Source organism: Roseiconus lacunae (genome assembly GCF_008312935.1).
GTDB lineage: Bacteria > Planctomycetota > Planctomycetia > Pirellulales > Pirellulaceae > Stieleria > Stieleria lacunae.
Genome location: NZ_VSZO01000053.1, coordinates 115,343 through 173,013, shown reverse-complemented (window position 1 = coordinate 173,013; position 57,671 = coordinate 115,343). Strand labels below are relative to the sequence as shown.

The 57,671-nt window shown below is 56.1% G+C and carries 39 protein-coding genes and 1 tRNA gene (1 of these 40 cut by a window edge); 19 read left to right on the top strand and 21 right to left on the bottom strand.

What is annotated here, in order from left to right:
* Positions 1-3, bottom strand: partial view of a PSD1 and planctomycete cytochrome C domain-containing protein gene (locus FYC48_RS23775; RefSeq protein ID WP_235034395.1) — the 5' portion only. The gene continues 2,955 nt to the left of window position 1, outside the view; the window shows 3 of its 2,958 coding nt (coding positions 1-3); it begins with the start codon at positions 1-3; its stop codon lies off the left edge, out of view.
* 208 nt (positions 4-211) lie between these two features.
* A complete protein-coding gene (locus tag FYC48_RS23770; protein WP_149499285.1) occupies positions 212-895 on the bottom strand; it encodes a hypothetical protein in 684 nt (227 codons plus the stop codon).
* 201 nt (positions 896-1,096) lie between these two features.
* Here FYC48_RS23770 and FYC48_RS23765 point away from each other — a divergent pair, with 201 nt between their 5' ends.
* Positions 1,097-2,011, top strand: coding sequence for a heme-dependent oxidative N-demethylase subunit alpha family protein (locus FYC48_RS23765; RefSeq protein ID WP_149499284.1), 915 nt, complete (start codon positions 1,097-1,099; stop codon positions 2,009-2,011).
* 117 nt (positions 2,012-2,128) lie between these two features.
* Here the strand turns inward: FYC48_RS23765 and FYC48_RS23760 are convergent, their stop codons facing one another.
* The 3 genes from FYC48_RS23760 to FYC48_RS23750 form a co-directional block, all read right to left on the bottom strand.
* On the bottom strand, positions 2,129-3,232 hold the full coding sequence (locus FYC48_RS23760) for an exonuclease domain-containing protein (RefSeq protein WP_149499283.1): 1,104 nt from the start codon (positions 3,230-3,232) through the stop codon (positions 2,129-2,131).
* Between the two features lie 133 nt (positions 3,233-3,365).
* Positions 3,366-5,399 carry a DUF4129 domain-containing protein gene (locus FYC48_RS23755; protein ID WP_149499282.1) on the bottom strand — a complete coding sequence of 678 codons (2,034 nt, stop codon included), beginning with the start codon at positions 5,397-5,399 and terminating at the stop codon, positions 3,366-3,368.
* 456 nt (positions 5,400-5,855) lie between these two features.
* Complete coding sequence (locus tag FYC48_RS23750; RefSeq protein ID WP_200836689.1) at positions 5,856-6,074, bottom strand: DUF4339 domain-containing protein; 219 nt, start codon at positions 6,072-6,074, stop codon at positions 5,856-5,858.
* Between the two features lie 479 nt (positions 6,075-6,553).
* Here FYC48_RS23750 and FYC48_RS23745 point away from each other — a divergent pair.
* The 4 genes from FYC48_RS23745 (at position 6,554) to FYC48_RS23730 (ending at position 11,733) form a co-directional block, all read left to right on the top strand.
* Positions 6,554-6,627 (top strand) — tRNA-OTHER (locus tag FYC48_RS23745).
* A gap of 361 nt (positions 6,628-6,988) precedes the next feature.
* Entirely contained in the window at positions 6,989-8,698 is a 1,710-nt protein-coding gene (locus FYC48_RS23740; RefSeq protein WP_149499281.1) for a hypothetical protein, read from the top strand.
* Between the two features lie 454 nt (positions 8,699-9,152).
* Complete coding sequence (locus FYC48_RS23735; RefSeq protein ID WP_149499280.1) at positions 9,153-10,655, top strand: HTTM domain-containing protein; 1,503 nt, start codon at positions 9,153-9,155, stop codon at positions 10,653-10,655.
* A gap of 265 nt (positions 10,656-10,920) precedes the next feature.
* Positions 10,921-11,733: a sugar phosphate isomerase/epimerase family protein gene (locus FYC48_RS23730; RefSeq protein ID WP_149499279.1), complete on the top strand. Its 813-nt coding sequence runs from the start codon at positions 10,921-10,923 to the stop codon at positions 11,731-11,733.
* A 229-nt stretch (positions 11,734-11,962) separates the two neighbouring features.
* On the opposite strand, the gene FYC48_RS23725 is transcribed toward FYC48_RS23730, so the two are convergent.
* Complete coding sequence (locus FYC48_RS23725; protein WP_149499278.1) at positions 11,963-14,221, bottom strand: SH3 domain-containing protein; 2,259 nt, start codon at positions 14,219-14,221, stop codon at positions 11,963-11,965.
* Positions 14,222-14,889: 668 nt separating this feature from the next.
* Between FYC48_RS23725 and rpsB the strand changes: the two genes are divergently transcribed.
* The 4 genes from rpsB to FYC48_RS23705 all read left to right on the top strand — a co-directional run bounded on the left by rpsB (position 14,890) and on the right by FYC48_RS23705 (position 19,511).
* Positions 14,890-15,657: a 30S ribosomal protein S2 gene (gene rpsB / locus FYC48_RS23720; protein ID WP_149499277.1), complete on the top strand. Its 768-nt coding sequence runs from the start codon at positions 14,890-14,892 to the stop codon at positions 15,655-15,657.
* Between the two features lie 293 nt (positions 15,658-15,950).
* The gene (gene tsf, locus FYC48_RS23715) at positions 15,951-16,925 is read left to right on the top strand and encodes a translation elongation factor Ts (protein WP_149499276.1); all 975 of its coding nucleotides are present in this window, start codon (positions 15,951-15,953) and stop codon (positions 16,923-16,925) included.
* Between the two features lie 135 nt (positions 16,926-17,060).
* The gene (gene pyrH, locus FYC48_RS23710; RefSeq protein ID WP_149499275.1) at positions 17,061-17,822 is read left to right on the top strand and encodes a UMP kinase; all 762 of its coding nucleotides are present in this window, start codon (positions 17,061-17,063) and stop codon (positions 17,820-17,822) included.
* Between the two features lie 153 nt (positions 17,823-17,975).
* A complete protein-coding gene (locus tag FYC48_RS23705; RefSeq protein ID WP_149499274.1) occupies positions 17,976-19,511 on the top strand; it encodes a sulfatase family protein in 1,536 nt (511 codons plus the stop codon).
* 141 nt (positions 19,512-19,652) lie between these two features.
* Here the strand turns inward: FYC48_RS23705 and folD are convergent, their stop codons facing one another.
* Positions 19,653-20,540, bottom strand: a complete 888-nt coding sequence (gene folD / locus FYC48_RS23700) for a bifunctional methylenetetrahydrofolate dehydrogenase/methenyltetrahydrofolate cyclohydrolase FolD (RefSeq protein ID WP_149499273.1) — start codon at positions 20,538-20,540, stop codon at positions 19,653-19,655.
* A 166-nt stretch (positions 20,541-20,706) separates the two neighbouring features.
* On the opposite strand from folD, the gene FYC48_RS23695 reads away from it, so the two are divergent.
* Positions 20,707-22,413: an NADPH-dependent assimilatory sulfite reductase hemoprotein subunit gene (locus FYC48_RS23695; protein WP_149499272.1), complete on the top strand. Its 1,707-nt coding sequence runs from the start codon at positions 20,707-20,709 to the stop codon at positions 22,411-22,413.
* Positions 22,414-23,094: 681 nt separating this feature from the next.
* Positions 23,095-25,227: an excinuclease ABC subunit UvrB gene (uvrB, locus tag FYC48_RS23690; RefSeq protein ID WP_149499271.1), complete on the top strand. Its 2,133-nt coding sequence runs from the start codon at positions 23,095-23,097 to the stop codon at positions 25,225-25,227.
* Positions 25,228-25,316: 89 nt separating this feature from the next.
* Here the strand turns inward: uvrB and FYC48_RS23685 are convergent, their stop codons facing one another.
* On the bottom strand, positions 25,317-28,226 hold the full coding sequence (locus tag FYC48_RS23685; RefSeq protein WP_149499270.1) for a 2-oxoglutarate dehydrogenase E1 component: 2,910 nt from the start codon (positions 28,224-28,226) through the stop codon (positions 25,317-25,319).
* Between the two features lie 542 nt (positions 28,227-28,768).
* On the opposite strand from FYC48_RS23685, the gene FYC48_RS23680 reads away from it, so the two are divergent.
* Complete coding sequence (locus tag FYC48_RS23680) at positions 28,769-29,671, top strand: hypothetical protein (protein ID WP_149499269.1); 903 nt, start codon at positions 28,769-28,771, stop codon at positions 29,669-29,671.
* A gap of 161 nt (positions 29,672-29,832) precedes the next feature.
* The gene (locus tag FYC48_RS23675) at positions 29,833-32,226 is read left to right on the top strand and encodes a cytochrome c3 family protein (protein ID WP_230774462.1); all 2,394 of its coding nucleotides are present in this window, start codon (positions 29,833-29,835) and stop codon (positions 32,224-32,226) included.
* A gap of 136 nt (positions 32,227-32,362) precedes the next feature.
* Here FYC48_RS23675 and FYC48_RS23670 read toward each other — a convergent pair whose 3' ends face one another.
* The 3 genes from FYC48_RS23670 to FYC48_RS23660 form a co-directional block, all read right to left on the bottom strand.
* On the bottom strand, positions 32,363-32,803 hold the full coding sequence (locus FYC48_RS23670; protein ID WP_200836688.1) for a TM2 domain-containing protein: 441 nt from the start codon (positions 32,801-32,803) through the stop codon (positions 32,363-32,365).
* Between the two features lie 339 nt (positions 32,804-33,142).
* Positions 33,143-34,186: a hypothetical protein gene (locus FYC48_RS23665; RefSeq protein WP_149499268.1), complete on the bottom strand. Its 1,044-nt coding sequence runs from the start codon at positions 34,184-34,186 to the stop codon at positions 33,143-33,145.
* A gap of 348 nt (positions 34,187-34,534) precedes the next feature.
* On the bottom strand, positions 34,535-35,122 hold the full coding sequence (locus FYC48_RS23660) for a hypothetical protein (protein WP_235034394.1): 588 nt from the start codon (positions 35,120-35,122) through the stop codon (positions 34,535-34,537).
* Positions 35,123-35,434: 312 nt separating this feature from the next.
* Here FYC48_RS23660 and FYC48_RS23655 point away from each other — a divergent pair, with 312 nt between their 5' ends.
* Positions 35,435-36,421: a hypothetical protein gene (locus FYC48_RS23655; RefSeq protein WP_149499267.1), complete on the top strand. Its 987-nt coding sequence runs from the start codon at positions 35,435-35,437 to the stop codon at positions 36,419-36,421.
* Between the two features lie 139 nt (positions 36,422-36,560).
* Here FYC48_RS23655 and FYC48_RS23650 read toward each other — a convergent pair whose 3' ends face one another.
* The 5 genes from FYC48_RS23650 to FYC48_RS23630 form a co-directional block, all read right to left on the bottom strand.
* Positions 36,561-36,971, bottom strand: coding sequence for a hypothetical protein (locus FYC48_RS23650; RefSeq protein ID WP_149499266.1), 411 nt, complete (start codon positions 36,969-36,971; stop codon positions 36,561-36,563).
* Entirely contained in the window at positions 36,968-38,062 is a 1,095-nt protein-coding gene (locus FYC48_RS23645; RefSeq protein ID WP_149499265.1) for a hypothetical protein, read from the bottom strand. The genes FYC48_RS23650 and FYC48_RS23645 overlap by 4 nt, the downstream gene beginning before the upstream one ends.
* Positions 38,063-38,342: 280 nt before the next feature.
* The gene (locus FYC48_RS23640; RefSeq protein WP_149499264.1) at positions 38,343-38,618 is read right to left on the bottom strand and encodes a DNA-directed RNA polymerase subunit alpha C-terminal domain-containing protein; all 276 of its coding nucleotides are present in this window, start codon (positions 38,616-38,618) and stop codon (positions 38,343-38,345) included.
* 270 nt (positions 38,619-38,888) lie between these two features.
* Positions 38,889-39,521, bottom strand: coding sequence for a response regulator (locus tag FYC48_RS23635; RefSeq protein ID WP_149499263.1), 633 nt, complete (start codon positions 39,519-39,521; stop codon positions 38,889-38,891).
* An 855-nt stretch (positions 39,522-40,376) separates the two neighbouring features.
* A complete protein-coding gene (locus tag FYC48_RS23630) occupies positions 40,377-41,330 on the bottom strand; it encodes a YdcF family protein (protein WP_149499262.1) in 954 nt (317 codons plus the stop codon).
* Positions 41,331-41,666: 336 nt separating this feature from the next.
* Between FYC48_RS23630 and FYC48_RS23625 the strand changes: the two genes are divergently transcribed.
* A complete protein-coding gene (locus tag FYC48_RS23625; RefSeq protein WP_200836687.1) occupies positions 41,667-45,455 on the top strand; it encodes a PVC-type heme-binding CxxCH protein in 3,789 nt (1,262 codons plus the stop codon).
* A gap of 29 nt (positions 45,456-45,484) precedes the next feature.
* On the opposite strand, the gene FYC48_RS23620 is transcribed toward FYC48_RS23625, so the two are convergent.
* The 4 genes from FYC48_RS23620 to FYC48_RS23605 all read right to left on the bottom strand — a co-directional run bounded on the left by FYC48_RS23620 (position 45,485) and on the right by FYC48_RS23605 (position 50,547).
* Positions 45,485-46,693: an aminotransferase class V-fold PLP-dependent enzyme gene (locus FYC48_RS23620; RefSeq protein WP_149499260.1), complete on the bottom strand. Its 1,209-nt coding sequence runs from the start codon at positions 46,691-46,693 to the stop codon at positions 45,485-45,487.
* Positions 46,678-47,121 carry a molybdenum cofactor biosynthesis protein MoaE gene (locus FYC48_RS23615; protein ID WP_149499259.1) on the bottom strand — a complete coding sequence of 148 codons (444 nt, stop codon included), beginning with the start codon at positions 47,119-47,121 and terminating at the stop codon, positions 46,678-46,680. The genes FYC48_RS23620 and FYC48_RS23615 overlap by 16 nt, the downstream gene beginning before the upstream one ends.
* 190 nt (positions 47,122-47,311) lie before the next feature.
* Positions 47,312-47,563 (bottom strand): MoaD/ThiS family protein, encoded by a 252-nt coding sequence (locus tag FYC48_RS23610; protein ID WP_149499258.1) that lies wholly within the window; start codon positions 47,561-47,563, stop codon positions 47,312-47,314.
* Positions 47,560-50,547 carry an anaerobic glycerol-3-phosphate dehydrogenase subunit C gene (locus FYC48_RS23605; protein ID WP_149499257.1) on the bottom strand — a complete coding sequence of 996 codons (2,988 nt, stop codon included), beginning with the start codon at positions 50,545-50,547 and terminating at the stop codon, positions 47,560-47,562. Before FYC48_RS23605 ends, FYC48_RS23610 begins: the two co-directional genes overlap by 4 nt.
* A 274-nt stretch (positions 50,548-50,821) precedes the next feature.
* Between FYC48_RS23605 and FYC48_RS23600 the strand changes: the two genes are divergently transcribed.
* Both FYC48_RS23600 and FYC48_RS23595 read left to right on the top strand, forming a co-directional pair.
* Entirely contained in the window at positions 50,822-54,196 is a 3,375-nt protein-coding gene (locus FYC48_RS23600; RefSeq protein ID WP_149499256.1) for a PVC-type heme-binding CxxCH protein, read from the top strand.
* 147 nt (positions 54,197-54,343) lie between these two features.
* Positions 54,344-55,495, top strand: coding sequence for a c-type cytochrome (locus FYC48_RS23595; RefSeq protein WP_160149738.1), 1,152 nt, complete (start codon positions 54,344-54,346; stop codon positions 55,493-55,495).
* 7 nt (positions 55,496-55,502) lie between these two features.
* Here FYC48_RS23595 and FYC48_RS23590 read toward each other — a convergent pair whose 3' ends face one another.
* Positions 55,503-56,456, bottom strand: a complete 954-nt coding sequence (locus FYC48_RS23590; protein ID WP_160149737.1) for a cytochrome c — start codon at positions 56,454-56,456, stop codon at positions 55,503-55,505.
* A gap of 290 nt (positions 56,457-56,746) precedes the next feature.
* Between FYC48_RS23590 and FYC48_RS23585 the strand changes: the two genes are divergently transcribed.
* Positions 56,747-57,106, top strand: a complete 360-nt coding sequence (locus FYC48_RS23585) for a hypothetical protein (protein WP_149499253.1) — start codon at positions 56,747-56,749, stop codon at positions 57,104-57,106.
* Positions 57,106-57,531, top strand: a complete 426-nt coding sequence (locus tag FYC48_RS23580) for a DUF4430 domain-containing protein (RefSeq protein WP_149499252.1) — start codon at positions 57,106-57,108, stop codon at positions 57,529-57,531. Before FYC48_RS23585 ends, FYC48_RS23580 begins: the two co-directional genes overlap by 1 nt.
* Positions 57,532-57,671: the final 140 nt, after the last annotated feature.

Below are 57,671 nucleotides of genomic sequence, written 5' to 3'. Positions count from 1 at the left end.
CATTGCCAGCGTCCACATGAACGCCTCAACAGACAGAACTCCCCCCTTATGTTATCCCGATTGGCAATCGATAACACCATCGCTGCCATGATCGTGCGTGGATTCTCGGGAATCTGACCTGGTCCTTCTGGTGAACGAATACGCTGCACCGGCGACCAGACCGGTCAACCGAGAGTCAAAGCGGGCTATTGATGGGCTTCGCGGCAGTTCATTAGCGATCGCTTGCTTTCGCAGGCGTCTGATCAGTCGACCGCCGATCAGTCCTTTCCTTCCGTTTCATCTTGATGCGACCGGGAAACGCCATTGATTCGAGCTGCGCCTTTGACGGTGCCGACTTGCCGACCACCTTAGCAACCTCGGCCGCGATTTCTTCTGCATCGACCAGTGAGGGTTGCACCAACGCAAAATTTGCAGTCACTTTTTGTGCTTTTCCGACCAAAATGGTCAGCTCCACGTTCCGATTCAAGCCGTATGAACCAGGCCCATCTCCCCCATCTGGTGAAATGCCGACGGGGACGTTCAAGTTCAGCGATGGACGAGCGCGATTGAGAAAGGCCTCGGCTTCCGATTGGTCGTCGGAGAGCCAAGCGACATAGACTTTTGCTGTTTTAAGTGATTCGGTGTATCGCGTGATGGCGCGCGTCAGCGCAAAACCGGGGCGTGTTAGATCATGGACGAAGACGATCACGATCGGCGAATCTCCGGCATCGTCGAGTGGCGCAATCGTTTTCCCCGCCAGTTCGTCGTACACACCGTTCAGTTTGAATCCCGGCAACATCTCGCCCACTTGAGGTCCAGAGAACACCGGATCGGCAGCCGTGGAATCGGTGATGGCCACGCCTAAGACGAAGGCAACACCGACGATGGAGACGCCTAACGATCGTACAAAATTCATGGCTTCACTTGGCATGCGGGGACTAAAAAAAGTAGCGTTGTCAATTGCGTCAAAGCTTCGGCAAACACACTCAAACGTTGCCGCAACCTTAGGCAGCCCACTCCTTTCGCCGCACTGACGATCCGGGCGTCCGACCTCTGTCGCGACCAGACGACACGATCCATCGACCGCGATTCAGTATACCGGGTTCTCCGTCTAAATATGATCGAACTGTTTCCACTGCAACGCTCGGAGTTTCAGCACCAGTTCGGGATCTCGGCGATGCCGGCGCATGTCCCGATCTTTCGAACGATCGACTGCCATGGCGACAAAGTTTTGCTTAAGCGTGAACTACTGTCCGGCGCTCATCGAGATCACTATCTGGTGCAATCGCCAAGTGATCGACCGGGATTCCAAACCGATACCGATCACCGAAGCTTCGATGATCCCCCGAATCGACGCCTGAACAGATTTGTAACCTGGGCGATCGAACGCAGCGAACACCTGTCTGAGGACTCGCGCTCGCCCCACGGCGATATCGAACCGTTTGATGCATACCCGCCACTCGAATGGCTTTATCGGCAAACACAAGAAGACATTGTGTTCTTATCGCCCGAACCGCCATTTGTCGTGACCGGGGGATGCGTTTGCTTCCCCAGCGGATGGTCGTTGCCGAACAAGGTCGGACAACCATTGCTGGAGGTCCATGACGGTGTCCCCGGGTTCGCCGAACAGCTTTGGAAGAAGACGTCGGGTTTAATGTCGAGATTAAAGATCGATCGAAGTGTTTGGCGGAGCAATTGGGGTATCCGCCCTTCGCCCGATCTCGATCAATCGCTGCGGAGGACAGCGTCGGTTCAAAGCCAGCGAGATCAAATCAACGAAGGCAATGCGATGCGGCATTGCTACTTTCGCGTCGAGTTTCAAACGCTCACCAAGCTTGACGAGATCGGGATCGTGTTCACGATTCGTACGACACAATGCCCATTGGCATCACTGACAACCGAGCAGCTGACGTGTCTGCTGAACAACCTGCGGTCCTGTCCCGAAGCAACGTTGCGTTACAAGGGGATCGCCCCGATGCTGGACGCGATTTGTACCGGCATCGAACGACAGCTCAACGCGTCGCCACGCTAACGGATTCGGGGCGTTTTCCGAGAGTCGCCGACCGACGTGCGCCGGTAGTCGCCCGGCCCCCAGGGTGAAAGCTCGTCGGTCGATCGGACGACCAAAACATCTGGTCGAGATAGAGCGTTAGACGCCGAGCCGTTTTAAAAAGTCCGCTTCACTTAACACTTCAGCTTGCGAGAATCGTTGCCGATGATCATTCGAGTGATCGGCGGTGACAACAATCACTTGAGTCGACTCGTTCGGTTCCGATTGGAGTATCCCGCCGGCCCGCCGAGTGAGCTCGATCGCTCGCGTTTTCGTCATGACGCGTAACTCGCCGACGATGGCTACGCTGCGCCCGCGGAGCGGCTGAATAAATTCACAACGCACCGCAACACGTTGCCAGTCGATGCCGCTCTCGACAGGGGGCAAGCCTTCGGCGATCGTGTTTGAGCCGGTTACTTGATAGCCGGCCGGCGACTCGTTGGTCGCAATCGGTTCGCCCGGCTGCGCCTCGGTCATCGCTTGTTCGTCGAATGGGTTGATGGGGAATCGCAACGGACGCACCGAACTGCGTCGCAAGCTCCGGCTCGCATAGCCTTTTGGAAGCCGACGTTTTTCCTTTGTTTTCTTGTTGCCTGGGCGTCGACCGTCAACGCGTTTGGCGTTCTTGACACCCCACTCGGCCAGTTTTCCCCGCGACAGTCGCAGTTGTGATTCAAGGTCGCTCATCGACGTGGCACCGGCGGAAACACCGGCCGCGAGGAGCACTTTGGCGCAAGCTCGTGAATCTTCTAATGCGTCATGATGACGAAACTGAATGCCAAGCCACGATGAAAGCGGCTTGAGTCCGAATCGTTGTCGATTAGGCCAAGCATGACGGGCGATCAAACGGGTACACGAAAACGGCAACGTTGGAATCGTACGGCCGTGCTTTTCCAAACAAGCTTTCAGAACCCCAATATCGAACATCGCGTTATGGGCGATCACACAATCATCGCCAATGAACGTGCGAATGTCGTCCCAATGATCGCCGAAGGTCGGTTCGAATTCGACGTCGGCTGGCTGAATGCCATGAATGTTGATGTTGATCGGCGAAAAAAAGAACGGCTCCGGCCGGATCATCCACATCCGCTCGCGCACGATTTCGCCTTCGCGAACCACGACGGCCGCCAACTGGCAAGCGCTATCCTGGCGGCGATTGGCGGTTTCAAAATCGATCGCGGTAAAATTTGGTCGAAATGGCATCCCAAAAGTGTACGCGTGAAGTTCCTACGATACTAGGATTGGAAACGCGTCTTCGCGGTGGTTGCACGATCCCAACCAGTTGGCTCAAGCTCGTGTTTCGCCAACATTAGAATTTAGGGTTGGTCGCATGGCGTCAGACAGACGACGTCGGTGGGCTGGGAACTTGCCGAGTCATCTGCTGCCAGAGCGTTTGCGTTGCTTCGACATCACGTCGACTAGCGACGCCGCGACCATACACGATACGGTCGTACGCATTTCCCAGCCGATCGGCGGCCGGTCCGACCGAGGCAAAGACGCGCTGCGCGTCGGCATTGTGTTTGGACAGACTTCGCAGCCGAGCCATAAACTCCGATGGCGTTTCGTCGTGGCGCCTCGCACACCCACGTTCCCGGGCCCACGCTTCGAAAGCTTGAAACGTAATCACAACGACACGTTTGGGGTCGGCACCGGGGACGAGCGGATTTTGAAATGAAGCGAAAGGACGCGGGGGAGCATCAACTTGAAAGGTAGCCTTTTCGCCCGATGCCTTGCTGACAGGCTCCTCGTCCGAACCAAACAACGAGGCCAGCCATTGCCGGATTCTCTCGCGCATCTGGTAAAGATAAATCAATACGATCCCGGCCAAGACTAAGATCAAGACAAATTTAAGAAGCGAACCGAGTGCGGAAAACAACCCACCGATCGATGGCATCGAACTTGACGGTTTCGACGCGGCCGACCGCTCCGCCTGACGATCGGAGGACGCGTCTCGCCGGTCGCCCGATTGCGATTGCTGGTCGGTTGAACTCGAATCAGAGGATTCCGAATCCGGGTTGTCATTGCCTTGTTGTTTCGGTTGATCAGATTGCTGCGAAGCATCTGCGGAACGATCACCCGACGCCTCCTTTTTCTCTGTCGTCTGGTTGCCCTGCGAAGCTTGTTTGTCTTGCGGCGTCTGACCGTTTGACGCCGATTCGCTGGCGTCGTCCGCTTGCGACCGAGATTTTGACTGCTCCGACTTTTGGTCTCCCGAGGATTGCTGCCCAGCCTTCTGGCTCTGCTCCATTGATTGAGCTTGCTTGGAATCGGAGCGTTGGTTTTGACTCGCTGATGATTGCTGATCGGATGGTCCCGACCCTGACTTTTGAGACGAGGTTTGTTCGCCGCTTTGGGCATCGCCGCGATCAGGCTTCAACTGATCGGCTGGCCGAGAGCCTCCGGATTCTTTTGGATCGTTTTCATTGTCTCCAGAGCCTCGCGATTGCTTGTCACCATCTTGTTTCTCCCCGGTCTGCGCGTCCCCTTCGTCGTCGGATTTTTCTGCCGCATCGTCTCCCCACCCATAGCGACTCGCCGTCATCTCGTTCACCTTCAAGAATTCAGGCATCGACAGACTAGCGATCGCGTTCCCCGGCAACGGGGCAAGGTAGGAGAGCATCAGCAACGCGGCGATCAACCCGATTCCACCAGCGAGCCAAGCGACGGTGACGTCCCCCGGCATATCGACCTCACGTTGTCGAAGGTATCGACGCAGGTTCAAGAAGCTGGTCGTGACCAACAGCGACAGGCTGGCGAACAGATAGACGCCCAAGTAAAACTTTGCGCTCGACCACACTGCGGGATGATTTCGCATCACGAATTGGCCGATCCCGAACAGCGGTAGCGCCGCCAAGGCTAACAAAAAAACCGTGCGTCCAGGTTGGTGCGAGCGTTTACGTCGCTGTTGTTGCTCGGACTGCGGGCGATCATCGGGCTGATGCTTGACGCCTTCCCTCATCATCTTGATTTCGTCCAAGCCCCGATCGATCAATCCTTCGCCGCTGGCATCCGTCTTCTCATCGATCAGCGTGCAGTCGTGAGTGATTCGATCCGCCAAAAAGGCGATCAAGACGATGAACCCGAGTGAGAACACCGGTGACCCGAAAAACTGCCAGGAGACGAAGAACATCGCGGCACCAAGCCCGAACGTGTACGCGGCCGCATAGCTACGATCAAACTCGATCACGATCCTCGCACAAGCGACCGCGCCCATCGTGTACATGACGATCAAGTACGAAAGCCGGCCCTGATACTGACCACCGGTGAATAACATCACAAAGAACGAAGCTAAGCTGCTGATCATCAAAAAGATCAACACAGGGCTCACCGCGATCGCGGCATAGTCGGCGAGTTGCGGGCGGCGCGACAATCGAAGGTTCCGATTAGATAAAGTGTCTGTCGTTCAACCTGAATTGTGCTTCGTCAAAATCTGAATTTGGATTTCGCCAAGTGGTTTTGTCCCAAGTCGTGTGCGGCAACCGGAACAAACCAGCAGCGGTTGATGAGACTGACAAATGGCTTCGATTTCGACGAATGCTTTAGCTTAGCCGGAATCACACCGCAAAGGTAAGCGATTTAAAAATCGGCGTCACAATCGACGCGAAGCAAACATCGAGTGTCGGTCTGGCGGTTCAAGCGACTTGTTAATCAAGCAAGTCTACCGAAGGGCATTGGTATCTACACATCATCCTTTACCTTCGGGAGGAATTGTTGGGTGAGGTTGATCGGCTCGGTTGACAGATTGCCCCTCCCCGCGGCGTCGCAAGCTTGTTCGCGACCCTCCCACAGCTTTGCGATTACTGAACGGAATTGCTAAACGGATTTGCTAAACCTTGTCGGGGTGAGAACGCCGCCAGCGTTCCATCGCGGGTTTAATCTTGTTCATCGGAATCCACTTGTTTCGTGTCTTCGCACTCTGAACCAGCGTCTCCGGGCTGATTTCGCCCTTATCAATCCGGGCTAAAAGATCCGCCTCGGTGATTGGACCAATTCGACGTGCCTTCCGCAGCCATCCGCTGGCCATGTAGAACCATTTTGCCGACATAGTGAGTTTCCCTGCAAAGGAGGCGACGTGACCGAGGTCCAATCCGTTCGCATCGTAGAGAAATCCTTTCCTTGACCCCTAGATCAAGTTCGACTGTTTCACGATTTCCCTTCAGTTTAACGAAGGATTCTTCGCTAGTGTGAAGCGATTGAGGGGATTTAGACGCCGTAACCGAACTTTGCACTCGTCCGCCGATGTTTCCCGAGCGTGTCTGCGCCGGCGAATGACGCACAAACGCCGGGCATGCCGCGATTTCGCCATCGGCGACCGCTTCAACCGCGTCGATGATTGAAAAACAGTCGACAGACCAGGGTCTGTAACCTTCGCCGTTACGCGAACGGTCGCTATATTTCTGCGTTTTCCGATCAGAGCCGCAAAATGAGAGTCGCGAGGGAACCGTTCGCCGGAGCAATTTCGGCGGGTCGTAAACAGTTTCCGGTGCAAATCCAGCGGTTCTCGCCGAGTGCTCTTCAATCGACGCCCCCTTCGTCTAGTTGGCCTAGGACATCAGGCTTTTCCGCCTGAGACGCTCGTTCAAATCGGGCAGGGGGTACTTCAGCCGCAAAATCAAACAGGTCGCAATTCGTTAGGTTTTTGTGTCTCCAGCGACGTTAGATTGATTGGTTTTGGGCGCAGTTCGGCCCTCGATCGGTGGGTGCGTCGCCGTCCGCCAAAACCAGGCGAGTCGGAACAGAGAAGCGAAATCGAAGCTAATTTTCCCGATCGGAACTGAGTTAGGGGCGAAAAAATCGGCCCGTGACTTGGCTATCTGGAGCGGTTCGGCCTAATTTTGTTTGACGTCACTCGTTGTATCAGTGGATAATGCGTCGCCGCGGTGTCTATGGCCTCGCCCGACGCTTCTATTCATCCACCGCTCGCCACTAATCAACTCGTCACCAGTAAACGGAATTGGCATGACCAGTCCTTCTAGCAATCTGCCCCACCGCTCACCCGCGCAAGCGAAGGCCGAGGCGGCAACAGCGTCGTCGCAAACGAGCCGTCAGAGCTATTTGTTGGCGATGTTGACGCTTGGCATGCTCGCCGCTTTCGCCGTTTTGGCAAGCAATGCCAGCGGGCAAGCCCCTAAGTATGAAGTGCTCGAAGTTGAGGAATTGATTGACAAGAACGTCACAACGATTGAGCGGCGGACTCGGATGTTTCTAACGATGGATGACATTTCGTCTGTCCCTGCCAACGAGATGGCGGTGTTTGGACGTTTTTACGGACAGTACATCCCAGCGAAAATCACGCAGCCCGATGCGTTGCACGAAATCAATGACATCATGGCCCCGGCTTACAACGTCACGACCCGGGCGATGCGTTCGCCGACTGCGGGAACGAACCGCGCGATGAACTGGCTTTATCAAGGTATGAAGCGAGTCGCGATGGGAAACTACCAGCCGCCGGCGCGTGTCAACGCAATCACTTTTATCTCGCGTTTGGCTCGGCCGGCTGGACAGCGAGGCGGGGTGCCACAACCGTACCCATTTGTCGGCGAAGACATGAAGCAGATTTACATGGATGAATCGGCTCCCGATGGTGTTCGCGCCGCCGCGCTTCAGGGCCTGGAACGATACGCTCGCTACACACCTATCGCCCGGTTCGACGAAGGCATGCTGGCCGAAATCAAACAAGCAATGGAAGCATTGCTCGCTTCCGATCCGCCGTCGGGACGCGATCCACTTGCCCACGCCTTCTTGCAGCGATACGCCGTTAGCATCCTGACTTACATCAGCGAGGATGCGTCAATCGGAAAGCAATTCGTTAGCATCAGCACTAACGATGCCCAACCCAACTTGATCGGTCTACACTCCGCAGCCGCCTTGGCCGGATTGCCCGGAAAATTGACCGCAGCGGATGTCAAGACCAACGAAGTCCTTCAGAAGTGGGCCGGTCGAGTATTGAAATCCTTCAAGAGTGAAATCGATCGACTGGAGCGAATGGAAAAGAAGATGACGAGCCAATCCCAGCCGTCGCCACCCGAATCGTTCCTGAAACAAACCGAGTTGGCGACACAGCCGAACCGTCGCATGGCTGGCATGGACATGATGAACATGGATGCTGGCTATGACGAAATGATGGGCGGCATGGACGGTAGCATGATGGAAATGGAAGACCAGATGGACCCGATGTCGATGATGATGGGCATGGGGATGGGGATGGGCATGCGATCGCTTGAAAAACCACAACCTCCGGAAGTTGTCGCGACGCGAAAGAAACTGAATTTCGCTCTCCAGCAAATCGTGCTCGGACTAACCGGAAAGCCGGATGCAATCACCGACCCCGAATCTCTCCCGAACCCGCAAGAAGCCGCCGGGTTGCTTGCCGCAACGCCACCGGGGGAAATGGAAAGCGTGAAGGCATGGGTTTCAGCCATGATCGACGTACAAACGGCGCTGAACGACAAATCGGTCGGCACTGCTCGTGAGTTTTCGAAGAAACTGACCGAACAAATCGAGACGTTGACGGCTCTGGCGGAAGGCAAATCAGTTACGAAAAAGGCCACCACCGACCAACCGTTCTTTTTGGGTGCTCCTGAAGAGAACGCCGATCCACAACCGCCCGCAGATGACTCGGCGGCACCGGCGGCAGATGCTGGGCTGGAAGCATTGATGAACAATTAGCACGCGCGGTGACTCGATCAGCCGCTCGGCCTTAGCCGCGGTTACTACCTGGGTAATTGACCGTCGAAGGAGTTCGAGTCTGCGGCACTCCGCGACTCTGATCCGTTTTTCCGTGGCACTTCACCCGACGGTCGAGTGAAGCGTTCCGGTTAAAAATTCTCTCCGATGGTTGGCCCGCTGACGCCTTCGACGTTGATCAGTTCCGAGAGTGATTTAGAAAAGCGTCTCTTCGCTGTGATCAAGACACCGAATTGAGCAGAGAACTCAGTTCGAGTTCTTGCCACGGTGATTGCGAAGCTTCGCTGATAGCGCGAAACACGTTCGACTTTATCATTTCCAACTCACCAAGGCCGGTGGAATCGATCCACCGGCTATTCTTATTGGACGACCTGCCTTGATCGGTCGGATCTCGCACCTTCGAAACCACCAATCGATCCAGAGAGCCGCTCGGCCGATGACGGCGCTGCCACTAGCATGGCTGCGCGTACTGGTCGGTGTCACTTATTGGTTTTGGGCCAGCGGATACCTTGCCGATGATCGCTGGCGTGTGTTCTTTCAGCAGCCGCGATTTCTATTCAAGTACGCCGGACTGGAATGGGTTCAACCATGGCCCGGCGATGGGATGTGGTGGCACTTTCAATTGACACGTCTTGCGGCGGTCTTTTTTGCGATCGGGTTCATCACGCCAATTAGCGCGGCGATACTCGCGTTTTCGATGGCGTTCGTCTTGGTCAGTGAACGCCAGATATACAACAACCACGATTATCTACTTGCCTGCGTGGCGCTTGTTAGTGTGTTTCTGCCGATGGCGAGACAACTGTCAGTCGATCATTGGTTGAGGGGCAATTGCGGCGGCCCGCAAGCGATCCGCCGTTGGCAGTGGTGGCTTGTCCGGTTCCAACTCGGGTTGCCATATGCCTTCGGTGCCATCGCAAAACTCGACCAGGACTGGCTGTGTGGACTCCCCACCGAACTTTGGGTTCGGTCCCGTGTCGACACACCGTTGATTGGATCGGTGATGGCACTCCCACACATGAATCTGTTCATCGCATGGGGCGGCCTGCTATTCGATGCGTTGATTATACCGGGGCTTTACTTTCGTCGAACACGATCCTTCGCGATCACCGCCGCACTGGTGTTCCACCTCACGAACGCAACGATCTTCACGATCGGTGTCTTCCCCTGGTTTATGTTGGCGACGATGTGGGTGTTTTTCTCTTCGAACGCCATTTCAAATTTCACGTATCGAATTTCATCGTTGGCACAAAGACGATTGGGGATAGCGAACGCAGACGTGGTAAGAGTCGACCGACCGACGCGAGTGGTCGCGGCGATCGGTCCTCGGCATTTAGCGGGCGTTGTGCTTGCGTTTGTCTATGTCACAGTTCAGTTGTTGCTTCCGGTTCGACCATGGCTACTTCCCGGAAATGCCAGCTGGAACGAACGAGGGCAACGGTTTTCTTGGCGAATGATGTTGCGACACAAAGATTGCCTCACCTGGTTTCGCATTGAAACCGGCGATGACCATTTGTTCGTTCCCGCAAACTTTGTAATGACGCCAAACCAGTTAAGACGGGCACCGCGTGATCCTGAGCTGGTCCGCCAAGCGGCCGTCCAACTTCGATCAATGGCACAATCGATCGGTGTCTCCAATGCCAATGTCTATGCTTTGCATCTTGTGTCGCTGAACGGGCGCCGTCCGAAATGCTTGGTCGATCCCGATAAGGAACTGACGAGGGCGAAACGTGGCTGGTGGTCCGACGACTGGGTGAAACAAGATCCTGGTCCACCCAAGAAACCGCCATACCGTCAGCCATTCGATCGCTGGTGGCAAGATGTCGATCCGCCTCCACGATTTGTCGACCTGATGACCATGCGTCCCAGCGAAGCGCAGCGTTTGTTTGATCAACTGATTGCGTCACAACAGTCCGACGCTTCTGCCGACGATGAACGATGAAACCACAGCTAACGCTGGACTGCCCTAGAGTTGCGACTGCGACACGCAGATGCTGCACAGTTTTTCTTCCTCGCTGTTGACCGCGAGGTCTTCATGCCGAGCAAGCTACAAATTCGAAGGCGTCCGATAGACTTTTGAAAAAAGTGTTTTGACATCAAATGGTTCGCGCATCGCTGGGGCGGGTGATGTATTACAATCGCGTCCAGCACTGGCCGCTTGGGTGATTTAGCCAAGCGGGGATCGTTACCTGATTGGTCAAACACGGATGAACAAGTTATCTGTCAGCCAAATATCAACCTTGCGTTGGGATTTGGAAGCAGACGTCCACGCGTACTACGAGCGTGGGTTCCGCGGCATCGGATTGTATCGACCGAAAGTCGAAGACTTTGGCGTCGAACGTGCAGCGGAGTTGCTTGCCGAATACTCGATGGCCGCGACTTCACTTTCATGGGCCGGAGGGTTCACCGGGAGTGACGGTAGGACATTCGAAGACGCCGTTTCGGACGCCATCGCAGCGGTGATTCAAGCCGCCGAATTGGGTGCCGAAACGGTGATTATCCTTGCCGGCGGCAAGAATAATCACATCAAGAACCACCTCCGCCGCGTGCTCTACCAAGCGCTCTGCCGTATCGCCGCAGTCGCTTCGGAACATGGAGTTAAGGTTGCGATCGAACCGTTTCACCCCGGTTGCGGTGAAGAATGGTCTTTCGTCAACGATTTCGATGCGACGCTAGACATCATCGAGCGAGTTGACAATCCAGCGCTGGGTCTCGTGCTTGACACTTACCATTTGGGGATGGAATGCGATATCGCTCACGCGGTCGCCGACATCGTCCCGCACCTGCACTTGGTTCAACTTGGCGACGGCCGACATTGCCCGCACGGTGAAATGAATCGCTGCCTGCTTGGTGACGGGCGCGTTCCATTGACTGACCTCATGGATCTACTGTTCCGCAACGGATACCAGGGTCCCCTGGAAGTCGAATTGATCGGCGAAGATGTTGAACACCTAGGCTACGATAGCTTGCTCGATCACACCCGTGCCTACCTCAGTCACGCGTTACCTCTGCACTGTTAGAACCTGCCCCGGTTAAAACGCGCCAATCGGCTTCGGCCATGATGTAATCGCGGCATCACCGAAAGCCTCCGCGGCTTCCGCTACGAGGTTGACTTAGTAGCGGAACGCGCCGAGCGTTTCGGCCGATGCCCCGTCAACGATTCGGAACAAGACTCAGTCGCGACAAAACAGAAAGTCCCCGCGGCTTCCGCTACAGCCGGAGACTCTCGATTCGAACCGAAAGACGACACTAACGCCGCAACACTTGATCGACCAAGTAATGCGGCGTGTTCATTCCTTCGAGATACTTCTGCTGCCCTTGCACAGCGACCCGACTGTTGAGATGCGTGCGCAGATTGATTCCTGGATAAGGCGTCACATACGCGATCGTCACCCCTGCCTCATCGGTCAACGCGTAAGGCGGACTGTTAGGGCGAGACGAATACACCTGCACCAGAAAGCCGGTTGCGTGCTCGGCAGGCTGCGACTTCGAAGTGACAGCACTGGCGTCGGGCACTTGCTGACCGCCCGTCGAGAATGAATCCGCAGTCGAATGAGACGGTGTTGGCGATAGGCCAGCGGGCAACTCACTTGAAGGCAGTTCCTTCAGCGGCATCGCCGCCGAGGCGGGCACTACCAATGGTGACGCCGTTGCGACAGGCTGTCGCTGCAACCCTGTACCGTCATCACGAACGATCGTCGGACCGTCCCGACGCGCCGCGACATAGCGATACTCACGCGCACGCGACAACAACTCTCGGGTACGATTGGCGCTCGCAATCACTCCAGTTCGCAACAATTCATCGGCGCGATGGATCAGCGGATCCATTTCATCCGCGCTCGCGGTCTCGGCGATTAACTTCGACAGCCATCGATCGACTTCGTCCACATTCGCCGCCCTCATCGCGTCGCTGACACGTGCGATCTGCGAGACGCGTACCTCCCGCACGCCTTTGCGTGGCGCAACGCTTGACGACGCCACCGCCCGGCCCCACCCAGAGCCGCCAGCACGCACGATGGCTGCATTCTCATTGACCGCGCCAACTTGGCTAACCTGCGGTTGCCCGAGAGAACTTAGCGACTGCGGCGGCAAATAATTTGGCTCAACCGGCGAACGCCGCCCGGGCTCAATCTGCCACTGCTGGCCCACCGCCGGCAGGTCCAGGTTACCTTGAGCCAAACGCTGCTGACCGGAGGTCCACTGGGCATCGCGGGCCGGCTGAAGATCAAGTGAACCTTGATCACGAGTGTCGATCTGAACGATCCGCGGTGGGCTAATGAAATTTGCAACCACATCGGAAACTTTCCTCAGCGGTGTTGCGATCGCCGAAACGGCCGCGGCGGCGCCATTGGCAGATGGCACTGCAGGTGACTCGGAAAGCGGCTCGTCGCTTAAGACTGATGTCGAGTCGCCATCAAAATCGAGCGCGGCTGCGACCTTGTCGCCGCTCGGCTGACTCCAGTTCTTTTTAAGACCGCTACCGATCACGGCGCCACGGTCTTCAAACTCCTCCGCCGGAGCATTGCGGTGGAACTGAATCGCCCGATCTTTCACGACTGTCTTCGGCGATGCCTCACGGGAAGCAGTCTCCATCGCGGAGAGCTTTCGCACAGGACGCAGTTCGGGGACATCGCTCGCAAGCTTCAAGCCTGGGTTGTCGCTTTCGGATGCCGATTGCCTTTTCTGTTCTCCCCGGGCGTACTCGCGATCGCCGGAACCCGCTTCCAGCGTCGCAGTCTTCGGTTCAGCGGCCTTCACCTCGGCAGCCTGCCGAACCGGTTGCGGCAACGATTTGGTAGCGACTTTGGTTTGAGTGGCACGCTTTGCGATTGCAGCGGCGAGCGATTCGGCCGAGTCGGCGACTTGATCACGGTGCACCCAACGAAACTCGCCGGACGGAGGCACGATACGAAGCCAAGACTTCCCGCCCGCTTCCGATTCGCCGTCGGTGACCTCGATCACCGTGACTTCTTCACCGGACTGAAGCTGGACCTGCCATCGATAGCGTTTGGCTTGCCCTAGATTGGTGCCGATCCAAGCGATCGTCTTGTCCTTCAAAACGGTCGCGACTTGACCATTGCTGTCCAGCCTTACCGAATCGCCTGAGATCCAGCAAAAGCTATCGTCGGTCGGCCGGACGCCCAGCCAGCCATCACCGGTTTCGACGTAGACTTCCAACTCTTGCCCCAATCGCAGCGGATCAGTCCGATAGTGCGTTTGCCCGGGGCCACAACGTGTGAACGCTTTTGCTTCAGCAACGAACACCACATAGGGCTCGGCTGTCGAACCCGCCGCTGCGTCACTCGTGTCTTCTGCCGGAATGTCCGCTTGCAGTGCAGGCGGATCGCTTAGCGGCTGAGGAGAATCGGCAAGCGTAGACGACGAAGTCCAGAAACATACCTGCCCGACGGCAATCCCTGCGGCAGCAAGCACGTTGGCAAACTGACGCCGAATTGGCAGCGGGAAACGATGAGCGTATGAACTGGATTTCACTGCGGAGACTTCCATGTCTACGGATCCGTGACTTGGTTTCAATCGAATGGAATTTGGCGGCAAAAACGCAACCAACGGAACGACCTGGCCGGGTCGACACCAGCGTCCAGCCTTCGACATAGCTAAGAAGTGTCCTCCGGGGCAAGACAGAACGCCGATTGGCGAGTCACACGACGCAGGGCCTGCCACCAACGTTAGCCGGAAAGCGGCGGCGGACGCCATTGAGCGAAGCCTAAAAACAGGACCAAACATCACACCAGCCACATCTGGGGATCGCGGCCCCCGACGTTGTGGCCGGGAAGGAAAATCGCTGTGATTACTTCACAGACACCCGAGGAGAAGTCCGATATCCGTAGCAGCGGTGCAACTTTGATGCCTTGTCGTATCGAGGTGCTTCCGCTACTCTCTGACCCCCTCACCTGTCAAATCAGGTGATTGGATTACTTACTTCCCCCAATTCGTCGGCCAAACAGGACGAAGGGCCCCGCCGAGTGCGGGGGCAACACCGGGACCTTCGCAGCGATCTGCGTAGCGGTGATTGCCAGTCCCTGGGAGCGGATTTGTCGCCAAATGAGCCGACCGCGAATCGATTTCCCTCTCGGTAAATCGTCGTGGAGCCCACGTTTGACGCCAGCCGTTTCGAGCGAGCCTCTGCTGACCACTGACACGGAGAAACTCTGTCGATGTCGAATCCTATCGTACAAGAAATGATCGAAGCTGGTGTTCACTTCGGGCACCGCACCAGCCTCTGGAACCCGAAGATGAAGCCCTACATCTTCGGCAGCAAGAACCAAATCCACATTCTGGATATCCGCGAAACACTTCGTGGGATGTTGCGAGCCAAGAAATATCTTGGCCAAGTTGCATCGGGCGGATCATTGATCCTATTCGTCGGCACCAAACGCCAAGCCGGCGAAGCAATTGAAGAGCAGGCATCGCGCTGCGGCATGCCATTCGTTAGCGAACGCTGGCTCGGCGGTACGCTCACGAACTTCCGCACGATTCGCAGTCGCCTGGGCCGCTTGGAAGAGCTGGAAAAGATCCGTACGAGCGACGCGATCAACGGCTACAGCAAGAAAATGCAATCGGCCTTGAACCGCGAATACCGCAAGATGTACCGCAACTTGAACGGTTTGCGGACGATGAACCGTTTGCCTGAGTGCTTGTTCATCGTCGATCCTGGCAAAGAGCGCAACGCGGTCCGCGAAGCCAAACGACTGGGCATCACCACCGTCGGCCTGATCGACACCGACAGCGATCCGTCGCTGATCGACCTCCCGATCCCCGGTAACGACGACGGGATTCGCAGTATCGAGCTGATCCTCAAACAGCTTTCAGAAGCAGTGATCAAGGGACGCGGGCAGAACGAAGTTCCCGCCGAAGCGACCGCCCCTGCCGAAGCAGCACCGGCGGCCGAAGCCCCCGCCGAAGCAGCGAGTTCGGAAGCCTAATCGAGCCTTAGCGAGACTCACTCAACACGCGGTGTCGCCGTGATGGCACCGCATCGATAACATTCACGACACCGCGGCAATCGCTTGAACCATTCCCCGCGCCCGGTGTCGTCACTCTGCCCCACCTCCTGATCGAGTCAGCATCGATACTGGCATCGCAGGCCTACGGGGCCGATCGCGTTTCACCCACCCAACGCCGTTGACCGAATGACCGGATCGGATAATCTGGTCGAACGATCTCTGGCACCCCTTCACACAAAACAACTCAGATTTAGACAAAATCGGAGGAAGCCATGGCTATCTCAGCCAAAGACGTTAGCGAACTCAGAAAGTCCACCGGCGCAGGCATGATGGACTGCAAGAAAGCCCTCGAAGAGTCCGGTGGGGACCTCGAAGGCGCACTCGATTACCTTCGCAAAAAAGGCCAAAAGGTTGCCGCAAAGCGTGCCGATCGCGAAGCCAACGAAGGCGTCGTCGTCGCCTTGGTCGAAGGAAACAAAGGCGCACTACTGGCGTTGAGCTGCGAAACCGACTTCGTCGCCAAGAACGAAGACTTCGTCAAACTTGCCGAGCAAATCGCAAAAGACGCGGTTTCCAAAGGCCTGACAACGAAAGAAGAAGTCGCTGCGATGGAATTCGACGGCTCGACCGTTGCCGAGAAACTGGTCGAACGCACCGGAACGATCGGCGAAAAGATCGAAGTCGCCGATTTCCAAACCGTCGAAGGCGAGCAACTTTCCTCGTACATCCACGCCGGAAGCAAGATCGGCGTTTTGGTTTCCTACAAGGATGGCGGCAAGGACGACGCGCCACAATTCTTCCGCGGTGTCGCGATGCACATCGCAGCGATGAGCCCGAAAATCCTGACCCCCGATGAGTTCGACGCGGACTTTGTCGCGAAGGAAACCGAGTCGCTGCAAGGACAGATCAAGGTCGAAAACGAAGACCGCGCCCGGCTTGGCAAACCGCTCAAGAATGTGCCTCAGTACGCAAGCCGTAAGCAACTGACTCCCGAAGTCATGGCGCAAGCCGAAGAAGCCATCAAGGCTGAGCTGAAGGCCGAAGGAAAGCCAGAGAAAATCTGGGATAAGATCGTCCCCGGCAAACTCGAGCGTTTCGTCGCCGACAACACGTTGCTTGACCAAGAGAAGTGCTTGCTAAGCCAATTCTACGCACTTGACGATTCCAAAACGGTCGAAGCCGCCGTCACAGAATTCGCCGACGGTGCCGAAGTGGTGGCGTTCAAACGCGTCGCCGTTGGTGGCTAACGCCAATGATCGCACCAACGCGATCGTCACACCAATGATCAATCGAGAAACCTCGTTTGTCCCCTCGGGATGAACGAGGTTTTTTCGTATGCTCTTGAAACCTCGCCACTTGTTTTCCCATAGAGCCGCATCGCTATGACCGACCGCAACGAATCGAATCTTCAATACCGCCGTGTCATCCTCAAACTTAGCGGTGAAAGCCTCGCTGATTCCGGTGGCCGCGGGATAAGCAGCCAGGAAATGGGGGAGATCGCAAACCAAATCAAACAGGCTCACGAGTCGGGTTGCCAAATTGCGATTGTCGTCGGCGGTGGAAACATCCTCCGCGGTGCGCAGTTTTCCGGCTCGAACGCGCTCGTCCAAGAAGCAACCGCACATTACATGGGCATGCTGGCGACGATGATCAACTCACTCGCGATGCAAGACGCCATCGAGCGGACCGGCTTGTCGACCCGCGTCATGTCGGCGGTTCCGATGGACAAGATCGCGGAAACATTTATCCGTCGGCGGGCAATTCGTCATCTTGAAAAAGGCCGTGTGATTATCCTGGCGGCCGGAATCGGGAACCCCTTTGTGACCACCGATACCGCGGCAGCCCAACGTGCCTTGGAAATCGACGCCGATGTCGTCCTGAAAGCCACACGGGTGGACGGTGTGTACAGCGACGACCCAGAAAAGAACCCACACGCGGTGCTCTATGACTCCCTGACGTTCCGGGACGTGACTGAAAAGCAACTTCGGGTGATGGACGCAACCGCGATCGCACTCTGCGCCGAACACGACAAGCCCATCCTGGTGTTCAACTTTAAGAAGTCCGGGAGCATCGTCCGTGCCGTTAACGGCGAAACGGTCGGAACCTGGATCGGCGCCGATCAACGGCAGTCGGCCAACGCATGACGCTTTGTCTTCGGCAAATCGTTGACCTCGGCAAATTCTCTTAGCTCGGACGCTAAAAACCGCACTCGATGATCATTGGCGAGTAGGCTATGGGGACACGCTTCGGGCCGTCACCGGGCGGCGCCTCCCCCCAACCGTTCACCACCTCCCAAAATGCCTCAACGAACCGCCGTCGCAGCAATAGCTGCACCGCTCGTCGTCCTGTTTTTATCCTGTGTCCCGGTTCAGTCGGCCGAGCGCAATGTGATCTTCGTGATCACCGATGACGAGAGTCCCACGCTGGGCTGCTATGGCGATCCGGCGGCGAAGACGCCCGCGATTGACGCGATCGCCAAAGACGGCGTGGTCTTCGATCGTGCGTTCGCCACGACCGCCTCGTGCAGCGCCAGCCGTAGTGTTGTGATGAGCGGTATCCACAACCATCGCAATGGGCAATTTGGTCACCAGCACCATTACCACAAGTTTGCCAGCTTTCACGACATCGTGTCGTTGTCGTTACCATGTGTGATGGCGCGAGCCGGCTACCGGACTGGTCATATCGGTAAGTATCACGTTGCCCCGGAAGCGGTCTATCACTTTGACACGTACCTTAAGGGCAACGGGCGCAACGCGGTCGAGATGGCCAACAAGTGCGAAGATTTTATCAAGAGCAACGACAGAGACCGTCCATTCTTCTTGTACTTCGGAACTTCGGACCCACACCGCGGCGGCGGAGTGGACAAGACCAGCGAATCGGAGCTGAAACCCAATCTGTTTGGAAACAAACCTAATCGCGGATCTTTTCCCGGCGTCGAAGAGACATTCTTCGACCCTTCGGAAGTCACCGTGCCGCCGTTTCTACCCGACACGGCGGAAACCCGTGAAGAACTCGCGCAATACTACCAGTCATGCTCGCGTGTCGACGCAGGAGTTGCCCGGTTGGTCGAGATCTTAAAAGAGGCAGACCTTTACGAGAAGACACTGATCGTCTTTACGAGTGACCATGGGATGGCCTTTGCCGGTGGAAAGACGACCGTGTACGAAGGCGGCCTTCACGTTCCGATGGTCGTCCGAGACCCATACCAAGAGCGACGCGGATTCCACTCTCAAGCGATGATCAGCCATATCGACATCACGCCCAGCTTGCTCGATTTCGCCGGCGGGCTCGATCACCAAAAGAATGCGCCTAAGAACATGCTATCGGCCAAGAAATTTTGGCAAGAACGCGACGAGGCACTTCAAGAAAATCGCAATGGCAACCACCCTTTCGACCAATACCACGGTCGTTCGTGGATGCCGTGCCTGTCGGACCCTGACCGCCCCCATCACGACGCGATTATGGCGTCACATACGTTTCATGAAATCCAGATGTACTACCCGATGCGGGTTGTTCGCGACGACAAGTACAAGCTGATTTGGAACATTGCCCATCCATTGCCTTATCCCTTTGCGTCGGACCTGTGGGCGGCGAGTAGCTGGCAGGCACAACTGGCAAAAGGCAACGACGCTCCCTACGGACAGATGACCGTCGGTCGCTACGTCCAGAGGCCAGAGTTCGAATTGTACGACATGGCAACCGACCCCCATGAATCAACGAACTTGGCAGACAGCCCGGGACATGCGGACGTTCTGGAAGCGTACCAAGCGAAACTGAAGCAGCTACAAAAGAAGTACCAAGATCCCTGGATTATGAAGTGGGACTACGAATAGCATCGAAATCCCCGGACGCTTGGACATCAAACAAAAGAAAGCCCGTTGCGACAATTCGCCGAGGCTTTCGGTCACGCCGCGTTTCGGTCTCGACCGGATCGGTTGACCGATCATCGGCCGAAACGCTACCGAGTTGATCAATCACCGTCCCGTCTGCAACTTGGCGGCCATCAACGTATTGTGTAGCAACATCGCGATGGTCAGTGGGCCGACGCCCCCCGGGACGGGAGTGATTGCTGAAGCGATTTCGGCGGCGGCGTCAAAGTCCACGTCGCCGACCAACTTGTCTTCAACCCGATTGATCCCAACATCGATGACGACGGCGTCGGGTTTGATCATGTCGCCGGTGATCATCTTGGGTCGACCGACGGCGGCGATTAGGATGTCAGCGTCACGGCAGGTCGCCGCCAGATCGGCGGTGCGACTATGAGCAAGCGTCACCGTCGCGTTGGCAACATCGGGGCCGCATGATCCACTTTTCTGAGCCAACATCATCGCCATCGGCTTGCCGACGATCTCGCTGCGTCCGATCACGCAAACCTTTTTAGCCGACGTTGAAATCCCAGAGCGGTGTAGTAACTGGACAATCCCATGAGGGGTGCAGGGCAGAAAACGCGGCCGACCCTGCATGAGCAAGCCAACGTTGATGGGTGAAAACGCATCAACGTCTTTAAGTGGATCGATCGCGTCAAGAATTTCACGTTCGTCGTAGTCATGGCCTGCCGGTAAGGGAAGCTGAACCAGGATTCCGTTCACGTTGGCGTCGGTGTTCAGTTCGTTGACCAGCGCGAGCAACTCTTTCTGCCCGGCATCAACGGGCAAACGGTGAGTCCGTCCCTCGATGCCCGCTTTCTCGCATGCCCTGGCTTTATTGCGAACATAGACCTGACTCGCCGGGTCTTCACCGACGAGGACAGCGGTCAAGCAAGGGGCAGGAGCACCACTTGCGACAAATTGTTCCACGCTCTTGGCCACTTCCGCGCGGATCTCCGCCGCAACACGCTTTCCATCCAGTATTTCTGCCTTCATCTCCACCTGACTCGCTTGTTCAATGTTGCCCCGCTAAGGCAAAAACCCTATTCCCGAAGGTGACATCGCCATAGTGGGATTGCGGTGCGCCCGTTATAGTTTGCTCAGATTCACAGTTCACAGACTGTTGATCCGCCAGTCGTTATCACACAGGATTTTTCACTCGATGTCTACCGAAGCGCCCAAGCTTAGCCCCCTGGAAAAGATCAAAGAAGACAGTCAGTTCTTGCGCGGGTCGATCGGCGAGGAACTGGCAAATGATTCGGATCATTTTGACAAGTCCGACATCCAGTTGCTGAAGTTTCACGGCACCTATCAACAAGACGACCGCGACAAGCGCGCCGAGCTGAAGAAGCAGGGTGGCGGAAAAGCCTACTCCATGATGGTTCGCTGCCGCATTCCGGGGGGCCGAATCACCAGCAAACAAATGCTGGCCCAGTTGGATCTGTGCGACGAGCTGGGTACATCGACCATCAAAATCACGACGCGGCAGACACTGCAGCTGCATGGGATTTTGAAAAAGGATCTGCGTGAAACGATCAACCGCATCAACGAGATGGAATTGTCCACTCTGGCAGCCTGCGGCGACGTGAACCGAAATATCATGTGCTGCCCCGCCAAGCGAGTCGGTGGCGTTCATGACGAGATGGCAGAATTGACCGATGCGTTGACTCACGCACTTGCCCCGCAGACACCTGCGTATCACGAACTGTGGGTGACTGATCCTGAAACAGGCGAAAAAACACTCGAAGGTGGCGGCCCAGTTTCTGAACCGCTTTACGGACCTCGCTACCTGCCGCGAAAGTTCAAGACTGGGATTGCCCTGCCAGAAGACAACTGCATCGATATCTACACCCAAGACCTCGGCTTCCTAGCGGTCGTCCGAGATGGCAAAATCATCGGCTACAACGTCTTGGTCGGTGGCGGCATGGGAACCACCCCGGCACTCAAACGGACTTACCCGGCGCTGGCAAAGCGGATGGCATTCTGCACTCCCGATCAAGCGATCGACGTTGCCAAAGCAGTCATCAAAGTCCAGCGCGACTACGGCAACCGCGAAGACCGCAAAGTCGCACGGATGAAGTATCTGGTCGATCAATGGGGGATCGAGAAATTCCGCCGTGCCGTCGAAGAGTACTTCGGTGAGCCACTGAAGGATTGCACCGAGGACGAAGTCACCGGTGTCGACGATCACATGGGCTGGCAGGAACAAGGTGATGGAAAACTCTCGTATGGCCTGAGTGTCGAAAATGGCCGGCTATACGACAACGATCAAATCCGCCTCAAAGCGATGATGCGTGAGATCTGCACGACGTTCGGTACCGAAATGCGGATGACCGGATACCAAAGCATCATCTTCACCGACATCGATCCGGCCGACAAAGACAAGTTGATCGAAATCATTAAACGGCATGGGGCGCCGACTACCGAAGAGACGAGCACGGTTCGGCGCTGGTCGATGGCCTGTGTCGCGCTGCCAACTTGCGGTCTTGCGATTACCGAAAGCGAACGTCGTCTGCCCAGCCTCATCGATGACCTGGAGCAACCGCTCGCAAAGCTTGGACTGGAAAAGGAACGCTTCACAATCCGAATGACGGGATGCCCGAACGGATGCGCACGCCCCTACAACGCGGACATCGCGCTCGTCGGTAAGGCCAAGGATAAGTACACGATGTTCCTCGGCGGTGGCTGGCTAGGCAATCGCTTGGCCTACATCTACAAGGACCTTGTCCCCTCCGATCAGGTCGTCGATGAGATCGTTGCTGTCGCAAAGATCTTTAAAACAAATCGCAACGAAGGCGAATCGCTCGGCGATTTCTGCGACCGAATCGGCAAGGACGATTTGCTCGGGATGACCGAAGCGAGCGAATAGGCAATGCCGAATTGCCGTGGCGACTTCCTGACCGTCTCCGCAGAAGCGGTGATGCCGAATTGCCGAACTTAGCCCGATAGTTTCGAGTTATCAAAGCACTCGCCAGTAGTCACTTGAAACCTTTCGGGCTGGGCATGCGCGTGTGCTTTCAGTCGTGCCCCGACTTCTCCTCACTTCGTGGCAGCTTCGAATGTTCGCTCCTCGTAATCCGTCTAGATCAAATGTTCGGGTATGACTCATCAGCGGACGAGCGTTGGCCCCGGTTGTTGCGCCAAAACCGCAGCTAACGCCGATCGGCTAGTCTGAAAACCGAACGGTCTTGATTTGATCTCCGGGATTGGCTCATCAGCCGACGGGTGCCGGTCCCGGCCATTGCTCGGAAACCGTGGTTACCGCCAAGCGGCTGATCTTAGAATCAGATGTCGATGAACGAGGGAACCGCGATTTCTTCGGCGTCTTCTTTCGCACTACCAATGCGGCGTTCCTGAGTCCCATCCACCATCCGCAAGAAGGGCGCGCTCGGATCGGTCCTGTACCATCTGAAACCGGGCCTTAAGGCGAGCGCCGTCGACACACCTTCTGGGGTAGAAGGGAAATCGAATTGCCCTCGCAGGCACTCGCCAGGGACTGTGCTTTTCGTGATAATCCAGCAACAGATTCCTCATTGGCGAAGGTTCCAAGATGATTTCCGAAGGCAAGAACACGAAGTCGCACCCGGCGGCTGAGTTTCACCTTAGCAGCGCGTTTGCACCGGCGGGTGATCAGCCGCAGGCCATCGAAAAGCTAACCCGTGGCATCCTATCGGGTAAATCAGCTCAGGTTCTGCTGGGGGCGACGGGAACGGGAAAGACGTTCACAATGGCCAACGTCATCGCCAACGTCGGGCGCCCGGCGCTGGTGCTAAGCCATAACAAGACACTTGCCGCCCAGCTTTACAGCGAGTTTAAGGAGTTCTTCCCCGAGAACGCGGTCCACTATTTCGTCAGCTACTACGACTACTACCAGCCAGAAGCCTACATACCGCAGCGCGATGTCTACATCGAGAAGGACGCGTCGATCAACGAAGAAATCGACCGATTGCGACTTGCCACGACTAGCTCTTTGGTCAGCCGACGCGATGTCGTGATCGTGGCCTCGGTCAGTAGCATTTATGGCCTTGGTTCTCCCGACGATTACAAACAGTTAGTCGTCTCGCTCACGGTCGGCGAAACCATTCGGCGTGATCATTTGCTTCTAAAGCTCGTCGACGTCCTCTACGAACGCAATGACATGGCCTTCGAGCGAGGGAAATTTCGGGTGCGGGGTGACAGCGTGGAACTCTGGCCAAGCTACGAAGAATTCGCCTACCGCATTGAAATGTGGGGCGATCAGATCGAAAAAATCTCGTTAATCAAACCGGTATCCGGGGAAACGATCAAGACGGTTTCGCAACTCTTTATCTATCCGGCCAAGCACTTTGTGATGCCCGAGGATCGAATCCGACGGGCGATCGCGGTGATTCGTGCGGAACTGAAAATGCAGCTCGAAAAATTCGAAAAGGAAGGCAAACTACTCGAAGCTCAGCGACTTTCGGCTCGGACACGTTTTGACCTCGAGATGATGGCCGAAGTAGGACATTGCCCGGGTGTGGAGAATTACTCAAGACCGCTCTCCGGCAAGCCCCCCGGCGCAACCCCCGACACGCTGTACAGCTTCTTTCCGGATGACTTCGTAACGTTCGTTGACGAATCTCATGTGACAGTCCCCCAAGTTCGCGCGATGTATGCCGGTGACCGCAGCCGAAAATTGACCTTGGTCGACCATGGATTCCGATTGCCCAGTGCACTCGACAATCGCCCGCTGAAGTTTGAAGAATGGGAAGCCCGCACGGGACAAATTTGCTTTGTCAGCGCAACGCCTAGCGACTACGAACTCGAACGGACCGGTGGCGAAGTGGTGGAACAAATCATTCGTCCCACCGGCTTGCTTGATCCTGAAATCGAAATTGTTTCCGCCCGCGGACAAGTCAATCATCTGGTCGGCGAGATCCGCGCCCGTGCCGAACGTGACGAACGTGTCCTGGTGACCGCACTGACCAAACGGCTTGCCGAGGACCTGTCGACGTTTCTTCAAGAACAGAACATTCGTTGCCGCTGGCTCCATAGCGAACTCAACGCATTCGAACGAGTCGATTTGCTTCAGGAATTGCGATCCGGCCAGTTCGATTGCTTGGTCGGCGTGAACCTGCTTCGCGAAGGCTTGGACCTTCCCGAAGTCTCCCTGGTCGCGATCCTGGACGCTGATAAAGAAGGTTTCTTGCGCAGCGAAACAAGTCTGATCCAAACCATCGGGCGTGCCGCGCGGAACGCGAATAGCAAGGTCATTCTGTATGCCGATTCGGTGACCGAGTCGATGCGGTTGGCGATAGACGAAACCGAACGGAGGCGGGCGCTGCAAATCGCCTACAACGAAGAACACGGCATCACTCCCGAAACGGTCCGCAAGCGGATTAAGTCGGGGATCGAGTCCGAAGCTGCGAAGCGGCGTCAAACCAACGCGGCTGCGCAAGAAGAGTCCGATGCGACCTACATTACCATCGAGTTTATCGAAGAACTCGAACGCGAAATGCTGGCCGCGGCCGAAGACCTAGAGTTCGAGCGTGCCGCTCAACTTCGTGATCGCGTCTTACAACTAAAAGACAACCTCGGCAAACCGTTGTCAGAGGTAGAGTTCGAGAAAACCAGTTCAACCGGTGGTGGGCGCAATCAACGCCGCAAAGGGGCAAGAGGCACGGCCAAGGGGCGCGGAAAAATCCCCCGCCCCAAACGCGGCTGATAGAACGATCGCCGCGGAGACGTGACGCGGTATTGGCCTGCAGTTAACGCCGGCTGCTGGTCAAACGCCGCCCGCGTCGTGTCTGTTGATCAGCTTAGGCCATCGAATGCGGCTTCGATCAATTCGCGTTGCTCTAAAACGTGCGCGGCCATGCTTCCGGTGCTGGGGCTTGCCGATTCGGCGCGCGTCACGGGTTTGAGATTAAACCCGGCAGCATTGAGGTCATCGCCGAAGTGTAACTTGACGTAGGGCCATGTCCCCATGTTCAACGGTTCGTCCTGAACAAAATAGACATCGGTGTTGCGACCGGCGCCGTCGAGCGACGCGATCAGTTCTTCGCTACTGAGCGGATAAAGTTGTTCAACTCGGACAATGGAAACGTCGTGACGACCGAGTTCATCGCGATGCTTTTTCAAGTCATAGTAGACTTTTCCCGTGCACAGCATGACACGTTTCGCGTCCTTGACGCTGACATTTGGATCTTGCAGGATTTTCTGAAAACGGCCACCCGCGATATCACTCCGGTCACTGATGACTTCGGGATGACGCAGCAAGCTCTTGGGCGTCAGCACCACCAGCGGTTTACGCCACTTGCGAATCACTTGTCGGCGCAGGAGGTGGAAGTACTGTGCCGGCGTGGTCGGCTGACAAACCTGGATGTTGTGTTCGGCGCTCATCGCCAAGAATCGCTCAACACGTGCGCTACAGTGTTCCGGTCCTTGCCCCTCGAACCCGTGCGGCAATAGCATCACCAAGCCGCTAAGGCGATTCCATTTGTCTTCTGCACTGGCGATGAATTGATCCACGATCACTTGAGCACAGTTCCAGAAGTCACCGAACTGCGCTTCCCAAAGAACCAAATCATTGGGGGCGTCGAGCGAGTAACCGTATTCGAACCCAAGGACCCCGGCTTCGCTCAGCGGGCTATTGTGAATTTCGATACTGACGTCGCCATGTGCGAGGCCGGAGAGCGGCATGAATGTCTCACCGGATTTCACGTCATGCTGGACGGCATGCCGCTGCGAGAACGTTCCTCGCTGGCAATCCTGACCGGTCAAGCGAACCGAGTGTCCGCCGGAAAGCAGTGTCGCAAAGGCCGCGAGCTCTGCGGTCGCCCAGTCGAATGGCAATTCCCCCATCGCCATCTTGCGACGGTTGGCGATCAAACGTTTCAGCTTTTTGTGTGGCGAGAATTCATCGGGCAGGCGAGTGGCTTGATCGACCAGATCGCCGAGCTGTTCTTCGTCGAACGTCGTGTCGGTTAGTTCAACCGGCTCGGGTCCGCCGAAGAACTCTGCCCAACCGGCCGCCAGTGTCTGCGTATCTGGAACAAAAGGTTCGTGTTGACTGGCTTCGAATTCGGACTCGAGTTTCTCAGTTCGCTTCTGCTGAATCTCCTCGGCGTCGGCATCGGTGATTTTGCCGAGCGTTTTGAGACTGTTGAGGTACTGCTCACGAACGCTGGGCCGCTGATCAATGGTGGCGTACATCCGCGGTTGAGTGAATCGCGGTTCGTCGCCTTCGTTGTGCCCCCAGCGGCGATATGCGTAGAGATCGATGACCACGTCGCGTTGAAATTCGTTACGGAAATCCATCGCAAGCGAGACGACCTGGGCGACCGCTTCGGGGTCTTCGCCGTTGACATGAAAGATCGGAATTTGCAGCATCTTGGCAACGTCGGTCGCATAAGTCGTGCTGCGTCCAGAGTCTGGTTCGGTGGTAAAGCCGACTTGATTGTTGATCACGATATGGACGGTTCCGCCGACACGATAGCCCTTCAATTGGCTGAGGTTCAGCGTTTCTTGCACGATGCCTTCACCCGCAAAGGCGGCATCGCCATGAATCAACATCGTCATCACTTCGCGGCGATTCTGGTCGCCACGGTGATCTTGTTTGCAACGAGTCCGCCCCATTGCGACGGTGTTGACAAATTCAAGGTGACTGGGGTTGAAACACAACGAAATGTGAAGATGATCGCCGCGAGCCGTTTTCCAGTCGCTGCTATAACCGAGGTGATAACGGACGTCGCCGCCGCCACGATTCATTTCGGGGTTCGGATCGTCAAACGACCAAAAAATGTTCATCGCCCGTTTCTTGAGGATGTTCGCCATCACGTTCAAGCGACCGCGGTGTGCCATCCCCATGACCACTTCTTTGACGCCATGTTCGCCGGCCTTCTCGAGTGAAAGGTCGATCATCGGAATCAGCGTTTCGGCACCTTCGAGCGAGAACGTTTTCGCACCGACAAATTTACGGCGAACGAATTCTTCGAAGATCGAGGCGTCTGCCAAACGCGCATAAATCCGGCGTTGTTTCTCTCGCGACAATTCCAGCCGATTTTCAGTGCTTTCCATGCGCTGTTGAAGCCAATCGCGAATATTGCGATTGTCGATGTGCATGAATTGTGCGCCGATCGAGCGACAGTACGTGTTTTGTAGCTTGGTCAAAATCGCGTCGAGCGTGTCACCTTTGACATGCTCGACCGCCGAGGAACCGAGCTGACGCTGCAGATCGGTCTCGCTGAGCCCATATCGCTTCGGGCTTAGCTCTGGTGGCGCGGCACGATCGATGCCCAACGGGTCAAGCTGCGCTCGGAGGTGACCGCGAACGCGGTACTCACGAACCAATTGGTTGACGCGGTCTTGCATCCGCGACATCCACAACGCTTGGTCAGTCGCCTGATCTCCCGTCGATCCTTTGGCTGCCCTGGCGATCGAAGCACCAATTGAGGGACTGATGCTGTCACGTGCGGGTGGACTAGCGACGGCCGTCCGTTGACCATTCCCGCCTGCGGCCGTCTGAGTTCGAGTGCTCGCACCACTGGCCGCTGCTGACGAACTGCTCGCCGACGAACTGATTGTTGCCGATTTCTTTCCCTGGCTCGGCGAAACGACCATGAACTGTTCAAAGTACTGTTGCCAAGTCTCTGGGACACTGTCAGGGTCCTGGACATATTGGACATACAAATCATCGATGTAGTCCAAGCTAAACGTATTCATATCAACCGATGCCGATTACGAATGTCGTCGTTCGCATGATCGCGTCGACGAGCGTTCTTTTTTGACGGAGCGAATTGCGATCAGTGTTGCGGGAACAAAATGAAGCTTGCTTGAACGATCGAAGCCAAACGCGTGAGCGCGAGACTCTCGGTACCTCCTTCGCTCATGCGTCGGATTTCCAAGCGAGGTCAATTCATTACCACGTCACCAAGTCGCGGACCATGGGCGGGCGAAAACCGACGCGATCACGACGTTCCGGGCGTCTTGTCGTGACGATTGTCAGTCTAGAACTCCTTTGATTGATCGTCACCTATCCGGCGACGCCCCACACATCGTTTTCTCCAAAATTCCCAAGTCGTCTTTTCGATTTCAGTTTGTGCCGGTTCCCAGCATTCAACGAGGGCGTTTGGCCCATAAGTTTCCGCCGTATCTCCTCTGTATCTCTTGCGGTGTCGCTCGCAGTTTCCTTGTTGGCCGACCACCGCCTATCAGGTTATCTTAAGTGCCAGGAAAGTGTTTGATACCGCTCATGGAGGCTCACGATGCGATCGACGACTCACGCGAAACGACCGATTCAGTACCTCACTGGAAATCCATTGCGATTGGCAGCGATATTATTGGGGCTGCAAGGTTTCGCGTTCCCCGCCGAGCATTTGTTCGTGATGGCGGACGACGGATTGGCCAAGACGATCGATGACGCGACGAGTCCGACGTCGTCGAAACGAGAATATCCCGGGCACGTTGGACAGTTGGCCGCCTCGCAAGAGCAAACCGCGTCTCAAGAACGTCCGCCCGCGGCAGCGAAACAGCGGCACGCAAATGCCGACAAGACGGAAAATCGAGACTCACGAGGGCAGGCCCCATCAGCGACGAGGCGACCTGCCGCACCGGTTCCGACACCGAACGGCAAGGTGATTACAATGCCCAAAGGGGTCGAACCGCCAATGCCCGAGATCTCTGATAGCCCTGCGATCGAAGACGCCATTCGCAAAGAACTGGAATCTCCGTATTCGGTCGGCCCGATCGGCAATCCGATGGTCGGTGACGTGATTGATGTGATCCGCGGTCGACAAAGTGTCCTGACCGGATCCCTATTGGACGAATTGTCACGCCGTCCCGATCGCCTACTTAATGATTCCTCCGTTACCACCGAGTCGGTTTCAGAGCGGCAAACGCTCCGCCGGGCCAGTCAACTGGACCAAAAAGCCCACGCCGCAGAAAATTTGCTCAAAGCCGCTCGGTTACTTGCCAAAGTGTCGCCCGAGGATGATCATCGCCGAAACCTGATCCGACAGATGCGTATCGAAGCGGCTCGCCTGCTCGGTGATTTCGGCGTAGGCCATCACGGTTTCGCCAACGAAGATGCCGGCGGTCGAAACTCGGCGATGCCACATGACAACAATGGCGTTGTGTCACCTACTTCGCGACCGGCGTCCGATCAGTAACATCTCTCCTTCCGTCTTTCTCCCACCGCCGCGACGATCGTCGCCCCGATTCATTGTCAGCACGTCGTCCCAAGAAGCAACGTCCGTCCGCGAAGTCGGCTTCGAAAAAACAAACGCCCGTCCGGCCCGAGGATTCTCGAGCGAGTACTGGCGACTCTTCCGTGGACGATGCGTCCCATTCGATTCAAAGCGAGCCGGATGGGTCCGCCGCGACCGCAGCGGACCAGTCTGTAGCGGGAAATGTTTCGCCCCGGCGTCGTCAGTATCGGCGTTTTCCTCGTTGGGCAATGGTCGCGATCGCCATCGTCCTGGTCGCCGCCGGAGGGGTGTTCGCCGACTACTGGACGGCCCGCCCCGAGGGAATTACGCCGTCGTTTATCGGCCGCGATTCCTGTGCCCAATGCCACCAGGAACAGACCGAGGCATTTCACGGATCCGACCATGACAAAGCCATGGATGTGGCGACCGATGAAACCGTCCTTGGCGATTTCAACGATGTGACGTTTGAGCATGACGGACTTCACAATCGTCTATTCCGAGACGGTGACCGGTTCATGGTTCACACCGAAGGCGAAGACGGTGAAATGCAAGACTTCGAAGTCAAATACGTTTTCGGCGTCTATCCGCTGCAGCAGTACATGGTCGAGTTTGATCGTCATGAATCATCGGAGGCCTGCGAAGTCGCCCGATTGCAAGTACTGCGAATTTCCTGGGATAGTCGGGACAATCGTTGGTTCTACTTACGTCCACCGGACGTGACCGAAAAACTCTCGGCCGACGATCCCCTGCACTGGACCGGGATCGCACAGCGTTGGCAGACGATGTGTGCCGATTGCCACTCGACGAACTTGAAGCACAACTTCAATTCGGACACGGTCACTTACCACACAACGTTCTCAGAGATCGACGTTAGTTGCGAGGCATGCCACGGCCCGGCTTCATTGCACGTCGAACTCGCCAACGAAAAGTCACTGTTTTGGGACCGCCGCTACGGCTACGGATTGGTCAACCAACTCAAAGGCGATGACCCTGAACCACAACTGCAAACCTGCGCGCCCTGCCATAGCCGCCGGGCCGTGATGGATGATCGGGGAACCGGTGGCCCGAACTTTTGCGATCACTACCGCTTGGAAACGCTGGGTGAAATGACGTATCACGGCGACGGTCAAATCAAAGACGAGGACTACGTGTACGGATCGTTTATCCAAAGCAAGATGTACCACAAGGACATTCGCTGTACCGACTGTCACGACCCCCATTCGCTCAAGCTAAAGCACCCGGGCAACCAAACCTGCACGTCGTGCCACCAACACCCTGCCGGTAAATACGACGTCGTTTCACACCATCACCATGCGCCCGGCAGCGAAGGGGCAAAGTGCGTCAACTGCCACATGCCCGAAACGACGTACATGGATGTAGATCCAAGACGGGACCATAGCATCCGTATTCCCCGTCCTGACTTGTCAGTTCGATTGGGCACCCCGAACGCTTGCAGTCGATGCCATGTCAACGATCGACTTGACGAAATTGCCCCCGAACACCGTGATGAGTTCGCGGCGAAGGAATATGCCCAATGGCTGAGTGCGGCCGAAGCGGATGCCGAACAAACGATCGGCAAGAACGAACAATCACTGCAGGATCTGATCAGCCAAACGGATCAGTGGTGTGACCAAGCCTGCGAACAGTGGTACGGCGACAACCGCAAGCAAGAAGAACATTTCGCCGAAGCCTTGGTACCTCTGCGACGGGGCGATCGCGATGGAATTCGAAGGGCGATCGAGTTTCTCTCGTACACCGATCACCGCGCACCGGCAATCGCCAAGGCGACGCTGATTGAGGAGTTGGCTCGCCAAGGCGTGCGTGGATTGCCTAACGTCGTCAACTCCATTCTGGATGATCCATCCGCACACCCGCTGGTGCGTTCGAGTGCGGCTTCGGTGTTGCCTTCGACGGGCTCCTCGCAAACTCGCAAACAGCTTGTCAAACTACTCGATGATCCGACCCGATTGGTTCGTTCAACCGCGGCACAAGCACTGGTTCATTCACCAGTCTTGCCACAACTCAGTCGCGAGGAACGCTCGAAGCTTGAAGTCGCACTCGAGGAAGTTCATCAAGAGTTGATGGTTTCCGCAGACCGATCGGGAGCCCACCTAGGCTGGGGAATCATTTGCGAGCGTTTAGGGAGAATTCCCGAGGCGGTGAAGGCGTATCAAACGGCGATCCGTGTCGAACCGCGGACGACGGGGCCGCACGCCAACTTGGCATCCCTATATGAACGGATCGCCGGCAGTGTTCCTCCCGAAGAAGGCGAGCGTTACCAACAGGCCGCCACAAAGTTACGCGACCAAAATCTCGAACTACTTGCGCGAGATGCCAAGCTGGCCCCAGAAATCGCCCCCGTTCAATTTCAGTACGGGCTCGCGCTTTACCTCGACGGGCAGCTTGACGCCGCGCTCGCACAGCTTCAACTGGCATCCGAGCTGGCTCCCGAGAACGCCCAATTCAAAGTCGTCTACGAAGAATTGAAGGCGAAGCTACAAGCCGAACGCCAGTAATCGCGGCATCCGAGATTGACAGCGATCATCGCGGAGTCAGTCTTCCGGCTCTCCTCAGGCATCGCCGGGCGACCAGAAGTATTCACCGTAACCGTATTCACGGCGACCTGCCAGGACTTTCCACAACCGCTACTCGCTACCAGCGATTTAGCTCATCAATCTGCTCGTTTAGCGTTAAGAGGTCGTAGACTACGCCGACCCCCAGTAACCCGCCGGTTAGCAGATACAAAACGCCGGTAAAAATCTTCCCCATGTACAAACGGTGAACGCCAAACACTCCAAGGAAGGTGAACAATCCCCAGGCGAGCGTGTAATCAATCTCGCCCGGACGGTAACGCTGGTCAGACTCTTCGGTCATCGCCGGGATTAAGAAAAGGTCGATGATCCAACCGACCAGCAATAGCCCACCGGTGAAGAAATAGATTGCCCCGGTCACCGGTCGCCCCAGATAGAATCGGTGAGCGCCGAAGATGCCGAGGATCCAAAACAAGTAAGCCACCAACGTCAGGTGCGTCGGCGGTGCGGGAACGGCGACCGAGGAGGTTGGGTGCTGATAGGCGTCAGTGTAGGTATGCATGGAGACCAATACTGCGTAGCGAAACGACGTTCACGAAGGCGAAACTATTGGCCACTCTGATTCCCGTGGTCAGCGGACGGGCACTTACAAGGCTCCAACAGCGTTGTAGCTGACGCCACGAATCGATCCGAAAAACAAAACTGGCACTTCGTAGTCTCTTGATTCGGATATTCGCAATTCCCGTTCCGATCTTGGACTGACGCGGTGTTTTTTTATGAATCGATGAAGGCCATCCGGCTGATGGCAAACCTATTCCGCGGTAACCGTGGCTAACGCCAATCGGCACACCTCGCGAATAGGGATGTGGAATAGTGAGAGCTTCGAATCAGCGGTTGCTCACTACTCAAACCCACGGAACTGCAGCGGAGTTGTGACGTCATCCTGGTAGCCTTCTCGCTTAAAACCTACGGGACTGATCGATGGAGACGCCGAAGGCATTGGTGGCGGCACCACGTTCGTCATCGGCGGTAGTGTTGTCGTTGGCAACGACGGGGAAACCGCGAGCGGACTGATCGTGGTCAAGTCCACGACTTTACCGGCTCCCTGCGGGATGACAAAAAGATTTGGATCACCACTCAAGATTTGATTCACCACGTAGGTTCCGACTTCGATTTGCATTTCCAAGGGATCACCCGCAGCCGGGATTAAGCGAAATCGCACCGTGTGGGGCAACGAACATCCTTGATCGGCATAGAACTGATGGTTGGACGCATGGCTTTCGGCAATCAACTGTCCCGTCGGCGAGTACACGTACTGGTCGATGACATGTCCGCGCTCCGGATCAATGGTGTAGAAACGCCGAAAAACGCCCGCCGGCATCGCAACGGCGGCTTGCAATACGAGCTTTCCGTCACCACTCATTTGAATCGGCTGATCGATCTGAGCCCGGTCGATTTGCGCTAGCCCCAAAGAATCCATGAGCCAGGTGGGATCGACCGGAAGGACGGCGCGGTTGAGTTGGGCTTGGAATTGATCGTGCCGAGCGTAGTAGAGCGTGCGGCTGAAGTCTTCGGGGACTTCAAACCAAAACAAATCGTTGTTGCTCCCGATATCGAGATCGGACCCCATCACGAAGGGTAGTCGGGCGCGAAGCCGGAAGTCACGGTCACGACGTAGGCTAACAGTTGCCGAAAGCTGGGGAAGTGCCGGCATCGAGATCACGTCGACGCTCGCCGTGTTGGTCGAGAGTTCTCGGACAGCCCCGGTCCTGTTGACCGCCGCGATGACGGCTTCGACCGTTGGCGCCGACGACAAGACCGTAGGCGGCGGAGGAAGCGTAAGAACACGATTGTGCTGTGAACAACTTGCACCGCCGGAAACAAAACCTACCGAGATCCACATCAATAGCAGGAGAAAACGCATCCTTGCGTTCTGGTGGAGCATCGCGGTTTCCTGGTGTAACGTCAGCTTTGGTTATTGGGGGGCGACCGAAAATCGATAGGTGATCATTCTCCACGCCGGGCCGCTTCGAGCCTCTGTGAACGCAAATAGCAAGTCCCACACGCCTGATGCGAGATCAATCCGGCTTCGAAAGCAAAGATTCAGCCGTTTGATTTGCGTCGCATGCGTTGCTTGAGTGCTTTGTCCGCCTTTGATTTTAGGATTAGCCGCATGGCGTTAGCCACGGTCTTGGTGCAGCAACCGGGGCGGACGCCCGTCGACTAAAGACTCGCACCCGAATCCTGAATTGGAACAAGACACTAAATCTCCGGTGCCTTCACTGATCGTCCTTCACTGATCGTCTTCGCTTGCTTCACAGTACAGCAGGTCGACGAGGGCTTCGCTAAGCGATTCGGATTCTTGTTTGCTGATCTTGCACTCCATGATGTCCAATGTCGTGCCATCATCGATGACCTCAAACTGCAAAAACTTGACCCCTTCCGCATCATGGTCACCGGGGGCCGAGTCCAGCATCCGAAGCACTCGGCGTCGCAGCAACGTCAACGCCAAGAGAAACCGCAGCTTCACGCGCTCCGGTTCCGACTCCATCTGACGCAACAAGTCGATCAGCACCTCGCGCGGCGCAAGGACTAATTTCCGTTCGCCGTTGAGTGGCATCTGGCACTTCCAAAACCCAACCGATCCCTCAGGTGGCGACTCCCACGCGTCGGCGGAGTAATCGCGACGCTGGTAGCCTTTTTCACCGGCGATGACAACCGAGTAGTACCACTCGCCCTCTTTCAACGGTCGTTGTTGAACGTAGCACTGACGGCTACTTCGGCTAACTTTGTACTCTTCCAACATGCGTGGAACGATCTTTCCGTTGAGATTGTTGTTGATTCCTGGTAGCGGTGCCCAAGTGCAAATCTTGGCCCACACGAGTATTCCGTTGTCACTTCAAAGTTTCGTTGTGATCGATCAGACGCATGGCGTTAGCTGCGGTTTCGGTGCAGTAACCGGGGCGGACGCCCTTCGGCCGATGAGCTGAACCCAAACAGTTGATTTAGACGAAGCACTAGCTTTTAGCAAAGACGTTCGCGGGAAGCGAGAGATCTACGGCCAAATTAGAGCCAGCCCGCATCGCAATCAAATCACCACCACCGTCCACTCCGCGAATGCGATCTCTTCCACTACTCTATTGGATCACCCCACAGAACTCGCAACTACTGGACGAAAGGCCTTTACAGCAGGATGTTACTGATCGCAACGGACGAGGCCGGATACGGGCCCAAACTGGGCCCGTTTGTCGTTGCCGCTACGGCGTGGCGCCTGGATGACCATGCATGGAAAGCCGCCCAGGACGCCTTTGGTCCGTATCGAGAGCCAATCCAGATCGACTCTTCACGTGTCCTCATCGACGATTCTAAAGCCGTATTCCAGCCCGCCAGCCGCACATCATCGAATTTGCTGCAGGCTGATCACAGACGGCCACCTTACCATGTGTTGCAGTGGGTCACGTCGGCCGGTTGGCGGTGTGTTCATCCGGAGCGAAGCTTTCTGGATCTGACCAAAGAATTAGCGTCCCTTGACCATCAATCGTTATCGTGTCGACCTTGGTTGCAAACGTTGACGGACCAGACGCTGGAGATCGAAGATAGCGATACGATTGTTCGGCATTGGCGGCACGCCGGTGCTCAGCTGATCGGGATCAGGACACGTGTGATTGACGCCGGGCGTTTTAATGCGTTGTGTGATGCAGGGTTGAACAAATCAGATATCCTCGGTGACCTCACGCTTCGCCTGACACGAGATTTCCTCGAATCGGACCTTTGTACCGACGATGAGCCGGTGGAAGTGTTTTGCGATCGGCACGGTGGTCGCCGATATTATGCCGGCCCGCTTCAAGCCGCCTTCGATGGAACGTTGGTACAAGTCGTCGAGGAATCCAAACGCGAGAGCCATTACCGGGTCCCCTTCGCTGACCGAGAGTTTGGAATTCGATTCACCGTAAAGGGTGATTCCTTCACACCGGTCGCGTTCTCGTCGATGGTGGCCAAATTTCTACGTGAGAAATCGATGGAATCGTTCAATCGATACTTTCGGGAACAGCACGTCGGACTGGAAAGTTTGCGACCAACCGCCGGATACCCGGTCGATGCCGATCGGTTTCTCGACGACATCGATGAGACCGTTCGACGACTCGGGATCATTCCTCACGAGCTGATTCGCTGTCGTTAGTTGGCTCGCGCGAATACATCCGAAGCAATCAACGTGATCGAAAACGGGGGGTGTCGGTACGGCATCACCTTTCCCCCGGATTCGGGCAGGGGCGGAAGTTGCGGCTGACTTGTCGATTCAGCGATTGCCGCCTTACAGTCTATGGGCAATCACTCGATCGGATCGCGGTCAGGCCGTTTTGGCTGGAGTTGACCGCCACGAGGTAGAATGGCTGGTTCGTTACGATTTCGCGTCCGTTGGTCATGAACAGACGCAGACGGACGCTCCAACGCAGGCGAATTAACCGACCGTGATAACTGAGCGGGGTCGCCGGAAGCACGCAGGAAAGCGATTGCTGGTCGGCCAGACCATGACGGTGGATTTGTTCTTTTTCGAGCCGCTCGAAGTAGTGGACATTTAGGTCCGTATCCCCCTTGCCTTCGGTAAACCAAAGGACGGACACCTCAATCGCCGAAAGGCAATCAAGTGTCACGCGAGAGATCCGCCAGTTGGCTGTCAGCTCACAACCGCCTTCATAAACACCGTCCTCACGGCAGAGCTCGATGCTCACCGCGGGCTGCGTTTCGGCGGCAAACCTGGTGGATGGACGACGACGGGATAACTTCGGCAGAACGATCGCCACGGGCGAGCTTCTCCAGTAACAATGACTTTCCAACGGATGGCGTTGTGCGATCCAACAAAGGAATGCATCACATTGGCAGGTAGGTCAAGTGTGAATTGTTGTTCCCAAGGACGCTGTGGGTCAACTCGAACATCGCGTTCATGACACAATTCCTGAGTGAATACTTCATATTTCTCGACACGAACGTCCGTTCCCTGCCGATAAACCGTCTCTTCTTCGCACGCGACGCGAATTCTTAGTCTTCGGAGACGAAGTTTTCCCGACTGCGAGACAAAAAGTCGGTATCTGCTCCCTGGATAGAGCGGATGATCACTAATTTCGACGATGGTCGCCCCAACACCGACTAGCTTCCGCAACTGAACCAAAAAGTAGCGGAACGACCAATACCCAATCCCCGCAAACGGGATCAGCAAGCCCGTCAGGATGTATCGCGGTTGACCGTGCCAAAACCCCAATACGACCACGGCAAGCAACACAAACCAAACAGTGTTCCAGAGCAATGCGAGCAGCGCAGGGCCGACAAGGTCAGACCCACCGGAGTGTTCGGCGGCCATCCGATAAGTCAGACGCTCGCCTGGACTGTCGGTTAGAAAGTCTCCTCGCGGAACTGACGGCATCCGTTCGATCCCTTCGGTCCCCGGAACAATGATCTCGATCGCCTGGGCCTTCTTGGCCATCGCCGAGCGACGCTCGTGGCTCGCGCCGACACGAAACAATCGATACGCAAAACCGGCACCACCACTCAAAATCGCCGCGACACCGACAATTCCAAAAATCCAACTCGAAAGAGATCCACCGCCCAAATCCGGTTCTTCATCCGTCGGTTCAAAAGCCGCGAGGTCCTGCAGTGGCTTGAGCGAATCCCAAGTCGCCATCTGGTCAATCAGAACCAGCGATAGGACGAAAACCCCAACGAGGAACACGCCGCTAAAAAAAGCGGTTTCCCAAAGCAGGCTTCGCAATTCTGTTCCGACGAAACGCTTCCCCCGTTTCTTGCTCCAAGGACGAGGAAAACGCATAGGTGTCGTGAGCCAGAAAGAATCAAGAAATCAAATGAATGGGGGCGCCGCCAACATTCTAGCGGCACACCTGCGGCTTGTTGACAGGCCCACTCTGGGACAACTCCCCTGGCAACGCACTAGCCGAATCCGCATTGTCCCCTGCCGCGTTGACTGTGCAGCCAATCCAATCACCTTACGCGTCGCACGGAAAATGAAAAACTCCGCAGCCAAAGCATGCGGAGTCAAATTGGATTCGTTGTGAAATCGTGGTCGCGGGGCCAGCGACGGCAAGGCAAAGTTAACGCGGCTGTTCCGGTCGATGACCCGGGCGATAAAAGCCCAGCTCTTCGAGCGCCGAGTAAACTTCCCCCAGTGTCTTTTCACCAAAATTGCTGATCGAAAGCAGTCGCTTCGGAGTTGCTTGAAGAAGATCGCGTACCGTGAAGATGCCGGTTTCTTCCAGACAGTTTGTCGTCCGGACCGACAACCCCATTTCAGCGATGCTCAATTCCAAACGTTCCTGACGCAGCCGAGCTTCTTCTTCAACACGGCTCAGCGGAATTCGAGTGCCCATTCCAAACTCCTTTTGGTGGTGAGTTGCGAGATGGGACCAAAGGTAACGCTGCGCCCTAATGCTGCAACCATCCGCGACCGAATTTCTGTGGTTTTGCAGATCTTCAATTTGCTTTCATTTCCCAACTCGCTGTCTGGTCGGCCAGGGCTCGCTTGACGTTCCTCGTGATTGCGTAAGTCCGAACGCCGCCGCCGCGGGGGGCGCAACAAAAAACGGTTGCCCGGGACTCCAGGACAACCGTTTGAATTTCAATCGTGACGTCGCGTCGAATCAGACGAGGTTTCGGCGGACGGCCCACACGGCGGCTTGCGTTCGATCGGTCACGCCGATCTTTCGCAAGATGTGCTGGACGTGTTCCTTCACCGTCTCGTAGCTGATGCCGAGCATCTTTGCGATCTCTTTATTGGTCAAACCCTGAGCCATTTGACGCAGGACTTCGCTTTCGCGATGCGTCAACGGAACGTCCAGGTCTTGGCTCAATCGCGGCGTTGCCAATGCACCGGTAACGCGGCGGAGTTCTTCGCGGGTCCAAGCCGATTCGCCGCTCGCGGCGGTGTTCAATGCGTCGATCAATCGCTCTTTCGGAGCCGACTTGAGAACATAGCCCGCCGCGCCCAGGGCAACCGCGCGAGCGATGTAGGTGGGATTGTCGTAAGCCGAGTAGAGAACGATCGGCAGATCGGGGTAATCCAGCTTCAAGCGACCAAGCGTATTCAAGCCATCGCCGCCTTCCATCCGAATGTCCATCAGGACGCAATCGGGAGTCGACTTCTCGACTTCGGCGATTGCTTCGGCTGCATTGCAAGCTTCTGCCGCGACAACCAAATCGGTGCCTTCAAGCATCGCTTTAAGGCCCATACGGATCACCAAGTGATCGTCCACCACTAATAGATTCTTACTCATCGTGTTTCCTAGCTCTTTGGGGGGTAAAAGCTTTTCTGGGTTCGAAGAACGGGTCGCAAAGCACAACCGCCGTTCAATAAGTTTGTCTTCGTCGTCTCTGTTCGATTCGACCTCGTTTCCGTTGCACCGACCGGCGGTGCACCACATCCGGATAAGGCATTCTCACCACCCACTACTTGCCCCCCCAAATTTAAAGGTAATCCAACTTGGGGAACGAAGTGGTATCAATGTCTGAGCGCGGTCCAACTTGTCCCACGATCCTCATCCGATCCGCCCTTTCGTCAATCAGCTTTCTGGCGGTATCGGACTGCCCAGATTGGCTGGTTCTATGCGAAAAGCGAACAGTTGTCTTCAAAATTCGTGAAAACTACGAATTTCCGACAGAGTTTATGTTCGCTTGCCGACATTTTTTGTCCATTGGCGGGTAGCCGTCTCGACTTTTCTTAAAAAAACCACCCGATTGCGGCGTCCCGACACCTCAGTCAGGTAAGAAAACCCTCATCGCGATTGACAGTGATACCATTGCGACGAGGGCCCTCTTACAGCGGAAGCCAATCTAACCGGCCTTTTTCGTTCTCTCCACAGGGCCTCCCACTGGGTGATTCTCAAATGACCTGATTGCTCAGTTCACCGGCAATATTTCTCAATCTCATAAGGAAGATTTCTTAGCATCCGCGCAACGCTCCGTCACAGTATTTCTGGGGTACGCTAGGGGAGTCTAATGGACGATTATTTCACCGCCTGAAAGAGCGGCAGACGCGTGCCTTGCCTGATCGGCTGAAATGCGTTGCCCGAAGGCCGACGCTCGGGGGGATCGCTTGAGATTCGAAGCGCGAGGGGACCCCCAACAAGTGACTAACGACCCACCAAATAGGCCAGAAAAGTTTTACAAACAATTGCCATATTTTGTCCCGCTCCGGCACTCGGAACCAACATCCGCGGCGTCCAACCGTCATTGGATGCATTGAAACCGCACGGAATGGGAATGAATTCGATGTCACGAGTTTTTGCCAAACGGAGTGCTCGCTTCATGTGATAGGCGCTGGTGACCAACCCGATACGCGGATTTTTCGCGTCGACCAGGTCCAGCCACTGCTGCGGTGGATCCTCTAGGAACGCCTCGAGCGACTCTATTTCCTGAAACGTATTTTCACCTGGGATGCCAAGGATGATCTCACCGGGAACGCCAATCGATCGCAGCAGCTGGGGGCCGATGATCGACGGATGGTTGTTTCCGATGTGGGCCGAGCCAGTACAGATAATTGATTTGGTCATCCCTGAGTGCCATAGCTGGGCCGTCGTCACTAACCGGTGGCCATCCGGCGAAACCTCGACCCTGTCGAATTGATTTCGCCGCGCGTATCCTCCCAGCAAGACGACCGTATCGAGCGGTCGATCGAGGGCTTCGACGGGATCGCTTTCAGGAATCAGTTCAGTCATTTCATAGAAGGCCCCTGATACCATCGGATTGAAAATAGTGCTGACAAATAGAAACACGAACGCGCACGTCGCCGCGACCCCCTTGTGTTGACAGCGGTACGCCGTGATTGCTCCGATCAGCATGAGCAGCCAAAGTTGCCCGACAGGCATCGCTAGGTCCGTGATCACACGTTCGGCTAAAGCCCGACCGCCGAGGGCCCAGGTCCAGCCGACGACTGTCACCGACAAGCCGCCGGCAACCAGGATCGCAGGAAGTAAACTTCGCTTCCATCCGCATCCGGACACGGAATCCGTGCCTCGGTGCGTTTGGTCGCTGCCGGATGAATCACTCGAAGGGCTCGAAGGGTCGGTGGACAACGGTAGGTTCATCGATAGAGGATGTTTGGGTGTTCAGACGCATGGGGCCGCAGCGGCAATCGCCAACAAAGTGATCGTTCCCCGAAGTGGTTTCAAGCGGTGGCGAAGCGAAGGCCCCCAGCCACGGATCATGAACCAGCCCTACCGTGCTACCGGGCTTGCACCGTAGCACATTGCCGCACAGATAGGCGTCATCGATTGGGAACGCTTGAACTATACTACTGATGCTCTCGCTCGCAGTCCTTGGCACCAAAGTCAACCTCTTTCGACTGCAGCCAAACCCCACCCACCTCATCTGCCGGAATCGGTCTCGGAACCGTGAAGGCATTTATTTCTCAAAGGACAAACATGAAGCGTTTGATTGCTTGGTTCGCCACGATTCCGCTGGCTATCTTAATTTCGCCATTGGGCGGATTCATTTCGCCGTGCGATGTGTCCGCAGAAACGGGAGCCGCGACGTCGGGAACTGCGACGCAGCCAAAACTCGAATTGACCAAAGGTACCAAATTGGTTGCCGTCGGTAGTTCGCTCGGCGAGCGAATGAATTTGTACGGTTACTTTGAAACCGATCTACATTTGGCGCATTCGGACAAGCAGATTCAATTTCGCAATTTCTGCTGGCCTGCCGACGAAGTTTCTGTTCGCCAGCGTCCTAGCAACTACACCGATATCGATGACCCACTCGCCGTCTTTGCTCCCCAGGCGTACTTGTGTTTCTTTGGGACGAATGAATCTTACCGAGGGGCCGACCGAGCATCGGTCGAACAATTTGTCAAAGACTACCGGGCCTACCTGAAGGAAACGAATGCGAAGCATTCCGGCGGTGACGCCCAGTTCGTTTTGATCAGCCCGGCGGCATTCGAATCGACCGGGAACCCGTTGCACCCCGACGCCAACACTCGAAACCAAGCCCTAAAGCAGTACCGAGACGCGATCGAATCGTTGGCAAAGGAACTTGCCGTTCCGTTTGTCGATCTATTCACGGATACCGAATCCGCCTTCGCACAATCGCCGGGAATGCAATACACGATCAACGGATTGCACCTCAACGAACAAGGCGACAAGTTGATCGCGAAGCTGCTTCGCGAAGCCTTGTTCTCAAACGCAACGCCCACGACCGGTGCTGACTCTGATGGGATCGACGCGGAGGTAATTCGTCACTGGGTCAACGACAAGTCATGGTTGCATTTGCAAGACTATCGCATGCTAAATGGCTGGTACGTTTACGGTGGCCGTCGAACTTGGGATACCGAAACCTTCCCCAGCGAGTATCGAAAGATCCGCAAGATGGTTGCCGTTCGTGATCAGTACATTTGGGATTTGGCTGAAAACAAATCCGTCCCCAACGTTCCCGATGATTCCACGACCGGTGACGTAGTAATCCCGGAAACCATGTTCGGGACTCGCGACGATAACTTCCGAAAGTATCGCGAACCTAAATCGCTGGAGTACCCGACACCGGAAGAGTCAATCGAAATGATGACCGTTCCCGATGGAATGGAAGTCAAGCTGTTTGCATCCGAACGTGAGTTCCCCGAACTTGCCAACCCCAACCAGCTTGCGTTCGACGCCAAAGGCCGCTTGTGGGTCTCCTGCATGCCCAACTATCCGCAATGGCAACCCGGCGCGGCGCCGCCGAGCGACCGATTGTTAATTTTTGAAGACACCGACGGCGACGGAAAAGCAGACAAGTGCAAGACGTTTTACGACAAGTTGATCTGCCCGACCGGCTTTGAGTTCTACGACGGCGGAGTCTTGGTCGTCGATGAGCCCCGGATCTTATTTTTGAAAGACACCGACGGTGATGACAAAGCCGACGAGGTCATTCAATTAATCGATGGAATCGCCACCGATGATACCCACCATACGATGGGCGCTTGGGAGTTTTCGCACGGCGGTTACTTGCACATGCTCGAAGGGATCGCCCTGTCGACGACGCTAGAAACCCCGTGGGGACCGTTTCGTAATAAAGGTACCGGCGGTGCCTACGTTTACGACCCGATCAGTGGCAAGTTTCTGCACTATCGCACCCCCGGCTATGGTAACCCGTGGTGCTTGGTGTTTGATCAGTGGGGGAATGGAATCGTCGGTGACGGTACGAACGCGAAACAGCACTGGATTTCGCCGCTGTTCGGCAAGGAAGTCAACACCCGAAAAACACTCACACCGGTGTTCGACAATCAAGGGATGCGGCCTGCCGTTGGAAACGAGTTCCTGCTGTCGCGACATCTGCCCGACGAAGTTCAAGGGCAGTTCATTTATGCCTGCGTCATCAACATGCACGGAATGCCGCGTTTCAATTTGCGTGCCCAAGAAGAACAGGCTGGTTACGAAGGCGAGCGGGTTGACGACCTACTTTCTTCGACCGACATGATCTTTCGTCCCGTCGACCCTAAAATTGGTCCCGACGGGGCTGTTTGGTTTGGGGATTGGTGCAATGCCTTGATCGGACACATGCAATATTCACAACGTGACCCCAACCGTGACCACACACACGGTCGCGTCTACCGACTGGTAAATAAGCACAAGCCGCTGTTATCAAAGGCCGACCTGACCGAGATGAGCGAAGCTCGGTTGCTGGAAGAACTGTTGGTTCCGGAACTTCGAACACGGTATCGCGTACGACGTGTGCTACGCGAACGCGACAAAGCAGCGGTTTTGTCGGCGATCAAGTCATGGATTGCCGAGACCAGCGACCCAATGCAGTTGTGCGAAGCGATGTGGATCCAAGAGAGCTTTCGCCAAGTCGACACCGATTTGCTCGACCGAATCCTGGGTAGCGATGAACCACTCGCCCGCGCGGCAGCGATCCACACGATCACCAACGAAATCGAACGTATCGAAACGGCGCATGACTACTTAGCCGAAGCAACCAGCGATTCCCACCCCCGCGTCCGTCTGGAAGCGGTTCGCGGAATTAGTTTCCTGGACACGCCCGACGCGCTCGAATTGGCACTCAGTGTGGTCGATCACCCAATGGATTATTGGTTAGCCTACACGCTCGAACATACCCTTTATGCTCTCGAACCGATGTGGAGCGGCAAAGAAAAGGGAGCGGGATTTCTGGCCAACAGCTCGGAATCTGCGAGAGCCTTCTTCTCGCGTTTCCGCAAGATCAATGGCCCCGGCGGCGCCGCGGTTTTACCGCTCGAAATCGCCGAAGATGTCGACGCTTCGGACGCCGATCGCAATCGAGCAATCGGAACACTCGCAGGGTTACGCGGTGGAAATGCGCGGCGTGGCGAGGCCGTGTACAAACAAGTCTGCTCGGCTTGTCATAAGATCGGTGACCTGGGCAAACCGTTCGGTCCCGAACTCACCCATGTGGGTTCGCGACTGAATAAATCTCAGATCATTCAATCGGTGCTAATGCCCAACGCGGAGATCAGCAAGGGCTTTGAAACGGTCAACATTCTGACCGTCGATGGCGATACATTCAACGGATTCGTCATCGCCAAAGACGAGCAAAAAGTGACCTTGGGGATTGCCGACGGTAAGCAAAAAGAGATCTTGCTAGACGACATCGAAATCGAAAAACCGATGAAAGCAAGTTCAATGCCCGAGGGCTTGGCCAAGCAGATCGCTCCGATCGAGTTCTTGGATTTGATCGAGTACCTTGTCAGCCGAACCAATGTCTCTCAAGTCCGCAATGACGGCTGGATCGGCGCGTCCTATCATGAACCGCCGAAGCTGCGCTCGCACCAAGGTCATCCGGAACTAACTTCCGATGCGATGGTCCGCTTGGGCCAGCAGTTCAGAAACTCGGATTGGAATCGCGACCCGCATTTGCTGTTTACACCGGTCGGCCGAAAAGACTTTGATTTCGCGTTTCATTCCGAGCATGACGTCGAGTCACCGGCAGTGACCATCCGTCTGTCGCAGCCGAGTCACATCAAGCACTTGAAGTTGGTCAATCGTCGCAATGGCCAGTTCTACGAACGCGCCGAAGGACTAACGGTTTGGGCCAGCATGGACGGCGAGACGTTCGAGAAAGTCTGGACCGCCGAGTCAATGAAAGGCGAATGGATGATCGATTTTCCGTCCGGGATCGACGCGCAATTCATTCGCATCGGCTTAGACGGCAAAGGCACGTTTCACCTTTATCAAATCGTCGCATTTGGCGAGCCGCTGAAATAGCGGACGAATGCCCAAGTCGGTCGGCGCGATCAGAAACTGCTCGCGCCGGCCGTCAATTGGCCGATCGCATCGATCAATCGGTCGAGATCCTCGTCAGAGGTCTCGGCCGAACAACTGACTCGCAGTGTTCCATCGGATGGAGATCCGATGGCTCGGTGAATGAGCGCCGCGCAGTGCAGGCCCGATCGGACTTCGATTCCAAACTCACTGTCCAAGATGCTCGCCGCATCGCTTGCCGGCAGTCCTTCAATTTCCAAGCTGACGATGGGTAGCTTCGGGTGTTTCGGACGACCGATCACACGAACCCCGGGAACGGTTTCCAGTCGCCGATACAGGTCCTCTGCGATCGAACTCAGCTTCCGTGCGGTTTCATCCAAGGTATCGGCTGCGGAACGATCACCGCGTCGCGCACGAAGTCCGGCCAACCAACCGGCGTACGCGGGAACATTCATATTGCCTGCTTCGAAGGCATGCGGGAAAAGGGTTGGCATCTCAAGCCGATCGGATTGACTGCCCGTCCCACCCAGGATGAGCGGTCGGATACGCGGGTGTAATTTTTGGCGGACATACAAGAAGCCGGTCCCCAAAGGGCCTTGTCCACCTTTGTGCCCCGGCGCGGCCAGGACATCCACCTCTGCTTGTTGAACGTTGATTCGTCGATAGCCAAACGACTGTGCCGCGTCGGTCAAAAAAATCGGTTTCGCGGTGTGAGCAAAGTGTTCTGCCAGTCGCTGGCCGAGATCTTCGATCGGTTGAATGGTCCCATTCACGTTGCTCGCCGTCAGCACGGCGACCATCGACGTCTCCTCGCGGACGGCCCCCATCACGGCCTCGGGAGACACTCGGCCACTCGCATTGACGTCAACGATCGTAAGCTGGACCTGCTGTTGTAGCGACAGATGGTGGAGCGGTCGCAGGACACTATTATGTTCGGCCGCTGTGGTGACGACGTGATCGCCGGGACGTATTAATCCAAAGATGCCGACGTTTAGGGCCTCGGTGCCGCCATTTTGAAGCGAGATTTCGTTCGCAGAAACGGCATGGATCCAACGGGCGAGTTCTTCACGAAGGCTGGCGATGATTCCGCCGGCATGCACCGCAGATCGATACGTTCCGCGCCCGACTGCGGCCTCGTGTTTCAACATGTGTTCGCGCATCGTTTCGATCGTCGCCGATGGCTTCGGGACGCTCGTCGCCGCCTGATCAAAATACAAACGCGGGCTCACGGGTGAATCCATTCGGTCGATTGGTCTTGGTAGGTTTCTCGTTTCCAGATCGGGACGTTTGACTTAAGTCCATCCATGATCCAGGGAAGCGCGGCGAACGTTTCCGGGCGGTGTCCACTACAACAGCCGACCAACACACTCACTTGGCCGATCGGGACTTCACCAAGCCGATGAATCACGATGACCTTGGTCAAGCGAAAACGCTTCGTCGCTTCGGTGGCGATTCGATCCAGTTCGGAAAGTGCCATGGTCGAGTGGGCTTCATAATGCAACGTGTGCGTCACGCGTACCACACCGGCGTCATCTTTGGTTTTTCGGCGGGTCACGCCGGCAAACCACCCCTGCGCCCCAATGTCGGGGTCGCCCAATTGGTCGGACCATTGCGCAAGCTGAATCGGTGCATGGACGAGTCGCACCAGAACGGCAAGGGAAGATTCCATCAAGTTAATCGTGACGTGAGTGTACTATTTTATCGGGCCCGGCAATCGCGTTTCGCCGTTGAATTGACCGGCACTGGTGTTGCGTCAGTTCTGGCAATGAGAATCCGCCGATTGGCCTTCGCCACCGTTTCTGATTGATCACCGGGCTGATAAACCGACTCCAAACACTGGTTCTAGACGCGGCACTGATTTAGCCTCCACTGACTGGCGGGATCAACGCGAATTCTTTTGCATCGGCGGTCACCACCGCGTCATCGGCAACATAGGATTGGTCGATCGCAAGTCGACTGAGCCGAATCAACGTCGCGGCAGACGGCAATCGCTTCGCAACTTCGTCGACCACATCGTTCGCGGTCGCCGGTGTTTTGATTTCGACTTCGATGCTCGATGCCTGGGCCGCTTCGCGTAGCCCGGCGAACAGGAGAACTTTCAATTTCATCATGACGCGTCGTTTTTCAACAACCCCAATTGTTCACCGACCTTAGGAAATCGCCCGTATGCATAGGCCAACAACTTAATCGGATGGATCGTCTGTAGTCCGGCGGCATGTTCGATCTGCATCTTGCACGCACTGCATTCGGTCGATGCGATGGGGATTCCGCTTGAACGCATCGCAGAAATCATCGGCCAGCCGATTCGCAGGCTATTACGATAGTTGCGTCGCTGTAGTCCCCACGTGCCCGCCATTCCGCTGCAACCGCCTTCGACGTGTTCGACCTGCAGCCCCGGGATCATCTTCAATAGTTCGACCGCGGCGATTTCCGGATCGAGCACTCTTAGGTGACATGGTCGGTGATAGGCGAAGTGTGCATCGATCATATGCAGATCGAGATCAAGTTTTCCCGCATGATTCAGATGGACCAGGAAGTCACATGCTTCATATGAATTTTCGGCAACCAGGTAAGCATCTTCGTCGTCAAATAAGTTGGGGTATTCGTGTTTCAGGCACAAGACCGCCGATGGTTCCGTCGCGACCACGGTGTAACCATTCCGGATCGCTTCGGCCAGCAAACGCAGATTGCGTCGTCCGATGCGGCGAGCCCCCTTCAAATCGCCGGCAGTGATCCGCGCCATTCCGCTTCCCGATTGCGACGTCGGAACGTACAGACCGATCCCGTTTTGTTGCAGGACTTCGGCTAGCGCCCGCCCGATGTCAGGATCATGGTAGTTGGCATAATGATCGACAAAGTAAAGCACCTTGGTGCCCTCGCTGTTGATCTTTTTCGTCCACCGTCGCCGCGCCGCGTAGCGAATAAAACTGGTGTCCGCAATCGCCGGAAGTTCTCTTGTCGAAACCAGCCCAAACATCTGCTCGGCGAGCCATCGTGCGATTCGATTTTGCAATAGAAAGTTTGAAAGACGCGGCAGTTTCGCACCAATGCTTGCGATCGAATCCAGTCGGGTGAAGAGCCGTTCGGAGAGGGGCAATCCATTCGTCGAGACGTAGTGTGCTTTCAGTTCGCCAACGATTTTAGGAATGTCGACCGTCGAGGGGCATTCGACGCGGCACTGGTGGCAATTGAAACACAAGTCGGCGACCGCTTTGGCGCGATCGCCGGCCAGTGCTTCGACCTCGATCTTGCCGCTTAAAACGCCGCGCAGCAAATTGGCTTTCGCCCGGGGCGTCGATTCTTCGTCACGCATCGTCCGGTAGACGGGGCACTGCCGTTCATCGGCAGCGGTCGTTCGGCAGCGTCCACATCCGTTGCAGGACTGGGCGACTTGATCGATCATTTTTCCGGCGGGCCAATGCTGCATCACCGGCAACTGTGGGATCGCGGCGGATTGTAAACGAGATTGCTGGACGATACGGTCGGAAGGCTCGATTAGCGTCCGTGCGGGCGATACGACTTCGATGGAATCGCCGATCGGTCGCAGGTTTTCATCGGGTTGTTGAAGCACAGCACCGAAAAGTTTGCCGGGATTCAATCGATGATGAGGGTCGAACAATCGTTTGACCTGGCCCATTGCCAACCAGTAGTCGCCGAACTGTCGTGGAAGCAATGCGCTGCGACTTAGGCCGGCGGCGTGTTCGACGGAAATCTGTCCGTTCATCTTCCAGACGACTTCGGCAACGTCGGTCGCGACCTGACGAATTTTATCGCGATCACTTGCCTTCGATAAATCCAAGAATGGTCGAATATGAAGTTGCCCGTGCCCCGCGTGGGCAAAAACCGTCGACGTACATTCGTGATCGCGAAGGGTCTTTTGAATCGCGATCAATGCTTCGGGCAGTCGTTGTGGGTCGACTGCGATATCTTCGGTGAACGGGATTGGCATTTCCCGCCCTCTCAGTCGTCCCAATCGCGGCGTGACTCGTCGACACAATTTCCAGTATTGATCTCGGGTCGCTTGGTCGGTGCTCGATGTCGCGCTGAAGGCTCCGTCGGGGCCTCGGGTTAATTCTTGCTTGAGGATTTCGATTCGGTCAGACAACTCGGTCAACGATTCACCCTGCAATTCCAGCAATAACATTGCCTCGGCTTCGCGAGGAAGCATACTCTCGAATTGACGCTCGGTTTCGCGGGCGATCCCTAGCAACCGCCGCCCGATCATGTCGCAAGCGACGGGACCGTGATTGAGAGCGATGACGGCGCTTCGTGCCGCCGATTCCAATCGATGAAAGAATAACGCGGCAATGCCACGATGCTTCGGGATCGGTTCGGTCTTCACCGTCGCTTCGACGACAACGGCCAGTGTGCCTTGGGTACCGCAAAGAAACTTCGCCAAGTCCACGTTGTCGTCTGCATCGATGACGCCATCGAATCGATAACCACTTCGCGCCGGAGATCCACGGTTTTCCACTTCGATACAATCGCGGTGTTGATCACGGATACTGACCAGTCCGCGAGCCAAGCGGCCGGGGATCCCCATTTGTGATGGGTGATGGTTGGACAGGTTTAAAAGTTCGCCTTCCATCGTGACGACGCGGAGCGAGCAGATGTTGTCGCGGGCCGAACCGCTTCGCAAGTAATGACTGCCCGACGCATTCGTGGCCAGGACGCTGCCCATCGTCGTGATGCTGCGAGTCGCCGGATCGGGACCGAACCAACGTCCCGATGATCGAATCGAACGATTAAGTTCGGCCAGGGTCATGCCGGCTTCGACGACTACGCGACCGTCGCTGCGATCCATTTGCATCCGCCGCATGTATCGCGAAAAATCGAGCACCAACCCCGGGCCGATGGATTCCCCAGAAACTCCACTGCCGGCCCCGCGGGGGTGGATCGGCAAGTCATGTTCGGATGCGTAGCGAACGATGGCAACGACGTCGGCAGCCGACCGCGGCCGGACCACACCGATCGGTTGCAATTCATAGATACTCGCATCGGTCGAATAAAGGGTTCGCGACACCGGATCGCAAAGCACATCGCCGCGCACGATGCCCCGCAAGTCGTCTTGAATCCGCTGCCGGTCAATCTCCATCGCTGTCCTAATGTCGTCTTCGGTGCCACATGTCGGCGGGGACGTTCATTTCATTCCGCCGCCCGCACCCAGCTTAATCGTAAAGCACGTTTCGATTCGAGATGGGGGACCTCTTGATTGTAAAACCGTGGGTTCGATCGTTTGTCTGGCGAATTCAGCTCAACGAAATCTTGCTAAACTGATGCGACGGAGGATTCGTTACCCTTGTTATCGGTGATGAAGTTCTTCTCAAAACACTCCACAACCTCGACTCCCCCCGATAGGCTTCTCCAAAATGATGCGTCGACATCGTTCCTGGGCGATGATTTTGTCCGTCCAGCTAGTCCTCTTGGTCCATTCGCTCGTGGTCGCGGCCGAACCCAAGCACGTGCTGATGGTCGCCGGCCCCCGATCGCATAACTATGGCGCCCACGAACATTTCGCCGGATTGCGGATTCTGCAAGATGCGATCGAACAGAGCTCCGACGCCAAAGTCACCGTGGTTCGCCAATGGCCCTCCGACGAACAACTGCGTTCCGCTGACACCGTGGTGATTTATTGTGACGGCGGACGTCGGCATGTGGCGATGGATCATCGTGATCAACTACGAAAACGGCTTGGCGAAGGCTGTGGCTTGGTTTGTTTGCACTACGCGGTCGAAATGGTCCCCGGCGAACCGGGCGACGATTGGGTTGACTTGCTCGGTGGCCATTTCGAAGTCCACTACAGCGTGAACCCGCACTGGATTGCCGAGTTCAGCGAGCTGCCTACCCACCCGATCACGCGTGGCGTCCAACCCTTCGCGACCGATGACGAGTGGTACTTCCACATGCGATTTAAAGAGGACGCCGATATCACACCGATTCTTTACGCGGTCGCTCCGGAACACACCATGAAGCGTCCCGACGGTGCTCACAGCGGCAACCCGATCGTCCGAAAAAGCGTTGCCGCTGGTGAACCACAAACGGTCGCCTGGGCCTATGACCGAGCCGACGGCGGTCGCTCGTTCGGGTTCACCGGTGGGCACTATCACTGGAACTGGGGAAACGATGATGTTCGCCGTTTGGTGACCAACGCAATCCTCTGGACGGCGGGCGAAACGATTCCCGAGTCGGGAGTTAGCTTGGGCAAGGAAAAAGTCGGCCTAGAAGATCTCTTGAAGAACCAAGATTATGATCAGCCGAAGAATTTCAATGAGCAACAAGTCATTGAAAAGTTCCGGCTCGATAAGGATACCCCAAAGGCGAACGGCAACGACGATCAATCCTCCAGTGTCAAGCCGCGTCGGCTATTCGCAAGTGACGTCGTGACGACGAAAACTCCCGGTCATCGCGTCGAGATGAAGGTGGCACTTGATGGCGCTCGCGATTTATTCCTGATCGCAGACGATGGAGATAACGGCTATTCGTGTGATTGGGCCAATTGGATTGACCCGATGATTCACGGAAAATCCGGTTCGATGTCGCTGCTCGACCTGCCATGGAAACGAGCGACAAGCGGCTGGGGGAATGTTCGCAAAAACCAAAACTGCCAAGGGCAACCTTGGTCAGTCGATGGTACTCCGCTGGGAACCCATGCGATCGGAACACATGCCAACAGCGTGATCCATTATCGCTTGCCCGAAGGTTTCACAACGTTCACCGCGATCGGCGCACTTGATGACGGCGGTACAAATCAAAACGGGGGCAATGACACCAGCGTACGATTCGCCGTTTATGCCGATGCGGCCCCGGCATCGGTCGGTACGATTGCCAAGGCCAGCAACGACGCAGCCAAACGAGACCCCAAGAACGCGATCGCAGGTATCACCGTCGCCGACGGATTAGAGTTGACATTGTCGGCCAGTGAACCGCTGCTGCGTAGCTTGACCAACCTCGACATCGATACCCAAGGCAGGGTGTGGGTGTGTGACGTGATGAATTATCGTCGCAACAACGGTTCACGTCCGGAAGGCGACCGAATCCTGATCCTCGAAGACACCAACGGTGACGGTGTGATGGACCAAACGACGACCTTCTACCAAGGTCGCGACATTGATTCGGCCATGGGGATTTGTGTCCTCGACGGTGAACAAGGACGCGAAGTCATCGTCACCGCATCTCCGAACGTGTGGCGGTTCACCGATGCCGATGGGGACGACGTTCCGGAACAGAAAACGGCAATCTTTACTGGTGTCGGAAATCCACAGCACGACCACTCCGGACACTCGTTTTTGTTTGGCCCGGACGGAAAACTGTATTGGAATTTCGGCAACACCGGCGAACAAGTCAAAAATGCCGACGGTGATACGGTCATTGACATCCACGGTCGTCCGGTCGTCGACAACGGCGCGCCGCTACTCGGTGGGATGCCTTTTCGATGTGATTTAGACGGTTCAAATTTTGAGGTCCTCGCGCACAACTTTCGGAACAACTGGGAAACCACCGTCGACTCATTCGGCACGCTTTGGCAAAGCGACAACGACGACGACGGAAACCGTGGAACACGGATCAACTTCGTCATGGAGCACGGCAATTATGGCTACCGAGACGAAATCACCGGTGCCGGGTGGCGTGACGACCGGATGAACATCGAAGATGAAATCCCGTTACAACACTGGCATCTAAACGATCCCGGTGTCGTCCCCAATCTGCTGCAAACCGGAGCCGGTTCGCCAAGTGGTATCTGTTTCTACGAAGGTCGTTTACTGCCGAAACGCTTTTGGGACCAAATGATCCACTGTGACCCGGGCCCCAATGTCGTTCGTGCTTATCCCGTCAAGGTCGACGGTGCGGGCTATCAAGCGACGATCGAGCCCTTGTTGACCGGCAGCAATGACCCTTGGTTTCGCCCCGCCGATGTCTGCGTCGCACCCGATGGATCATTGTTCGTCACCGACTGGTATGACCCCGGAGTCGGCGGGCACCATCAAGGAGACCTCGACCGAGGTCGACTGTTTCGGGTCGCGCCGCCACGAACTAAGTATGTCGTTCCGAACTATGACTACAGCACCGCAGCCGGCGCCACCGCCGCGCTGAAAAATCCTAATCGCGCGATTCAGTCGCGTGCGTGGCGAGCGTTAAATGCGATGGGGGCGGGGGCCGAATCGGAACTTCTCAAACTGTTCGGCGACAACAATCCGCGTTTCCAAGCTCGCGCATTGTGGCTGCTCGGAAAGATCGAAGGCCGAGGACAACACTATGTCCAAAAGGGACTGGAGCACACCGAACCAAATTTGCGAATCACCGCAATTCGGTTGGCTAAGCAATTAAACGATACGCCGTCACAGTGGCTGGCCGACGCCGCGGACGACCCTTCACCGGCCGTCCGTCGCGAGTTGGCAATCGCATTGCGGTACGACAAAAGCGATGCGATGCCAGGGTTGTGGGCCAAGTTGGCGACCGCATACGACGGAAAAGATCGTTGGTATCTCGAAGCTCTGGGGATTGGCAGCGATGTCCGTGCCGAGGAATGCTTTGACGCCTATCTCAGTGCGGTCAAGGGCCGCTGGGATACGCCCGCCGGACGAGATATCACGTGGCGAATTCGGGCCCCCAAGGCGGCCGAAGCGATGGTGTCATTGATCGCCGACCCATCCCGACCGCTGAACGAAACGGATCGATACTTCCGCAGTTTAGAATTTCACGATCCCGTCGTCCGAACCGAAGCCCTGCGAAGATTGCTTCCGTAAACTTTCATCATTGCTTTGACATAGACCGAAGCCGCATTCTCAAACGATGTGGTCACTCGATCAACGCCCTTCCAACCGTTTCTATTTCTATCGTCATACCTCATGTTAAACCTTTCATTCGATCACCGCAGTATCGGCCATATAGCGATGACATGCCGGTTCTCGTATGTACTGCTCGCGTGCTTGTTGCTCCCCAGTTTACTGCTCCCTGGTTTGCTGTTCGCGGCCGAAAATACAGACGATGACGCCGCGCAGGCTCGTCGTGATGCGGTGTTGGTTCGTGCCATCGAACGGATGCAGGACTTCAATTACCGCGAGCATCCCGAGGTGATCGCCGCGATCGACCGGCAACTTCACCGGACGCAGGGAACCCCCGAATTCATTCGCTTGGTCAAAAAATTTCAACCCGCGGGCATCGAAAAACAACTGATTGAAACGTTGGTGGGTGATAATCGATCGGCCGCCGTCGAAGCAGCAGTATTACTGTTAGAAATGGAGCATGGGCGACCGCTCGTGCGGCAACGCTTGATCGACAAGGCACATGGGCCGGTGGTCGCCGAAGTGTTGGGTTTACTTGGCAACGGGCGAGCGATCTATTTCTTAAGTGAAATCACGCGGCAAGCCGAACAGCCATTCGATTTGCGACGTGCCGCCGTCGTAGGCTTGGCTCGTAGCAAGGGCGGCCAAAAGAAATTGATCGAGCAGGCCGATCAAAAACAATTGGTCGGTGACACTTGGTTGATCGCCGGCGCATTGCTCGCCCGCAGTGACGATGAAAGTTTGCGGAAAGCCGCCGGCCGAGTCCTTCCACAGCCAGCACAGAAAGACGCCAAGCCGCTTCCCCCGGTGGATCAACTTGCCAAAGCCAAGGGCGACGCGGTTGCCGGAATGAAACTGTTCCGTGGCGTCGCGACCTGCGCCAACTGCCATATCGTCAACGGCCACGGAAAAGATGTCGGCCCCAACCTCTCGGAGATCGGCAGCAAGCTTTCTCGTGAAGCGATGTTGACCGCGATCCTTTTGCCAAGTGCCGGGATCAGTCACAATTATGAGAACTACGTTGTCTTGACGGCCGAAGGCCAAGTGATCGCGGGCTTGAAGATGTCCGAAACCGACCGCGAGGTGGTCATCCGAACCGCCGATGCGATCGACCGAAAGATCGAAGTCGATGACATCGAGTCGATGAAGAAAAGCGAAAAATCAGTGATGCCGGAAAACCTGCATCATCTCTTCGGACAGCAGGGCCTCGTCGACTTAGTTGAGTACATGGCGACACTGAAGAAAGCCGATCCTTCGTAATCGATTTTTATCGATAGTCGGCGTGACAGGCGTCGCAGGACTGCATGATGTTTCCAACCCCCTTGCTGATCATGCCGTAGTCCTTCAACTCCAGGCCGCGAGTGACTTCCGTGGCCGCATCGGACATCGCCTTGCTGTAATTCCGGTAGTCCTCGTCGTCTGCTTCGTCCATCCCTTCCTGGACCAGGATGCGGCCGAGGACGGCGAGCAGTTCGGCGGGCCGCCGCACGTCACCGGGTTCACTCTCGACCATTGCTTGATCACCGGTCGCTTCGCGAAGTTGATCGTTCAACGCCTCGGCGTACTGCATCAACGGCGCGCGGTCGGCGATGGATGCCCAATCGTTTCCATCTTCAGCTTTTCGGCCTCGCAGTCCGCCCCCGCTAATCAGGTCTTGCAGGTCATCTTTTCGCGCCCGAGCCTCGTTGAAAACTTGAGTCGTACCGGCGTTGCAATTGAACGCCGTTCGGCCAAGTAGGTCGCGTGCCGCGGCGGCATCGTCTTTCCAGCGGACATCGCCTTCGTATTCGGTGATGATCGCGAACATGCTGCTCATTACCATCAGGTCGAGCCGGGCGTCCTCATACCCGCCGCTCTTGAACGGCCCCGGTGTGGTGACGACAGAATCGTAGTGCAGCTTCATCCGTTTGACCTCGTCTTCGATCGAGGTCGCCGAAATCAGGTTGTCCCAGGGACCAGCTTTTGCCTGTGTGGCGCCCGTGGACCCCGCCGCGACCGCTGCCGCCGGGGTCTTCGTCTGACGCAGTGACTGAAGGCTAGGCCGTTGACCGCTGATGGCATCGGAAACGGATTCGAAAAAAATTCCGCGGGTCGATCCGGCATCAAATTTCGGTGCGGGGGCCCGCCGATCATCCGCCGCTACCGTCAAACAGAACACGTACGCCAACGTAAATATTGCGGCGCCTGATGCGGTTAGGGAAATCAGTTTTTGGGAAGGCATCGCACACTTCATCGATTCCAAGGGACGGTACTTTACCTTCAATGTAGCACTTCTAATAAGACTCTGGTCACTGACCGTAAAAACTCTATACAGCAAGGGAGCGATGTGAAGCAAACCGGCGTGCCCGACGCACGAAAAACGCAGCAATTCCGCGTGCTCGCCCCCCCATCATCCGAGATGTATTGAGGTCCATTCGACGCGCCCCAATTTGGCGCGAAACTGGCCAGGATTGATGGGGTTGAAACAACGGCGAATGGATGCCCAACCAACATTTAAACGGGGAAAGAACTATGAATGAAACGAATTCCGAACGCGTCACCTGCAAGTGCCCCGGCGGACACAAGGTTCGTGGCGGAAGCGAGCTGATTGGGAAAACCGTTCGTTGTCCTCGCTGCAAAGAAAAGTTTGTCTTTGGATACCAAGTCCGCGAAACGGTGACCGACACGGCGGTCGTACGCCTACTGGGCGACGGCCCCACGGTTCCGCAGGCACCGTCGGCGACCGAACCTGCGCTGCGACCGTGCACACGCTGCGGAATCGCGATTTCCAAGAATGCCAGTGTCTGCAAGCATTGCAATTGCTACGTCGGTCATTTGCCAGATTATTTGACTCGACTCGGGTCGGCCGCCGGAGATTCAAGCCACAACTGATGATGAAGAACGGACTGTATTTAATCGGACTGTATTTGACCGTCACATGGGTCAGCGGCTGCGGAGCCCCCCAAACCGACCCCGATACGGGTTCAACTGTGAACCCGGGCGTGGCCGAAGCGAATGCTACGGGCCCGGTGACGATTGTGATCGACCGTGGAACGGGCGAGGAGACGACAGAGACAATCAGCGACGTCGCTGACGGTGAAACACTCGAAAGCGTCATGAAACGCGTCGAGTCTGCCGAGATCAAATTCCGTGGCAGTGGGACGACTGCGTTTGTCGAATCGATCGGCGACCTTGGTACAACCAGCGGCGAAGGGTGGACGTTTACCATCGACGACGAATTTGCCAGCCAAGGAATCGGCCAGCTAAAGCTGCATCCGCCCACCAAGATTCGCTGGAGTTACGGTGGATTCGAATAATCGCTAACGTCATCCGGACGGGAACCTCTCCCCCGACACACGTTCTCAGTGACCGGAAACCGGAGACGACGATGTGGTTCGCCAGGCGTGAAGTCTTCTCAACAAGGACTGCTATCCCAGTTGCTTCGCGCTAATGCAGT

Excerpts from the sequence above, each read along its gene's own strand:
- FYC48_RS23770 (WP_149499285.1), bottom strand. The coding sequence starts at position 895 with ATGAATTTTGTACGATCGTTAGGCGTCTCCATCGTCGGTGTTGCCTTC.
- FYC48_RS23765 (WP_149499284.1), top strand. The coding sequence starts at position 1,097 with ATGATCGAACTGTTTCCACTGCAACGCTCGGAGTTTCAGCACCAGTTC.
- FYC48_RS23760 (WP_149499283.1), bottom strand. The coding sequence starts at position 3,232 with ATGCCATTTCGACCAAATTTTACCGCGATCGATTTTGAAACCGCCAAT.
- FYC48_RS23750 (WP_200836689.1), bottom strand. The coding sequence starts at position 6,074 with ATGTCGGCAAAATGGTTCTACATGGCCAGCGGATGGCTGCGGAAGGCA.
- FYC48_RS23740 (WP_149499281.1), top strand. The coding sequence starts at position 6,989 with ATGACCAGTCCTTCTAGCAATCTGCCCCACCGCTCACCCGCGCAAGCG.
- FYC48_RS23735 (WP_149499280.1), top strand. The coding sequence starts at position 9,153 with ATGACGGCGCTGCCACTAGCATGGCTGCGCGTACTGGTCGGTGTCACT.
- FYC48_RS23730 (WP_149499279.1), top strand. The coding sequence starts at position 10,921 with ATGAACAAGTTATCTGTCAGCCAAATATCAACCTTGCGTTGGGATTTG.
- FYC48_RS23725 (WP_149499278.1), bottom strand. The coding sequence starts at position 14,221 with ATGGAAGTCTCCGCAGTGAAATCCAGTTCATACGCTCATCGTTTCCCG.
- rpsB (WP_149499277.1), top strand. The coding sequence starts at position 14,890 with ATGTCGAATCCTATCGTACAAGAAATGATCGAAGCTGGTGTTCACTTC.
- tsf (WP_149499276.1), top strand. The coding sequence starts at position 15,951 with ATGGCTATCTCAGCCAAAGACGTTAGCGAACTCAGAAAGTCCACCGGC.
- pyrH (WP_149499275.1), top strand. The coding sequence starts at position 17,061 with ATGACCGACCGCAACGAATCGAATCTTCAATACCGCCGTGTCATCCTC.
- FYC48_RS23705 (WP_149499274.1), top strand. The coding sequence starts at position 17,976 with ATGCCTCAACGAACCGCCGTCGCAGCAATAGCTGCACCGCTCGTCGTC.
- folD (WP_149499273.1), bottom strand. The coding sequence starts at position 20,540 with ATGAAGGCAGAAATACTGGATGGAAAGCGTGTTGCGGCGGAGATCCGC.
- FYC48_RS23695 (WP_149499272.1), top strand. The coding sequence starts at position 20,707 with ATGTCTACCGAAGCGCCCAAGCTTAGCCCCCTGGAAAAGATCAAAGAA.
- uvrB (WP_149499271.1), top strand. The coding sequence starts at position 23,095 with ATGATTTCCGAAGGCAAGAACACGAAGTCGCACCCGGCGGCTGAGTTT.
- FYC48_RS23685 (WP_149499270.1), bottom strand. The coding sequence starts at position 28,226 with ATGAATACGTTTAGCTTGGACTACATCGATGATTTGTATGTCCAATAT.
- FYC48_RS23680 (WP_149499269.1), top strand. The coding sequence starts at position 28,769 with ATGCGATCGACGACTCACGCGAAACGACCGATTCAGTACCTCACTGGA.
- FYC48_RS23670 (WP_200836688.1), bottom strand. The coding sequence starts at position 32,803 with ATGCATACCTACACTGACGCCTATCAGCACCCAACCTCCTCGGTCGCC.
- FYC48_RS23665 (WP_149499268.1), bottom strand. The coding sequence starts at position 34,186 with ATGCTCCACCAGAACGCAAGGATGCGTTTTCTCCTGCTATTGATGTGG.
- FYC48_RS23655 (WP_149499267.1), top strand. The coding sequence starts at position 35,435 with ATGTTACTGATCGCAACGGACGAGGCCGGATACGGGCCCAAACTGGGC.
- FYC48_RS23645 (WP_149499265.1), bottom strand. The coding sequence starts at position 38,062 with ATGCGTTTTCCTCGTCCTTGGAGCAAGAAACGGGGGAAGCGTTTCGTC.
- FYC48_RS23640 (WP_149499264.1), bottom strand. The coding sequence starts at position 38,618 with ATGGGCACTCGAATTCCGCTGAGCCGTGTTGAAGAAGAAGCTCGGCTG.
- FYC48_RS23635 (WP_149499263.1), bottom strand. The coding sequence starts at position 39,521 with ATGAGTAAGAATCTATTAGTGGTGGACGATCACTTGGTGATCCGTATG.
- FYC48_RS23630 (WP_149499262.1), bottom strand. The coding sequence starts at position 41,330 with ATGAACCTACCGTTGTCCACCGACCCTTCGAGCCCTTCGAGTGATTCA.
- FYC48_RS23625 (WP_200836687.1), top strand. The coding sequence starts at position 41,667 with ATGAAGCGTTTGATTGCTTGGTTCGCCACGATTCCGCTGGCTATCTTA.
- FYC48_RS23620 (WP_149499260.1), bottom strand. The coding sequence starts at position 46,693 with ATGGATTCACCCGTGAGCCCGCGTTTGTATTTTGATCAGGCGGCGACG.
- FYC48_RS23615 (WP_149499259.1), bottom strand. The coding sequence starts at position 47,121 with ATGGAATCTTCCCTTGCCGTTCTGGTGCGACTCGTCCATGCACCGATT.
- FYC48_RS23610 (WP_149499258.1), bottom strand. The coding sequence starts at position 47,563 with ATGATGAAATTGAAAGTTCTCCTGTTCGCCGGGCTACGCGAAGCGGCC.
- FYC48_RS23605 (WP_149499257.1), bottom strand. The coding sequence starts at position 50,547 with ATGGAGATTGACCGGCAGCGGATTCAAGACGACTTGCGGGGCATCGTG.
- FYC48_RS23600 (WP_149499256.1), top strand. The coding sequence starts at position 50,822 with ATGATGCGTCGACATCGTTCCTGGGCGATGATTTTGTCCGTCCAGCTA.
- FYC48_RS23595 (WP_160149738.1), top strand. The coding sequence starts at position 54,344 with ATGACATGCCGGTTCTCGTATGTACTGCTCGCGTGCTTGTTGCTCCCC.
- FYC48_RS23590 (WP_160149737.1), bottom strand. The coding sequence starts at position 56,456 with ATGCCTTCCCAAAAACTGATTTCCCTAACCGCATCAGGCGCCGCAATA.
- FYC48_RS23585 (WP_149499253.1), top strand. The coding sequence starts at position 56,747 with ATGAATGAAACGAATTCCGAACGCGTCACCTGCAAGTGCCCCGGCGGA.
- FYC48_RS23580 (WP_149499252.1), top strand. The coding sequence starts at position 57,106 with ATGATGAAGAACGGACTGTATTTAATCGGACTGTATTTGACCGTCACA.